We start from the raw sequence: 56862 nt of genomic DNA on the forward strand, positions 1-56862 counted from the left end.
GGTCTGCTACATCGGCTGCGGCGTCACCACGGGTATTGGCGCGGTGCTGTTCACGGCCAAGGTGGAAGCCGGTGCGTCCGTTGTGGTGTTCGGGCTGGGTGGTATCGGCCTCAACGTGATCCAGGGTGCGAAGATGGTCGGGGCTGACAGGATCATCGGCGTGGACATCAACCCCGCACGCGAAGCGATGGCGCGTAAGTTCGGCATGACCGATTTCGTCAACCCGAACGATCTGGGACCGGATGGCGATATCGTGGGCCATCTGGTGGAACTGACCGGTGGTGGGGCGGACTACTCGTTTGAATGCGTGGGTAATCCCACCCTCATGCGGCAGGCGCTGGAATGTGCGCATCGGGGCTGGGGCGTGTCCACCATCATCGGTGTTGCGGGTGCGGGACAGGAAATCAGCACGCGCCCGTTCCAGCTCGTGACCGGACGGCGGTGGATCGGCTCGGCCTTCGGTGGCGCGCGCGGGCGTACGGACGTGCCCAGGATCGTTGACTGGTATATGGAAAACCGCATCAACATCGACGACCTGATTACCCACACCCTGCCGCTGGAGCGCATCAACGAAGGCTTCGACATGATGGCCCGTGGCGAGAGCATCCGTACCGTCGTGGAGTTCTGAGCCGTGATGGAAACCGGCCAACGGCTGCTTGACCTGCTGGCCGAACTCGACATCCAGCCCGAAATCCTGTCCCATCCGCCGGTGCGCACCGTTGAGGACGCGGAGGCCTACTGGGGGGATATACGTGGCCAGCACACCAAGAACCTGTTCCTGAAGGATGCAAAGGGGGCGATGTTCCTGCTGACGGTCCCGGCGGACAGGAAGGTCGATCTCAAGAAGCTGCCGCAACTGCTGGACTGCAAGCGGCTGTCCTTTGGCAGTGCGGAGCGGATGATGGAAAGGCTGCAGACCATACCGGGGTCACTCGGCCCGCTCAGCATGATTGCGGATACGGATCATCAGGTGCGTTTCGCCATTGATGCCGCACTTCTGCAGGGTGATTACATCACCATGCACCCGATGGATAATACGCAGACATTTTCCATCAGTCCTGATGACCTGCGTAAATTTCTCCACGCCCTCGGGGTGGAACCGCTGGTCGTCACCTTTACCGATGCGGAGACGGTCTGACCGTCTCCCCCGTAACATGGCGCAGACTGTCCATATGGATGGTCCGGAAAGGGGGACGGGACCATCCTGTCCCCCTGTGTGCATCTGGCGTGGATGCGCATGGCCACAGCCGGACAGATTATATTTAATGCCGTAATGAAATAAATTTCTGTCGCATAAGGAAAAGTCGGGGGCGATACTGTCTCATACTCTCATGAATACGCCATCGGGGTAATCGGTCGGTCATTGCCGTGCGGCCAGGCTGTGCAGGGGTAAGCATGATGCGTTTTCAGTCCGATAGTGCCAGGCCAACCCCACGTCTGCGGGTCGGCATCATACTGGCGGAAAATTTCACGCTTTCCGCTTTTTCGCTGTTTGTCGATTACCTGCGTCTTGCAGGGGACAAGGACGATAACAGCCGTCCCATCCTGTGTAACTGGACGATCATGAACAGTCGCCCCGATCCGGTGCGTTCAAGCTGCGACATCCCGATCAGCCGCCATAGCGAGTTCCGCGATCCTTCCGAATTCGACTGTATCGCGGTTGTCGGCGGCCTGCTGCATGGCAGGCGGCAGGTGGATGACAGCACGCTGCAGTACCTGCGCCGCGCCGCCAGCGCGGGTGTCACGCTGATCGGGCTATGCACCGGCGTCTTTGTCCTGTGCCGTGCGCGGGTGATGGAAGGCCGTGCATGCTGCCTGAGCTGGTATCACCGGCAGGACTTCATGGAGGAGTTTCCCGAACATGAAGTCGTCAGTGACCGGATGTACCTGGTCGAAGGCGATCGCATTACCTGTTCGGGCGGCGGCGGGACCGCGGACATGGTGCTGTACCTGATCGAACAGTATCTGGGCCGTCAGGTCGCCAAGAAGGCAAGTCATATCCTGCTTCTGGACCGTCCGACGCGAAGCAATGCGCCATTACTGCAACCCTATCCCCCCATTATTGATGAAATAAATCATATTACTGATTCCCGTATCCGTCGCGCGGTGCTGGAAATGGAACAGAATATGAATGAACCGGTTTCGATCAGTCGGCTGGCATCCTATCTGGGCATATCCTCGCGCCAGCTTGAACGCCTGTTCCAGACGACGCTGGGCATGAAACCGACGGATTTCTACCGCCTGATCCGCCTGCGTTACGCGCGCTCCCTGCTGCAGCAGGGGGAACTGTCGGTCACGGAAATCGCGGTCGAGACAGGGTTTTCAGACTGCGCGCATTTCTCCCGGCATTTCAAGTCCATGTTCGGCCAGAGCCCGAGCGAGGTCAGGGGCGCGAAACGTCTGGTGCCCGACGGTGGCATATCCTTCATGCCCGAACGTTCGCTGACGGAACGTGTCGGCGTGCGTCTGTTTGAGGAGTTGTAACGGGTGTCTCCATCACAGGAAACGACTGCGTGGGTCCTGATTGTCACCTGCGACAGTGTGCCCGGCATTGTTGCTGCATTTTCCCGCACGCTGTTTGAAACCGGCGGTAATATCATTGAAATGAATCAGTACAATGACGTTGCCAATGGCCAGTTTTTCATGCGCATCTATTTCACCCATCCCGGTGGGATGACCGATGATGGGCTGCATGCTGAACTGGCGGCGGTTGCGGGTCGTTTCGGGGCCATGTGGTCGCTGCGCAATACGGCGGTACGGCAGAAAGTGCTGATCATGGTCTCCCGCTTCGATCACTGTCTGGCGGACCTGCTTTACCGCTGGCGTATTGGCGAACTGCATATGGACCCCGTCGCCATCGTATCGAACCACCCGGTCGAGGCCTGCGGGCAGGTGGATATGGGCACCATCCCCTTCCATCACCTGCCGATTACGCCACAGACCAAGGCCATGCAGGAAGACCGCCTGCGCGAACTGATCGGGCAGACCGGCGCGGAACTGGTCGTTCTTGCACGGTATATGCAGATACTGTCTGATGAGCTTTCGCGTGAACTTGCGGGGCGCTGCATCAATATCCATCATTCTTTCCTGCCCGGCTTCAAGGGCGCGCGGCCCTATCATCAGGCGCATCGGCGGGGGGTAAAGCTGATTGGCGCGACCGCTCATTACGTTACGGCCGATCTGGATGAAGGGCCGATCATCGAACAGTCCGTGGAACGCATCAGCCATTCGGATACGGCGGAAGACCTGATCCGCAAGGGGCGTGATATCGAAAGCCGCGCCCTGTCGCGTGCCGTGCATTACCATCTGGACGGGCGGGTCATCATGCACGGCATGCGCACGGTGGTATTTGGCGATTAGGGGCGCGGATCAAACACGTTTCCTTGTCAAAACATTTGTCCTGACATACAGATTGACCGCCGCAGGCGCATCCGCGCGGCAGATCAGCGGGGACAGGGCATGACCGGATCGCAGGCCGCCGAAATGAAAGCCGGACGCACGCTGGCAGGACGCATGCTGGTGCAGGGCAGGGCGCAGGCCCCGCTGCTTTATGCCGATATGGGGCTGAGTTTCTGGGGCGCGGTCGATCCCTTCACGGGGATGGTGGTTGACAGTCACCACCCGTTAAGGGGGGCCTGTCTTGCGGGCAAAATACTGGCCATCCCCAAGGGGCGGGGGTCATGCACCGGCAGCAGCGTCATGCTGGAACTGATACTGAACGGACATGCGCCAGCGGGCCTGATACTGGCGGAACCTGACGAAATTCTGGTGTTGGGTGTGGTTGTGGCCAATTTCATGTTTGGCCGCTCCCTGCCTGTGATCTGCGTCGGTCACGATGCCTTCGCCACCCTTGAACATGCGCGGTCCGCCTGTATGGCGGATGGTTGCGTCATGGTAGGTGAAAATGTCCATATTGCCGATACGAAACCAGCACAACGGCAGGCCGGGCATACGGTTTCCTTAAGCGCATATGACCGTAGCGTGCTGGATGGCGCGCATGGGAAAGCCGCGCAGGCCGCCATGAATATCGTGCTGGAAATGGCAGCGCTACAGAATGCGGACAGGCTGATTGACATCGGGCAGGCGCATATAGATGGCTGTATCTACACCGGCCCCGCAAGCCTGCGTTTTGCGCGGCAGTTTGTGGAATGGGGTGCGAAGGTCCGGGTCCCGACCACGCTCAATTCCATCTCCGTCGATCAGCGGCGCTGGCGTGCGCAGGGCGTAGATCCATCATTGGGCGACCCGGCGGCGGCACTGGGTAATGCGTATGTGGAAATGGGTGCGCAGCCCAGCTTTACCTGCGCGCCCTACCTGCTGGATGGCGCGCCGGTGCTTGGTGAACAGATTGTATGGGCGGAATCCAATGCGGTCGCGTTCGCCAATAGTGTGCTGGGTGCGCGTACGCTGAAATATCCGGATTATCTGGACCTGTGCGTTGCACTGACGGGGCGCGCGCCTTTTGTCGGTACGCATTGCGATAGCGGACGGCACGGGACCGTACATATTGCGGTGCAGCCGCCCGATAATGCCGATGAATCCTTCTTCGCGCTGCTGGGCTATCATATTGGCCTGTTGAGCAGCACCGAAATCCCGGTGGTAAGCGGGTTGCAGGACATGGCGCCGGATCGGGACGCGCTCAAGGCCTTCAGCGCGGCGTTCGCCACGACTTCCGCCGCGCCGATGTTTCATATCGTTGGTGTTACACCCGAAGCCCCCACAGTGCAGGCCGCCCTTGGCCATAAACCGGCACGGCGTGAATATGGGGTGCGGCCGGGCGATCTGGTCCAGTCGTGGCAGGAACTCGATAGCGCCGCGGAAACGGCCATACAGCTTGTATCGCTTGGTAATCCGCATCTCTCCCTTGAGGAGTGCGGGCATCTGGCTGCCCTGTGCAACGGCAGGGTCAGGAATGACGGGACCGAATTCATTCTGACCATGGGGCGCGAGATCCATGACCGGGCCAGCGCGGCCGGTTATATCAAGGTACTGGAAGCATTCGGCGCGCAGATCATAACCGATACATGCTGGTGCATGATCGGGGAGCCGGTCATTCCCCGCAATACCCGGACATTGATGACCAATTCCGGTAAATATGCCCATTACGCGCCCGGTCTGGTCGGCAGGCAGGTGCGTTTCGGCAGTCTGGCCGCCTGTGTTGATGCGGCCGAGACCGGAACAGCCCTGAAGAAACTGCCCGCATGGCTGATGCCGCCCGGATGATACATGGCGTAAAGATACTGATATGGTGATGTTTTCGTATTTTTGCTTTCGGGCTTCGTCAAAAGAAAGTTTTTGGTGAAGCTTTTTTCAAAAAGCTTCGGAAGCTGTCACCCCAGAATTTTCCGCCGACATCTGGCGTCTCCATGCGTTTATCCCATCAGGCGGGCAGGGCGTGCGCCCGGCTGGCCGGGTTGCGCGACGGCCCCTTTTTGTACGATGCTGCCTGCCTGAACGGATATGGGAAAACGAGATGCGCATTGATCTGACAGGTCGCAAGGCCATTGTAACAGGTTCGACAGGCGGTATCGGACTGGCCATTGCAAAGGGGCTTGCCGCCAGCGGGGCACAGGTCGTGGTGAATGGGCGGCGGCCCGAAGCGGTTGAACGGGCCGTGGCTGCGCTGTCCGGCCTTGGTTCTGGCGGTGCGGTCGGCTTTACGGAAGATCTGGGCACGGCTGCCGGGTGTGCGGCGCTGGTCAAGGCCCATCCGGATTGCGATATCCTGATCAACAATCTGGGGATATTCGAGCCCAAGGATTTTTTCGACACCCCCGATGAGGACTGGAGCCGGTTTTTCGAGGTCAACGTCATGTCCGGGGTACGGCTGTCGCGTGCCTACCTGCCGGGCATGCAGGCGCGGGGCTGGGGGCGTGTCGTGTTCATATCGTCGGAATCCGCGTTCAATATCCCGGTGGAGATGATCCATTACGGCTTCAGCAAGACAGCACAGGTTTCCGTCGCGCGCGGTCTGGCCGAACGGATGGCCGGAACTGGGGTTACGGTGAATTCCGTGTTGCCGGGGCCGACCCTGTCCGAAGGACTGGCGGAGATGCTCAGGCCCGAACAGGAAAAAACCGGCAAACCGCTGGAAGAAGTGGCAGCGGAATTCGTCATGGCGCATCGGCCCAGTTCGATCATCCGCCGTGCCGCCACGGTGGAGGAGGTGGCGAATATGGTGGTCTATCTTTCATCCCCACAGGCATCGGCCACGACCGGGGCATCCGTGCGCGTGGATGGGGGCGTGCTGAGCACGATCTGAACGGCGTAAAACGGGCCGGGACGGCAGGGAATGGTACACAGGCCGTGCATCCGTTCCCCGGCTGCGTTAGGCCCTGCCAGACCGGTATGGCAGGAAGGGGAACGACAATGAAAACGGCACTGGTCATCCTTAACCGCCCGCAGGATGTGACCGGCCTTCTGGCTGCCGGGCTGTCGGTTCTTCGTGCTGTTGGGGGCATGGCGATGAGTGTTCTGGCCGCGCGTGAACCGCCCGAGGACACTATCGTGCCGACCGAGGAAATGCTGACCGACACGGATCGCGCCCGTATCCGCGCGCAGCAGCGTGAATGGGCCGACGGGCTGCATGACCGCTATCACGACTGGCTGGCAAAGTGCCGCGCGGATGGCACGCTGGGGGAGATGGAAACCAACTGGCTCGATCCCGAAATATCGGTTGAGCGGATGATCCGTGCCTATGCCAGTGAGACCGACCTGATCGTAATCGGTTTTCCCCAGTCGCATGACAGTGACCAGAAACGCCGCGCCGTGCGGGCCGCGATATTTGATTCCGCCCGGCCCGTGCTGTTCATCCCGCCTGGCTGGGATGGCCCCGTGGGTCGTAATGTCCTGCTGGCATGGAAGGATACGGCCTCCTGCCGCAGGACATTCCTTTCAGTGCGGCCGATCCTTGATGCGGCGCGGGATGTGGAAATCGTGGGTGATGGCGCGGGGTCCGCCGTGGATAAACTGCTGCCGGGGCTACAGGTCACGCCTGTCATGGCGGATGATGGCGGTGCCCCGGTGGAACTCGCCGCAGCCCTCCTGCGGCTGTGTCGTGACAACGGGCGCGATATGCTGGTTATGGGGGGATACGCGCATGGCAGGCTTTATAACCACATTATTGGAAGCGTTACGCAGATCATGCTCGAAAGTCCCGAAATCCCGATTTTCCTGCAGCACTGATCGGGTCATGTGGAACCGCATTAAACAAGAGAATGTTCATGGATTTCGATAGATTGTCCGCAACCTTGTGGATCGCGGCGGGCGGTGCGCTGGGCACGGTCGGGCGCTACTGGGTCGGTATCTGGATGGCGCGATGGAGCCAGAGCCTGCCATGGGGCACAATCGCAATCAATGTGACCGGGTCTTTCGCCATCGCGTTTTTCGCCACGCTGACAACAGCGGCGGGGCGCTACCCGGTATCGGATGTGGGACGCCTGTTTTTCATGGTTGGCATCTGTGGCGGGTATACTACGTTTTCATCATTCACGTTACAGACGCTTGACCTGCTGCGTGGTGGTGCGCCGGGTCGTGCCCTGCTGAATATCGGCATTTCCGTCGTTTTGGGCATGCTTGCGGTATCAGCGGGTTATCTGGTCGCCGAACGCCTTAACCAGACAACCGTATAGGAGTGCCGCGCATGCCCTGGACACCTGACGAGGCCGAAAAGCATACGCACAAAGCTACTACCCCGGTCCTGCGCAATCTGTGGGCGAAGGTCGCCAATGAATGTCTGGACCGTACAGGTGATGAAGGCCGCGCGATCCGCGAGGCAAACGCCGTCGTCGCCCGTCATGCACAGGCGGATGGCTGATTACGGAACGATATCTGCAAATGGAAGCCCGTTACTGTCCGGGCTTCCATCCGCATCTTACTGTCATACGAAAAATATCAGCGCGGTTGAAATCGCGAATGCCGTTGCCAGCAGGGCGGGGCCGATGATGTCCCATCTGTCAAGACGTCCGGCCTGTGAAGTGCCAGTATTACGCTGGCGGCGCGAATACATCCACATTGCAAGGCTCCTGTAGCCATATTCCCGGTTGGGTCGTGTGTGTCAGTAATGACTGTACGGATCGGGCTTCATATGAAGATCAGCGACAGCCATAATGCCAGTGTCAGCAGAAGAACCCCAATGCCCAGTATGGTCATGATATTGGGATTTGAGCGGTATCCAGTTCCCATAACCATGGCAACCTCCAGTTCGGCAGGAAGATCCTTCCGATACCACGCCATATGGGTGGGCGCAGGGTGGCCGGAAAGGGGGCTGCTACCGCGTGAAGGCCCAAAAAGAAGCACGCCCGATCACAAAACAGGCATCACCCACTGGTCCTGTTACCGCCCGGTTTCCGGGGCAGGTTGCTGAACGAAGCAGGGCAGGAAACCGGTTTGGGCAGGGCGTCAGGTCGCCGCCTGCGTATTGCCGGAACGGGTCAGGCGTTGCCGTTCCGCCGGGGTGATGACATCAGCCAGCGTATGGCTGTCCAGCACGGCCATGAAGGAGCCCATCGCCTGTCCCAGCACGCCGCGCAGGCGGCACGCATCGGCCAGAATGCAGGGTGCGTCCTTGCCCGGTTCCATCTGCATGCAACTGACCAGCGCCATGTCGTCCTCGGTAAAGCGTACGACATCCCCGATCCTTATGGTGGATGCCGGGCGGGCAAGACGCAGCCCGCCGCCACGCCCGCGCACGGTTTCGATGAAACCGCCAAGGCCAAGCCGGTGGATGATCTTCATCAGGTGATTTTCCGAAATACCGTAGGTTGTCGCGATTTCACGGATGGATGAAAGCCGTTCGGTATGGACGGCCAGATACATCAATGTTCTCAGCGCATAGTCGGTATGTAGGGTCAGTCGCATGCTTAAAGATATACAGACTTGACATCTTTTTTCCAGCGGACTTTAAAGATGTGCGAAACATACATCTTAGGAGTCAGAGATGGCCGCTCCCCTGGACGACAAGACCCGCGCGATCATCACGGCCTGCGTGCCGGCACTGGAAGGTCACGGGCTGGCAATCACGACCGAAATGTACCGGCGCCTTCTGGCCAACCCGGCCATTCGTGACCTGTTCAACATTTCCCACCAGAAGGATGGGGAGCAGCCCCGCGCGCTTGCGCTGGCGGTTCTGGCCTATGCGCGGCATATCAATGATCCGGGCGTACTGGGCGCGATGGTCGAACGCATTGCTGAAAAGCATGTCGGCCTGAATATCCTGCCCGAACATTACCCGTATGTGGCCGAGGCCCTGCTGGGGGCGATCGGGCATGTTCTGGGCGATGCCGCCACGCCGGAAATTCTGGATGCGTGGGGCAAGGCCTACTGGTTCCTTGCCGATATCCTGATCGGGCGTGAAAAGGAGATTTATGAGGCGCATGAGGCAGCGCCCGGCGGCTGGATCGGCTGGCGGCCCTTCCGCGTAGCCCGTCGCGTGCGTGAAAGCGAGACTGTTACGTCCTTTGAACTTGTCCCCACCGACGGCCAGCCTGTCATGCGTCATCAGCCCGGTCAGTATCTCAGCTTCCGCCTTGACGTGCCGGGGCATGGATCGCAGCGGCGCAATTACAGCATTTCCTCCGCCCCTGATGACAGCGTCTATCGCATCAGCGTGCGCCGGATCGAAGGCGGTGTCGTATCGGACTGGCTGCATGCCAGCGTGGATGAAGGCACCGAACTTCTGGTTTCGGCCCCGGCGGGTGATTTCGTGCTGGAGCAGGCGCCTGCAATAACCCTGCTGAGTGCGGGTGTGGGTCTTACGCCGCTTATGTCGATGCTGGATACGCTGATGGGTGCAGGCAATGCGCCCGCCCTGCATTATATTCACGCCACCCGCACCCCGCAGACCGAGGCATTCGGCAGCCACGTGCGCACTCTCGCGGCTGGCGGGCGTATCCGTCATGATGTGTTTTACAGCCGTGAAACCCCGGCGGACGACGTGGTGGATGCGGGCACGACGCAGCACGCCGGTCACCTTACCCCCGAGTGGCTGAAGACGCAGGTCCAGCCCGGCGGTGTCTATTACATCTGTGGTCCCGATGCGTTCATGCGCAGCATGGTCGCCACGCTGAAGGAAGCCGGGGTACCCGAAAAGGCGATCCGGTTTGAATTCTTCGGTTCCGCAGCGGATGCCGAACTGGCGGCGTAAGGGACGCCGCCATCCGTTACCGCCCCCTGTCGTCAGGCAGGGGGCGTTTTTTTACCAGTGCCCCCTTGGTCCACCCCGGTAGGGGCCGGGTCCGTTGTGGCCACCACGGTAATAACCATCATGCCAGCCGCGATGGTGATAGCGTGGTCCGTAACAGCCTGCGACGGAGAGCGCCAGAACAAGCGTGGTCAGTATCCTTAGGGTTTTGTTCATCGCAACCTCCTGCGGGATGCAGGTAGGAACGCCACGGGACAGGAAAGGTTTTGCGGGCGGTGGCGGGGTTCAGGTCCGGTCCGGCACGGCGAAGCAGGCCATGGCATGGGCATGCAGCGTTGCGCAGGCCGTGCTGGCATCGGCGGGCGCGAAACCGATCAGGCGCGCGCGGTAAAGCGTGCCCCCGCTTGCCGGAACCGGCATGACCACGGCGGAAAGCTGACCGCCATTGATGCCAATCATGCGCCGCGTGGTATCCAGTGCGCTACGGGCCTCGTTACTGGTGGAAAACGCACCCACCTGAACCGCCCAGCTTCCGTGGGCCGCGGCGGTGTAGCTGACCGGCTGGACAAAGGCCGGTCGCGCGGGCAGGCCCGGTTCACCCACGGGCTGCGCGCCATCGGGTATGACAGCATCGCGCGATACCGTATCATCCGCGACCGAGGCCACCTGCCGGGTTCCCGCGCTATCGGCATGCGGGGTGTCCTGATCCATCAGGCACGGCGAAGCAGGGTCATAGGCGGCATCGGCATTGCGCAGGCATCCATCCGCCGTGCGTGACAGGGCAGCGGCCTGCGCTGGCATGACCTGCGCGCCACCACCACCGGCATAGGCGGCATTGGCATTGATGCCATCAGCACTGGCCAGCATGACCGGGGCCGCCATAGGGGCCGACGGGGCGACGCCACCACCCAGATTGGGCGTGATCGCCGCGACGTACTGCACGGTTTCATCGGGCAGTGGCGTGCCGTTCTGCCGCCATGAATCCACGCGCTCCGGCCCGGCGTTGTAGGCGGCCAGAAAATCCGGTGCGCCAAACCGGTCATACATCAGCCGGATATAGGCAGTCCCGGCCATGATGTTGTCATGGGGTTCGTACGGATCGCCGCCCAGCCCGTACTGGGTCTGCATGTCGGCATAGGTTTCGGGCATTAGCTGCATAAGGCCCATCGCCCCGGCATCCGATGTGGTGAGCTGGCCACCCAGATACTCCTTACCGCCGGATTCCTGCTGCATGACGGCGCGTATCCATGAATCCGGCACGCTGAAGCGGGTTGCGGCTTCCTGTATATAGGGGCCCCACGGATCATCAGCCGTGCCCGGCGCGTGGTAGATGCGCTGTCCTGCCGTGGCGAGGGGACCGCGCACCGTCTGCGGTGTCGTGGTACACGCCGCCATGGCCAGCGTTAACGCGACAGACAGCCCGAACCGGCATCGTGCGATGGCATCCGTGCCCACGGCCATGATCTTCTACCTTTGCCCTGTAATATGTCCCCTCATATCAATCCCGGTCCCTGCGCCGCAATCAACTTTGTGCAGGGACGGGCAGGGAAGGCCGGTTTTCGATCAGGGCAGGAAACCCGCGCCCATCACATCGTCAATCAGGTTGTCAAGGAAAGTGCGGTGGCGTCCGCTTCCCCCGTCGGAAGGGGACTGCTCCCCGGCCTGCGCCTCTGCGGGCGGCGGCGGGTTCTGGCCTGACGCCAGACGCCACAGATAGTCGGAGCGCGTGCGTTCCTCTTCCATGGAAACGGCGGCCCTGCGCAGGTTCTCCAGCGCCGTTTTCGCAGCCGGGTTGCCATGTTTCACAAGGGGAAGCAGGGCTTCAGCCGCGTCGCTGACACGGGCCTGACTTTCCTCGATCTGGGCGCGGACGTTGAAATAGGCTTCCGCGATGGCTTTTGTGTCCATGACCTCTCTCCGCATGCATCTGGAACATGAACGTAGCGCAACGCCGGTCCGGACGCCAATCAATGCAGGTGTGAAGGGGAAGCGGGGAAGGAAGGGGGCGGTATGGGCCGTGGCGTCCCCTACGCATCGTGAACCGGATACGGTCACGGTCCGTGCTATCGTGACAGTTGCGGGGTCTGCCGGTTTTTCATTCCGCAAATCGAAATCGTCATCTGCCGGAAATGGGGGTTGTCGCGGCGCGGGGCGTAGGGATCAAGTGCGCACATGAACAACCTTGCTACTGCACAGGCGGCTGACGGGCCTGTCATTCATGCCTCCCCGCCACGGCCTTCGTATATTCCGCCGTTCGGGCTGCGGACGGTCATCGGTTGCCTTGGCATGCTGCTGGCTGTGCATGTGGCGGGTTTTAATGAACACGTAACCGAAATCGGCCTGTCCGATATTCGTGGAGCGATGCATATCGGCCACGACGAGGGCACGTGGGTCATCGCCATCTATGAAGCGTTCAATATTGCCGCCATGGCTTTCACGCCATGGTTTTACATGACGTTTTCCATCTACCGTTTTTCCATTTTCATGACGGCGATGCTCGCGCTGCTGTCCATCCCGGCACCCTTCATGCCCGATGTGACGTCACTGTGCATCCTGCGTGCGTTTCAGGGACTGGCGGGCGGGTGCCTGCCGCCGGTGCTGATGACCGTCATGCTGAAATACCTGCCACCACAGATCCGGGTGTTCGGCATCGGCGGCTATGCCATGAGCGCCACCTTCGGCCCCAATCTCGGCCTGCCGCTGGAAGCGTTCTGGTTCGAACATGTGGGCTGGCACTGGCTGTACTGGGAAATCATACCCACGGCCGCCGCCGCCATCGCCATGATGGCTTACGGCCTGCCGCGTGATCCCATGCATTTTGAACGGTTCGAGAAGTTCAACTGGTTCGGCATCCTTGTGGGCCTGCCTGCCATCTGCTCGCTGGTCATCGTGCTGTATCAGGGCGACCGGCTGGACTGGTTCCGTTCCCCAATCATCACGGATCTGGCGTTGTGGGGTGGTGCGGCCTTCGTCGTCTTTGTCATTAACGAGGCGTTTCACCCCAGCCCCTATTTCCGCATCCAGTACTGGCGGTCGCGTAACATTCAGGCGTCGCTGCTATCGCTGGTGGGGATTCTCGCCATCTGCGCGATGATGGGGGATATTCCGGCGGTCTATCTTGAGGGCGTGCGTGGTTACCGACCCATACAGGCCGCGCCCGTGGCGCTGGTGGTGGCGCTGCCGCAGCTTATCATGCTGCCGCTGATCGCGGCCATCTGCAACCGGCGCACGGTGGACTGCCGCTATGTGCTGGCGGGGGGCATGCTGTGCCTGGCGGCAGCGGCGTGGCTGGGCACGTGGCTTACGGTGGACTGGGTACGCGACAATTTCTACGTGCTGCAGGTGCTGCAGGTCTTTGGCCAGCCCATGACCGTCATCCCCACGCTCATGCTGGCGACCATGGCCATGGGGCCTGCGGACGGGCCGTTCATTTCCGGCATGGTGAACATGCTCAAGGGGCTGGCCAATGCGGTGGCCTATGCCCTGTTCGCCGCGCTGACCCGGCGGCGGGAACAGTACCATTCCACCATGCTGCTGGACCATAACGGCACGCACGGCCTTGCGCTGCAGGGCATGGGCAACCCCATCGGGCAGCAGCTATCCGCAACATCGCCCGACAGTGCGCATGTGGCGCGCAACACGCTGCAGGTTTTCCATACCTACGTGCATGAACAGGCGCTCGTACTGGCGCTGAACGACATCTATTACATCCTCATCTGGGTCTGTCTTGGCTACGCCGTCATGAATCTCATCCTGCCGCACCGGGTCTATCCGCCGCGTGCGCCGTCCCCCGATACTCCAGCCCGCTAAACCGGAATTACCGATCATGATTTACAAGAAACCGCTGCTTTACGCCGGTTGCGCCGCAGGTGTGCTCGCCCTTGTCGCCTGGGGTGGCACGCGGCTGGTCAATGGCGATGGTGTCAACCAGTACACGAACGATGCCTATGTCACGGCGGATTTCCCCACCGTAGCCCCCAAGGTTTCGGGACGTATCGACCGGGTGATCGCGCAGGACAACCAGCAGGTCCACACCGGCGAGGAACTGGCCCATATCGAGGATGACGACTACCGCGCGGCACTGGAGGTCGCACGCGGCAACCGGCAGGCGGCGCAGGGCGATGTCGCCAATCTGGAAGCGGAAATCGCACGGCAGGATTCCGTAATCGCGCAGGCCCGCGCCGCCGTGCTGGCCGATCAGGCGGCACTGGTGTTCGCGCGCCAGAACGCGACGCGGTACCGCAACCTGTCGTCAGGCGGGGCAGGCACCATCGAGCAGAAACAGGCATCCGATGCCCATGAGAAGGAAGCCGAAGCCGCCATATCACGCGATCAGGCCGGCGTGGACGCCGCCATCCGTCAGGTTGCCGTCCTTCAGGGCCAGCTTGAACGCGCCCGTGGCGTGCTGCTGCGCGCGCAGGGGGATGAAAAACAGGCCGAACTGAACCTGTCCTACTGCACCATTCCCGCCCCCATGGATGGCGTTGTGGGCGAACGCGGGGTGCGTGTGGGTAACTACGTCCATCCGGGCACGGGCATCCTTGCCGTCGTTCCAACGCATGAAGCCTACGTGCTGGCCAATTTTCAGGAAACCCAACTGACGAAGGTGCAGACCGGGCAGCGCGCGACCATATGGGTCGATACGTTTCCCGGCCATCCGCTAAAGGCGCATGTGGACTCCCTTGCGCCCGCGACCGGCGTGGCCTTCGCCCCCATCCAGCCCGATAACGCAACCGGCAACTTTACGAAGGTGGTCCAGCGCATCCCCGTCAAGCTCACCTTCGACCCCGGCCAGCCACTTGCGGAGCGGGTGCGTGTCGGCATGTCGGTCGAAGCGAATATCGATACATCTTCCACGCCGGAAGGCCCGCATGCCAGCGACGCGCGCTATGTCTGGCAGTAACGCGGTGAAGCGCCTCCTCCTTCCGGGGCTGTCGATGCTGGCGCTGGCGGCATGCACCGTTGGCCCGGACTATCACAAGCCGCAGGTCAGGGCGCCCGAGGCATGGCGCGCGACCCAGCCGCCAGCCGAAAGCCAGGTGACGGGCGCCACCGCCGATCCGCAGTGGTGGAAACTGTTCAACGATCCCGTCCTGACCCGGCTGGAAAACGAGGTCGCGGCTTCCAACCTCGACCTGCGGGCGGCGAGCCTGCGTCTCATGCAAAGTCAGGCGGAGCGGCGGATCGCCAGCGCCGCGCAGTTTCCGCATGCACAGGCCAATGCGTCCTACGGTCGTGAACGCGCCAGCACCAATGGCGTGCTGGGCCTGCTGGGCACGATGGAGCGTGAGGGAGCGGGTTCCATCGCATCGGGCACGCAGGGCTTTGGCCCCACCGCGCTGCCTGGCAGCATTGGCAATCCGTCCTTCAACCTGCCGCAATATGGCATGAACGCGTCATGGGAAGTGGATTTCTGGGGCCATGTGCGCCGTCAGGTGGAAGCCGCCACCGCCGCCATGCACGAAACCGAGGAAATGCGGCGGGACATGCTCGTCTCCCTCATGGCCGAGACGGCGCAGGATTACATCGACCTGCGTGCCGCGCAGACCCAGCTTGGCATCCTTGAACATAATATCGAGATCTCCACCAATAGCGTCAGGCTGACGACCCTGCGTTTCCAGCAGGGGGCTGCAACCCGGCTGGATGTGGCCGAGGCCACGGGACAGCTTCATACATTCACATCCCGTCTGGCCCCGCTGCGCGCGCAGGTGACGCACAGGCTCAATGCCCTGAGCTTCCTTGTGGCGCGTGAACCCGGCGCGCTGGATGCCGAACTGGGCAAGGCGGGGGATATTCCGGCCGTGCCCGCCGTGGTGCCTGTCGGCCTGCCATCGGAACTGGCTGAACGCCGCCCCGATATCCGCATGGCGGCGGATCACCTGCATGCCGCAACCGCCAGTATTGGCGTGGCAATCGCCGATTTCTTCCCGCGCGTGACCCTGTCGGGCAGTCTGGATGTGCAGGCGCTCCAGTTCAGCGGGCTGGGGTCGTGGGCATCGCGGCAGTACGGTTTTGGCCCTACGGCGACCCTGCCCCTTTTTGAAGGGGGACGCCTGACGGGGCAGTTGCACCTGCGTCGCGCGCAGCAGAAGGAAGCGGCGACGATGTTCCAGCGCACCGTGCTGAAGGCATGGCAGGAAATCGACGATGCGATGGCCGATTTCACGGCGGCCCAGCGGCAGCGTGATGAACTGGCCCTTGCCGTGCAGGAAAACGAGATCGCGGTCGAGACGGCGAAGGCACAGTACACGCAGGGCTCATCCGACTTCCTGAACGTGCTGACATTGCAGAACGCATTGCTGTCATCCCAGAGCGCACTGGTGGACGCCACGGCGCATGTGGCAGGATCGGTAACGCATCTCTACCGCGCGGTAGGGGGCGGATGGGAAGATATCTATCCGCAGAAACAGAAGACGAAAAAGCGGGCATGAGGGACAGGGCATGATAACGATCCGGCGCTCGGATACACTGGGCAGCGCCCGTTCGGATGGCCTGACGCTGCGGTGTCATTTCGCATTTGCGGATTACCGCGATCCGGCCTGCATGCACGAAGGACGCCTGCGCGCCATCAATACGGGTACGCTACCACCCGGCGGGTCCTACCATCTGGGGCCGGAAGCCAGCGTTGATATCCTGACCTGGTTGGGTAGCGGGCGTGTCACTGCCCATGCCGATGACTTCGCGCCCGAAGATGTGTGTGCGGGCGGCCTGCATCTGGCCAGCACGGGCAGGGGATGCCGGACACTGGAATGGAAGGCGGGCGCAGATGGCGCGTCCTTCATCCAGTTCTGGCTCATGGCCGATACGGAGGGCACGACCCCCGCGCAGGAAACCCGCGCCGCGCTGGCGCAGTTCGAGGATGGGGGTTTTACGATCCTTGCATCCGGCTTTCCCGAAGATGACCCGGAGGAAAGCGAAAGTGTATCGGACGGTTCCCCCGTTACCCTGAGTGCGCGCGCACGCCTGCTGCACGCCGCCATTGCAGCGGGGGAGGGCGCGGCCTACCAGACCAGCGCCGGACGCGACCTGTATCTTGTGGTGGTGTCAGGCACAGTAAGTATTGACGCCAGCATACTGCACGCGGGCGATGGCGCCGCTGTAACCGATGCCACGGACCTGACCGTAATTGCACACGAAGCAGCGGTCGTGCTGCTGACGGATGTTGCGGCGTAAATGGGCCTGCGCGTCCCTGTGACCTGACCTGCCGCCAGGGCGGCTAGAATTTGGGCAGGGGAATATGGGGCGAGAACAGGCACCCGATAACAATTCCGCCCAGAAAAAGAATGACCATCAAGGTGGTCAGCATGCCGTTCCTTCGTTCCAGAGGCGTGGCGAAAGGGGGCTTGATGCTTCGGTCCGCCAGGGGAGGGGGTTCGCCATCCGTCCTGAAATTCCTGCTCATGGCCGTATTCCTGTTGCTGGATTGCGCTGCCTGAACGTTACCCCCGCGCCGTAAGTTTCGTAGTGGAACAATAAAGGCGTCAATAAAGAAGTGAAAACGTCGGCACACGACGGAGAATTATTATTCACTGCGTTGTGAAGGGATCGTTTTTTACGTCCACGGCGTTCTGCTTGCGCAATGGTCGGGGCAACCTGATATCATGCGGTAACCGGAAGTATAAAGCGTAATATAAAAAACGGGATGCAAACGGATGGCAGCGCTGTTCACGCCCCGCGCCAATGTCATCATGACTGCATCCGTGCTTGCCATCGCCTGCGCGGTCACAAGCGGGTGCCTGCTGTGGTTCGCGTGGCCGTATACCGATTATGCACGGCAGGTGGGGTGGACGATCGAACAGCCGGTTCCCTTCAGTCACCAGCATCATGTCGCGGGGCTGGGTATTGACTGCCGGTTCTGCCACAGCAGCGTCGAACGCAGCGCGCAGGCCAGCATGCCCCCGACCTTTACCTGCATGACATGCCATTCACAGATATGGACGGATGCAGCGGTACTGGCGGGCATTCGTGACAGCTTCCTCAGGAATACACCGATGACCTGGCAGCGCGTGACCGATGTTCCCGATTATGTCTATTTCAACCACGGCATCCACGTCACGAAGGGTGTCGGCTGTGAAAGCTGCCATGGCAATGTCGCCACCATGGCGCTGACATACAAGGCAAAGAGCCTGACAATGCAGTTCTGTCTGGACTGCCATCGCGATCCCGGCTCCAGCCTGCGTCCCGCTGAAAACATATTCGATACCGACTGGCATCGCGTCCCGTCCACGCCCGGACCAGCGGCGCTGCTGGCGCGTTATCACGTAGGCGGGCGTAATCTTACGGAATGTTCGATATGTCACCGCTAGGCCGGTTTTCCGGTGCGCAGGCGGTGCGGCGGCTCATGGCCCTGCCGGATAGCGAACTGGCACGCCGGTTTCCCCAGCTTGAAGCCGCCCTGTCGCATCCACTGGACCGGCGGCGGACGCTGCGGCTGCTTGCACTGGCGCTGGCTGGCGGGGGAATGGCCGGGTGCGGTCCGGGCACGCCTGACCGGGGCTTCGTTTCCGCCGTAAGGGCTGCCGAAGGCGTGGTGCCGGGTATTCCCAACATCTACGCCACCGCCCATGTGCGCGATGGCTACGCCGAGGGCATTCTGGTGACGCACCAGATGGGCCGCCCCATCAAGGTTGAAGGCAATCCCGCCCATCCCGCCAGCCTTGGTGCGACCGATGTCATGGCGCAGGCCCTCATCCATGATTTTTACGATCCCGACCGCGCCACCGGTCCGCTGCATCGGGGCATGCCGGTATCGTGGCAGGATCTGGCGGATGCGATGCATGCAATGCGCGCTGCCGTCACGGCCCCGCGTTCCGATGGGGGCCAGCCGGGCCGCAGGCTGCGTATCCTGACGGGCACGGTCACGTCGCCTGCGCTGGGCCGGACCATAGATCAGCTACTGGCTGCCTGTCCGGGTGCGGTGTGGCACCGGTGGGATGCGATCGGGCGGGAGAATGTCAGCCGGGGGACCAGTCTCGCCTACGGGCAGCCGACTGCGGTTACTGCTGATCTGACGCAGGCGGATGTGCTGCTTGCGCTGGACAGCGACCTGCTGGACAGCGCGCCGGGGCATCTGGCCCATGCGCGCGCCTTTGCCGCGCGGCGCAATCCGGTGCGGGGTGTCATGAGCCGGGTATATGCGGTGGAATCCACGCCATCGCTGACCGGCGTGGCGGCGGATCACCGCTTTAGCGTGTCGCCTGCCGTGCTGAACGAGGTCATTGGCCGGTTATCCGCCCGTATCCTGCAAAACGAAGCGCCATCGGGTGGCCCGGACTGGCTGGGTGCCGTTGCCGCGGACCTGCGTGCCAGTCGGGGGCGGGCCGTCATCCATCTCGGTCCCGACCACGCGCCAGAGGTCCACGCCGTGGTACACGCCATGAACGAGGCCCTTGGCGGGCGCGGTCGGGTGTTCGATGTGATCGCAACGCCCGAATATCAGCCCGCTGCCCCACAGGGCACGCTGTCGGATCTGATCGCGGATATGGAAAGCGGGGGCGTGGACGCGCTGCTGATCGTGGATGTCAATCCGGTCTATCAGGCTCCGCGTTTCGCTGCCGCGCTTGGCCATGTGGCGCGCAGCATCACCCTTGCGGACCGCCCGCATGAAACGGCGCTGGCCGCGCGCTGGCATGTCCCGCTGGCGCATGGGATGGAGGACTGGGGCGATGTGCGTGGGCATGACGGCACGGTCGCCATCGTGCAACCACAGGCCATGCCGCTTTATGGCGGGATGAACCTGCTCAGCGCCCTGCATGCCTGCATGGGCCAGCCGTTGCGCCCCGCATCCGATCTGCTGCGTGCGACGTGGCGCGAGCATCTGCCATCGGCACGGGACTGGCATGATGCCCTGGCGTCGGGCGTCATCGCGCGGACCCGATCCCCGTCCGTCAGTGCGGCGTTGCAGCCCGCGGCCATACGGGTGGCGTCTCCCGCCTCATTTCCCCGCACGCCCGCGCAGCCCGTCCTGCTGCTGCGGCCCGACCCCCATCTGTGGGACGGGCGGGGGGCCAATAATCCATGGTTGCAGGAACTGCCGCGCCCATTGAGCAAGGTGGTGTGGGACAACCCGCTTCTGGTCCCGCCGGACCTTGCGCGCGACCTGCACCTGCGCAACGGCGATGTGGTGGATCTGTCGCAGGGGGAACGCCATGCGCGGCTGCCCGTATGGATACAGCCGGGACAGGCGGCGGGATGCGTGGTTGGCTTTCTGGGCTGGGGGCGCATTCATGCGGGGGAGACGGGCAATCACGTCGGCACCGACCTGTATCCGTTCCGTGACGCGACCGGCCCCGTGCGGGTTGACGTGACGAAGGTTCCCTCCGTTCCGGTGGCGTGTACGGAACATCACGCCACGATCATCAACACCGCACCATCGGACATCGCCCGTCATGGCACGCTGGAGCAGTACAGGGCCAACCCGGCATTCCTGAAGGATACGGAGGCGGGGCAGGAGGATACGCTGTACCGCAGGCCCCCGGATGCAGCCGTGGCATGGGGCATGGGCATCGACCTGAATGCCTGCATCGGCTGCAATGCCTGTGTCGTCGCCTGCCAGGTGGAAAACAACGTGCCGGTGGTTGGACGCGATGCGGTGCTGCATCAGCGGGAAATGCACTGGCTGAGGATTGACCGCATCTATGAAGGAACGGAGGCCGCGCCCGATACGTTCTTCCAGCCGATGCTGTGCATGCATTGCGAGCAGGCCCCGTGCGAGACCGTCTGTCCGGTGGGGGCGACGACACATGATTCCGAAGGCCTGAATGTCATGGTCTATAATCGGTGTATCGGGACCAAGTTCTGCTCCAACAACTGCCCCTACAAGGTCCGGCGGTTCAATTACTTTGCCTTTGCCCAGCGCGAAAACCGCCCCGCCCCCAGCCGCAATCCCGATGTATCGGTCCGCACGCGCGGGGTCATGGAAAAATGCACGTTCTGCGTGCAGCGTATAGCGCAGGCCCGGATCGTGGCGGACCGTGATGGCGTGCCCGAACAGGTGGTCACCGCCTGTCAGGCCGCCTGTCCCACGCGGGCCATAAGCTTTGGCGACATCAACGATCCCATTGCGGACGTATCGCGGCGCAAGGCCAGCCCGCTGGATTATGCCGCCCTGCCTGAACAGGGCACGCATCCGCGCGTGACATATGAAGGGCGCATCCGCAATCCGAACCCGGATATCGGGTCATGACCGGGCGCATCGTCCATCCCGGCGAGACGCCGTGGTCCATGACGGAACGGGTATGCGTCACCACCCTGCGCCCCGATGCGGGGCTGTGGACGCCGCTGTGGTGGTGGCTGTGCCTTGGCATGGCGCTGGCGCTGCTGGCGGGGGGCGTGGTGTCGGTTGCGTGGCTGTTTTACGCGGGGCTGGGGATATGGGGCATCGACTGGCCCGTGGCGTGGGGTTTCGATATCCTCAATTACGTGTGGTGGATTGCCATTGCATCGGGCGGTACGTTCATTTCCGCCCTGTTTTTCCTGCTGCGCGCGCCATGGCGGACATCGCTCAACCGGCTGGCCGAAAGCCTGACGCTGTGCGCGGCACTGTGTGCGGCCATATTCCCCATCCTGCATCTGGGACGGCCGCAGTTTTTCTACTGGCTGTTTCCCTATCCCAACACGATGGGGCTTTGGGCGCAGTTCCGCAGTCCGCTGGTATGGGATTTCTTCGCCATTCTGGCCTACGTGCTGTGTTCCGTCCTGTTCTGGTATTTCGGGCTGCTGCCTGACCTTGCCACCCTGCGCGAACGCGCGCAGCGCCGGTGGCAGCGCGTGTTCTATGGCGTGCTGGCGCTGGGGTTCCGTGGGTCGGCCCGGCAGTGGCGGCATTACCAGCCGGTCTACGGCGTCATGGCGGCCCTGATGGCGCCGCTGGTGGTGTCGGTGCACAGTATTGTAGGCATGGATTTTGCCGGTGGGGCCGCAACCGGCTGGCATTCCACGCAGTTCCCGCCATTTTTTGTATTCGGCGCGGGACTGTCGGGGTTCGCCATCGTGCTGCTGGCTGTCATTCCCCTGCGTCCGGCCCTTGGGCTGCAACCCTATATCACCGACTGGCATATTGATGTGCTGGGCAGGCTGCTTCTGACCGCCAGCCTGTGCGTGGCATATGCCTATGTCATGGATGTCTTTTCGACATTCTACGGCCCCGATCAGGCTGACCGGACCATGTTCGCTTTCCGGCTGCATGGACTTTATGCGCCCGTCTACTGGGGCACCATCATGCTGAATATCGTGTTCCCGCAACTGCTGTGGTGGCGCGGGGTGCGGATGAAGCAGCCGGTGGTATGGGCAATCTGTCTGGGCGTGCTGGTCGGCATGTGGCTCGAACGTTTCCAGATCATCGTAAGCAGCCTTGCACGCACGCAGCTACAGTCCGCCTGGGGTCAGTATACGCCTACGCTGTGGGAATGGAGCCTTCTGGCGGGCACGATCGGGCTGTTCCTGACCGCTTTCCTGCTGCTTGTCCGCTTCATCCCCATGCTGGCCATGGCGGAGATGCGGGCAGTGCTGGAGGACAGGCCCTGATTATCGCCGCCTTCGCCACGGAGGCGACCCTGAACGACGCCGCCACCACATTGCGGCGGGAGGGGGCATGCGTGGTCGAAACCTATACCGGCACGCAGGCCGGGGATAACGGCGGCGGCTCCATCCTGCCTGTACTGATGCTGGGTGGGGGTGTTGCGGGCGGCATGGGTGGTTTTGGCATGCAGGTCTATGCCACGACCATAAGCTATCCGCTTGATGTTGGCGGCAGGCCCAACCTGTCATGGCCGTCCTATATCCCCGCCACCTTTGAACTGGCGGTACTGGGCGCGATGCTGGCGGGAATTATCGGCTACTTCGTAACCGTGCGCCTTCCACGCCTGTATGACCCTGTGGATGAAAGTGCCGCCATGCGCGATGTGATGAAGGGGGCGCATGTCCTGGTCGTGCGTTCAGGCGACCGTGCCAGGGCGCGCCAGATGCTGTCGCGCTACGAGGTGCTGGGTATTGAGGAAATCGGGCCATGAACGCGGTGCGGTCCGTGTGCATCATGGCCATTTCCCTGCCGCTTCTGGCCGGCGGGTGCGATGACATGTCGAAGCAGGACCGGGAAAACCCGTACGCCAGCCGTAACAGCGCACCGGCGGATATTGCGCAGGGAACCGTGCCCTATCACGACGCGCCGCATCCCGTGCCCCCGCTTACGGCGGGCCTGCTGCAACGCGGGCGCAGCGAATATCATGCCTTCTGCGCCCCATGCCATGCCGAAACGGGCAATGGTGACGGCATGGTGGTGCAGCGCGGCTTTCCCGCCCCCCTGCCGCTGGTCACGCCGGATGGCCATGCCCTGCCGTCGCGCCACGTCTATGATGTCATTACCGTGGGGCAGGGGATCATGTACGGCTTTGCCCAGCGGATCGCGCCGGAGGACCGATGGGCCATCGTCGCCTATCTTCACGCCCTTGCGCGCAGCCAGCACGCCACCCGCGCCGATATGACGCCCGAACAGCAGGCAAGCGCGCAATGAAGTACGCGCTTCGTATCGCCGCCGGTGTCGCGGCTGTTGCGCTGGTGGCTGTGGTGGCAGCGGCGATCCGGGTGCCGCAGGCGGTTTTCCCGGCGTGGCTGGCGGTATGCGCCGCATGGATCGGATGGCCGCTGGGCAGTATGGCGCTTGTGCTGGTGCATGCGCTGACGGGGGGACGGTGGGGGGATATCCTGCGTCCCGCCCTGCGCGCCGGGATTGCCACATTGCCGCTGGGCATACCCGCGCTGGCGGGTGTGCTGTGGGGCGCGCGCCACCTGTATCCGTGGGTGCAGCCCGGCGGCGGGGCGCGGATCACCAACGGTTTTTACCTGAACGTGCCCTTTGCCATGGGACGGGTGGTGGCCTACGTGCTGGTGTGGGGATGGCTTGGGACTGTCTGCCTGCGCGGGCGTGATGTGGGGCGTACTGCGCCTGTCGGGCTGATCGCGCTGGCGTTTACCTCCGGCTTTGCCGCGATTGATCTGACCGAATCCCTTGATCCGCATTTCAGTTCCAGCGCGTACGGGCTGATCGCCGCCGCCGGTTCGGTGCTGCTGGCCTTCGCGGTGGGTGTGCTGATGGAAGGGATGTGGACGCGGGGGCAGGACCTGCGCGACCTTGCACGCCTGCTGCTGGGGCTGACGGTGCTATGGGCGTATCTGGATTTCATGCAGTTCCTGATTGTGTGGCAGTCGAACCTGCCGGTGGAAGCCGCGTGGTACGCGCCCCGGCTGCGGGGCGCATGGGGGGGCGTGGCGCTGACTATCGTGGCGCTGCATTTCCTGCTGCCCTTTGCCGTGCTGGTGCTGTCGCCACTTCAGGCCCGGCGGCCTGCCATCATGCTGGCGGCGGGGCTGCTGACAGGCATGGAAATACTGCGCAACCTCTGGCTGGTCCTGCCCACATGGACACAGCCCGTCCCGCTGGCGGGGGTGGGACTGTCGCTTTTCTTCTTCGGTGGCGGCAGCGCGCTGCTGGTCCTGCGCCACAGGAACCGCGAAAGCGTCCTGTCATGTTCCGTACAGCCGGGAGACGCCCATGTCTGAACATCCTGCATCAGCGCAATCGCACCATGAAACCCGCGACATTTCCCTGCGTGCGGCGGTCATGGGGGGCGTGGTCATCGGCATGGTGGTGGGCGGGCTGGTGATACTGGCGGACGTGCTGTTCCCGCAGAAATCACTCGACCGGCTGCTCCGGCCGCCCTTTCCCGTCATTGCGGAACCGGCCCTGCAATCCGACCCGCCGGCGGACATGGCGGCGTTCCACACGCGGGAAATGGCCATCATGAACAGTTTCGGCTGGACCGACCGGCCACGCGGCATCGGGCATATCCCCATCGATCAGGCCATGCAGGAGACCCTGCGCGATGGTATTCCCGACTGGCCCCAAGGTGATGCGCCATGAATACGGTGGGGGCAATGGCGGCACGATGGCGCAGCGTGATGCTGGCAGCCATGCTGGCATGCCCGGTCATTATTGCGTGGGGTGGAACCGGTGTCGCGGCGGATGAGGCGACGCAGGCACTGGCCTTTACGCCCCGGCAGGGTGTCGCCCTGCCACTGGATGCACGCTTTGCCGATACCACGGGACAGGTGCGGCCGCTGGGGGCGTTCCTTGGTGGCAGGCCCGCCATTGTATCAATGGGGTATTACGCCTGTCCCAACATGTGCGGACTGGAACGCGCGGACCTTCTGCATGCGCTGGCGCGTAGCGGGCTGCACAGCCCTGCCGACTATACCCTGCTGGTTGTCAGCATCGACCCGTCTGAAACGCCGGTGCAGGCGCGTCAGGCGCGCGATGACGATCTGGCCCATTTTCCCGCATCCACGGCGGGGGCAGGATGGCATTTCCTGACCGGGGACGCCGCCAGCATCGGGCGTCTGTCGCGCGCCGTGGGGTTCCATGCGCGCTTTGATCCCCGGCTGGGGCAGTATCTCCATCCCATGGGGCTGGTGTTCGTGACCCCTGCGGGCGTGGTGTCCGGCTATGTGCTGGGGGTGGGCTACCAGCCCGGCGATGTGCGCCAGGCGGTGGCCCATGCTGCGCGGGGCGAGCGCGTTGCGGCATCGCCGGTCCTGCTGCTGTGTTTCCATTACGACGAAACGACGGGGCGTTACACGCTGGCGGTGGAAAAACTGTTACGGATCGGCGGTGGGCTGACCGTACTGATGCTGGGGACGATGCTGTTCATGGCGCACAGGCGGGGCCTGCGATGAGCTGGCTGCCTGAAGCCTCGGGGCATGCCACGCGGGTTGATGTCCTGCTCGCGGGGCTGCTGCTTATCAGTCTGGCGGTGCTGGGGCTGGTGTTCGGGCTGATGGTTCTCAACATCATCCGCTTCCGGGTTGGCAGCGGGGTGCCGGTTTCGCATGAAGCCGTGGTCCATAAAAGCTGGGGGTTTGAAATCGGCTGGACCGTGGCGACGCTGGTGATTTTCTTCGCCCTGTTCATATGGGCGGCACGGCTGTACGTGGTGGGGTTCCAGCCACCATCGGGTGCGATCCAGATCTATGTGACCGGCAGGCAGTGGATGTGGAAGGTGCAGTATCCCGGCGGTCAGCGGGAGATCAATGCGCTGCATGTCCCGCTGGGACGACCGGTGCAGCTACTGATGACATCGGAAGATGTCATCCATGATTTCTCGATCCCCGTGCTGCGGATCAAGCACGATGTCCTGCCTGGACGGTACCAGAGCCTATGGTTCATTGCCACGCGTCCCGGTTCCTTCCGTTTTTACTGCACGCAGTTCTGTGGCATCGGGCATTCGCGCATGACGGGTACGCTGGTGGTGCTGAGCAGCACCGAATACGCCGACTGGCTGGATCATACCCCAGCCAGTGGCAGTCTGGCCACGGCGGGGGAAATGCTGTTCATCCATAATGGATGCAGCGGCTGCCACGTATCGGGGCGTTACGCGCCCGATGCGCAGGACACCAGCCGCGCACCATCCATGGTCGGGCTGTATGGCAGCCTGGTCCCCGGCCCCGACGGGCGGCCCGTGCGGGTGGATGGCGGCTTCCTGCATGACGCCATCCTTCATGTTGGGCCCGCGCGCACACCGCAGGCAAATTATACCACCACGATGCCGTCCTTCCGTGGCGTACTGGGGGAAGACGATCTGGCGGCACTGGTGGCCTATATCCAGACACTGTCGCCATCCGTGCCTGCGGGCATGGGGGCTGCGGCCGTTACCGCGCGTGACGGGGGGTGAATGTCCATGGCACCGATGGCAGACAGCGCGAACGGTTACCTGTGGCAGGACGGCACCCTGCGGTCATGGCTGCTGACGACCGACCATAAACGGATCGCACTTCTTTACATGGCGTCCATCACCGCGTTTTTCATACTCGGCGGCGTAGGGGCGGCCCTGATCCGGTTGCAACTGCTCGTGCCTGCCGGGGCCATCCTGTCCGATGAGACCTACAGCCGCATGTTCACCCTGCATGGCGTTGTCATGGTCTGGCTGTTTCTGGTGCCTTCCATTCCCGTCACGCTGGGCAATTTCCTCGTGCCGCTGATGCTGGGCGCGCGGGATCTGGCCTTTCCAAGGCTGAACCTGCTGAGCTGGTACCTGTTCGTCATGGCCGGGATGCTGGTTGTTTACGGCCTGTTCCGGGGCGGACTGGAAACGGGGTGGACGTTCTATACGCCGCTATCGACCGATTATACGCAGGGCCATGTGCTGCCGGTGGTGGCGGGGGTGTTCCTCAGCGGTTTTTCCTCCATCGCGACGGGGGTGAATTTCATCATAAGCATCCATCAACTGCGTGCGCCGGGCATGACGTGGTACCGTCTGCCGCTGATGCTATGGGCGCTGTATGCCACCAGTGTCATTTTCGTGCTGGCGACGCCGGTACTCAGCATTACGCTGGTGCTGCTGGCGTTCGAGCATTTTTTCCATGTGGGCGTGTTCGATCCCGCGCTTGGGGGTGACCCGCTGCTGTTCCAGCACCTGTTCTGGTTCTACTCCCATCCGGCGGTCTACATCATGATCCTGCCCGGTATGGGGGTGATAAGCGAGGTGGTCAGCACTTTCTGCCACAAGCCGGTCTTTGGTTACAGGTTCGTGGCCTGGTCTTCCATTTCCATTGCCTCGATCGGGTTTCTGGTCTGGGGGCACCATATGTTCGTGGCGGGCACATCGCTATACGCCGCCGTGGTGTTTTCCATGCTGAGTTTCCTTGTATCGGTTCCCTCGGCCATCAAGGTTTTCAACTGGCTGGGGACGATGCATGGCGGGGCGATCAGGCTGGATGCCCCCATGCTGTACGCCATGGGCTTTATCGGCCTGTTTACGGTGGGGGGGCTGACCGGGCTGTTTCTGGCATCGCTGGCCAGTGACGTACACCTGACACAGACATATTTCGTGGTGGCCCATTTCCACTACATCATGGTGGGGGGCATGGTTTCGGCCTATTTTGCCGGGCTGCATTACTGGTGGCCCAAGATAACGGGACGGATGTATCCCGAAATGTGGGGACGGACTGCGGCTGGGCTGCTGTTCTTCGGGTTCAACCTGACGTTTTTTCCGCAGTTCCTGCTTGGGTATGAGGGGATGCCACGGCGGTACGCAACCTATCCGGCGCAGTTTCAGGTGCTTAATGTACTGTCATCTGCGGGTGCCAGTATCCTTGCGCTGGCCTATATCCTGCCGCTGGTCTATTTCGCATGGTCATTGCTGCGTGGTGCGCGCGCGAGCGACAATCCGTGGCAGGCAACCGGACTGGAATGGCGCACATCCTCGCCCCCGCCCACGGAAAACTTTGCGCATGTCCCCGTCGTAAATCATGACGCATATGATTACGCCGCGCTGGATCAGGCGAACCGGGCCGCCAGTCAGGAGCCGCCCCATGCCTGACGACCTTGCCCCCTATGACACGCCGCAACACCGTGACGAAACGGCGGTGGCGGGAATGTGGCTGTTCCTTGCCAGTGAAGTCCTGCTGTTTGGGGGGCTGTTTCTGGTCGTTCTGGTCTATTCGCACACCCGTAGGGCGGGATGGATCATGGGCGTGCGGCATACCAACCTTATCATAGGCAGCATCAACACGCTGCTGCTGCTGACCAGCAGCGCCATGTACACTCTTGCGGTCGTAGCCGCGCGGGCGGGACGCGCGCGCCGCATCATTGCCCCCGCACTGGGTGCCGCCGGGCTGGGTGTCGCCTTTCTTGGGCTGAAAAGCTGGGAATGGCATCTCGAATTTAGCGAACACCTGTTTCCCGGTGCGGGTTTTTCCATTTCGGGGCCGGATGCGGGTGGCGCGCAACTGTTCTACAGCTTCTATTTCCTGTCCACCGCGCTGCATGGGTTGCACATGCTGGTGGGGATCGGACTGATCCTGTGGGTCTGTTACCGCATGGCCCGGCGCAGGGGGCAGCCCGTGCCCGTCATACCGGTGGAGGTGGTTGGACTGTACTGGAGCTTTGTAGATCTGGTCTGGATACTGCTGTTTCCCGTCCTCTATCTGGTCGGGCGGGTGTGATGGTTCGCGTTATGGCATGCTGGGGCGCGCTCATGGTGCTTTTCATGGGGGAACTGGCTATCGCCACGACCGGTTTCGGGCCGGGCATATGTGCGGTGGCGGTGCTGATGGGGCTGGTTATCGTCTTTGGCTTCATGCGTATTACGCTGGCGCCGCCACTGGCTGCGATCTTTGCGCTGGGCAGCCTATTCTGGCTGGCGATACTGCTGTCCCTTGGCAGTCTGGACAGTTTTACCAGAACAAATTTTTCCGTGGGCGATACACTTTCGTCGCGCACCCAGAATGCCGTGACCGCACGGGACAGGGCGCCGTGATGCAGGATCGTGCGGACGACACCCTGAAGTGCGACCGAAACACCGGCGCGGGCCGTTTCAAAGTCAGCCCAACGCATCGGCTTCAGGACGGGCAGATAAAATCTGTCCACCAGTATGAAGCAGCACCATTTTCGCATCCCGCCGGAAACGGGCAGGGACACAGGCCGCCCCGCAGCGGGGCAGGGCGGCTTCGACGTATCAAGCGATCAGGCCGTAATCAGCGGATGACCCCACAGACGACACGGTCGCCCGCGCCACCAATCGGCTGCGTCCTGTAATCGTCGGGGTTGGCGTGAATGACCAGCGCCGCGCCATCGGCATCCAGCAGGGCAGGGCGGCCATCCTTGCCGTTAAGCGAAACCAGCGTGGAATAGAGCTCCACCGTCGCCGTCCCGTCCTGATTGACAAAAAGGTTGGGCAGGTCGCCCGCATCATTGGCGTTGGGGTTCAGCAGGCCATGCACGACCGGCGTGGTCGCATGCACATGCGCACCGGCGCTGGTGAATTTCGGCGGGCCGCAATCGCCTTTCTCATGGAAATGGATGCCGTGCCAGCCCGGGGTCAGCCCCTTGGCCATGATGCGCAGGATAACGCCCTTGGGTGCTTCCGCGATGTTGGCTGTCCCCCGGTCGGTTCCGTCCGTTCCGACCAGATGGGCCGTTGCCGTATCGGCGGCATGGGCCATTGCAGGTAGAACGGCCAGACCGATGGCAAGGGCGGCAGATAGTTTAAGGCGGGAGACAGGCATAAGGCATTTCCTTTTCCGGTTCAGGGTGCATCGGGAAAGCGGCGCACCATGCCTGCAAACGCCTGGAATGCTGGCACGATGCACCGCGTGATGCTCCCCGTATGATGGCAGCTTGCCGTAATTACGAGTGCGTCGCAATTACCGAAGAAGTGAGTGCCGCGTCCCTTGCATCACAGTATAAGAAAAGCGTGCTGCCTGCGGTGAAACTCCTGTCCCGTACCGTCCGTTGCACGGGCATCCTTTATGGAGAAGCGCCATGCTCAGGATGCAGGTAAAAGATAACCCGGATATCCCCGTGCCGTCTGAAGCGCCGCCATCCGTGCCGCCGACACCGATATCCGATCCCGGCCCGGACCCCGACGAGGACCCGGATGACGACCCGCTGGGCGATCCCGACAGTCCGGCCCCCGACTGGGATGAAGATGAACCGATAGATCCCGACAAGGACGGCCTGATAGACCCGCTGGAACCCGATGAGGAGGATGAAGGGCCGGTTTCAGACTGGTAAGGGCATCCGGGACAGCAGGTGACAGCATGGAATAATGGACACCCGCCGCCAGCGCGATGGGGGAGACATGCTGGCTGGGATTTTCCTCTGGCAGCGACAGGAATGTGAAAATTGATCCCAGAACTGTCCTGTGGTTCCGCTTCGTTGTGAGCGTCTTGTCGCAGCGGCATGGTGCCGCGACAGTGTGACCAGCACCAACCGGATGGGTGCCGCAGCATGTGGATTATAGGGGGATGGGGCGCGGGTACAAGCCAAAAACACTCCACGGATTTTCCACAGATCGAGGTAGATTACCGTAGACAGATATAGACGCTGGTAGACTTTCCCGTTTCGGGAATTATCACACACAACGCTGGTTTTTGGCGGAATACCCGGAGCCGAGTGGTGGGCGCAACAGGGATTGAACCTGTGACCCCTACCATGTCAAGATAGTGCTCTACCGCTGAGCTATGCGCCCAATCGGCTCCGGTGAGATGGCTTTTACTCACCATTTCAGGGGGATGCAACCCCCCTTTTGAAAAAAATCGCATTGACCCGAAAGCCGCCGCCTGTCCCTATGTCGGGATGTGTCATCATGCCTGCCTGTCCACGCGTGTAACGCGGCCTGCCAGCCTGGCTGGGGCGCAGGATCTGCCGTGACGGCCCCTGTCGACCCGCCACTGCGCATCCTTGCGCCGCAGGGCAGGGCAGCCCCCGTCATCGTCGCGTCCCCACATTCGGGGCGTGATTACACGGCTGAATTCCTGCGCATGTCACGGCTGGATGCACATGCGCTGCGGCGCAGCGAGGACTGTTACGTGGAACGGTTGTGCGAAGGGTCGATGGGGCAGGGGGCGACCATGCTGCACGCCACGTTTCCGCGTGCCTATTGCGACGTCAACCGCGAAGCGTGGGAACTGGACCCCACCATGTTCCGCGATCCGCTGCCCCACTGGTGCAATACGACCAGCAGCAAGGTGCGCGCCGGATTTGGTACGATTGCCCGCATCGTCTCCCGCGACGGGCCGATCTATCCCCGTCCGTTACCGTTCAGCGAGGCTGAAACGCGCATCCGTACCTGCTGGCAGCCCTATCACGATACGCTGTCGCGTCTGGTGCAGGCATGCCGGGACCAGCATGGCTGCTGCATCCTGCTTGATGCCCATTCCATGCCGACGCCGCAGGGGCGGGGCGAGATGCCTGATTTCGTGCTGGGCAATGCCTGGGGCACGTCCTGCACGGCGGAACTGACGACGCTGGTGGAAGATGTGCTGAGCGGGCATGGTTACACGGTAGCCCGCAACGTGCCGTTTGCCGGTGGCTATGTGACCCGTCATTACGGTCGGCCACGTCGGGGCGTGCAGGCCCTGCAGCTTGAAATCAGCCGTGGCCTGTACATGGATCAGGATTCGCTGGAACCCCATGCGGGCTTCGTATCGCTACAGGCCGTGCTGACCGACCTGTTCGCCGCCATCGCGCAATACGGCGACCTGCTGGCCCGGCAGGTGGCGGCGGAATAGGAACGGGCCGGAACCGTGACCGGCCCGATCATGGCTTACGCCGTTTTCGGGGGTACGCTGCCCTGCGGGGTCTGGGCGTTGACGGCTTCTGGCAGCAGGTGGGCCAGAACCGGCAGGATGGTTGCGGCGGGCAGGCCGGTCTTGTCCACCATGGCCTGTACCTGCTGGTTGTTCAGCAGCGTGCGCAGTTCATCGGTGGAAATGGGCAGGTTGTGGCCATCGCCAACCCATGAACGGACCTTGTCGCCCAGTCCGGCCTGTTCCGCCTGTGCCAGCATGGTATTGAGGGTATCGGGCGTAAGCAACTGCGACAGATAGGAATGAACCTGCTGCGACAGGCCGGTGGCACCCGCCAGTTCGCTCAGCTTGCCCATCACGTCGTTGAAGATACCGCTCATGCTGCTTCCTTCCGGTCTGTTATGTCGTGGCTGTGATTATACGACACGACATACAGTTATAGGACTTATCTATAAAAAAGGATAAAAAAAAGCGGTGCATGCGCACCGCTGAGTTTAGGGAGGAAACGTCCAAGAAGCAGTTGCACAAGGCAGGTCTGCTTCCCACCCTTATGATTGACCTCACGGGGTTGTGTCAACAAAAAAAGCGGCGCGGTTATTTATGACGTGCCTGATACATATGCCATGACAGCAGGGTCTTGGCGTCCGTCATGCCGATACGGGGCAGGTCAGCCATGTTGACGACGTGCAGGCGGATATATTCATGCTCGCAGGCAAGGCCGGTCTGGCGTTCGGCAAGGCTGCGGGCCAGCGCCTCCTCTATATGCAGTTCGGTGTAATACAGGCCGATGGCTTCGTCACAGCCGCCGGGGGAAAGCCAGACATCCGTCAGTCTGATCAGGTCCTTTTCCCGCACGCGCAGATCCGCGCCCACTTCTTCCGACAGTTCACGCAGCGCGGTACTGACAAATGCGCCACCATCCAGCATGCCCGCGGGCAGGGCCAGAAGGTCGGGCCGGGCGATGGGTACGCGTGCTTCGCGTGTCAGGATGGTGCGATCGGGATGGCCGGGGCATTTCAGCACGATCAGCACGGAGACGGAATCACCACGCAGCAGGGCGAGGCCGGGGACAGGCTCGCCATGATGCAGGGCATCGGCCTGCACCAGAATAAAGCCCATGCGGGTCGCGCTGAAGGCCACTGCATCGCGCACCAGCACATGGCGCAGGGTGAAGCGGGCGCGCATGCTGTCATACCAGCGGCGGAAATGCGGGGCTGTCAGCACGCGCGCCTGCAATGCCGCGTCGATGCCGGGGGCAAAGGAAATATCGGTTAACGGGTCCATGCGGTTCCTGCCTTGCCTGCCTGCCGGTTCGCCCTGTTGTTCATGCGGCATCCGGGGCGGCCATAAATAACGGGCGATCCTCTCCATCCCTTGTGCGGCCATGCGCCGGTTTAATCAACCGCGTGGCGGGGGCCGGTCACATGGGAAAGCTGCCCCCGCGATCATCGCGGCCAGCCGCATGGCAGGACTGAAAAGTCGCTGCAACGTCATGGGCATCGCCACACCCACGGGTCATTTCATGGCATGGATTGCCGCTTTGCCCGATGCGCGGCTGACACGCCGTCAATGCGTGAGCGCAGTCCAGAAACAGTCATCGCGTTTTTCTCGAACGCAGACAGGACGGCAGCATTGCTGTTCATGGGCAGGGGGGCAGGTCCAAAGGATTAATGGCAATACGTGTCCGTCATGCCGGGGGAATTATCTGTGCAACATCTATACACCGCATCCCTGCGGCATGGGCGGCATCGAGACCGGACTGCGTGTCTTCAAAAACAAAACAGCGTGTCGGCGCTGTATTGAGGAGCTGCGCTGCCTTCAGAAATAGATCCGGCGCAGGCTTGGGGTGAGCAACATCCTCGATCGTGACGATCCTGTCGAAAAGATCGAACAGATGTGTCGCCTTCAGGCAGGCCTCGACAATGGGCCGGGCACCGCCGGATGCGACCGCCAGTTGGCGGGTTCCGTGGTTTGATCGCGCGATCTGGGCTACGGTCGCGATTTCCTTAAGGTCGGCAATGTTGGTGAAAAATTCCCGGCGCATGGCTTCGATGGCTCTGGCGCGGCTGGGGATGCGAACTTTGAAATCCCCTTCAAACGCGTCCATCAGAACATGATCGGACATGCCCGCGCGGGCCATGAACCATTCCCGCGGCATCTGTTTCCCGGTTTCCTGAAACCCTTTGGTCCATGCCAGCGCATAAATGGGCGGTGTATTCAAAAGGGTGCCATCACAGTCAAAAATCAGCGTATCGATGTCCGAAAGATCAATCATGGCCGTAATCCTGCCCTCAGCGATTGCATGATTTATACGGCGGGATTCATGGGGCCGACATCACGTTCCGGGCATTTCGCGCTGCCTCCGAGCCGGCTGCCCCGATTACCGAAGGCACCCCACGCGGGTTCCGGTCATTGAAAAGCCAACCAAGCTGTCAGAAGCTGGTCCATACGCTTCGGGGCACAGGAAACAGTCCCGACATATCTGACGTTAACGGGGTGGTGCGTATCCGTATTTTTCGGCTTGCCTCCTCTTTTTCGGACCAAAATCATGTCGGAGCCTGTTCTTGTTACCGGCGCGGGGCCTGTCGGGCTGACCATGGCCATTGCACTGGCCCGGTATGGCGTGCCTGTCCGGGTTATAGACCGGCTGCCGACACGGACCACCCGGTCCCGCGCGCTGGCCATCTGGCCCCGAACCCTCGAACTGCTTGACGCGGCGGGCTGCGCGGATGCTTTCGTGGCTGCGGGGCTGCATGCGCACGCTGTCAGCCTGCATACTGGTAATACGACACTCGCCCGGATTCCGTTCGGGACGATTGCCTCATCCTTCAATTACCTGTTGATGATTCCGCAGTCTGAAACCGAGCGGTTGCTGGAAGAACATCTCGGCACTTTTGGCGTCACGGTCGAACGCGCAACGGAACTGACCGATTTCGTGGATCGGGGAGCGCGTGTTACCTGCACGCTTACGCATGCACAGGGCGGGATTGAAGTAATGGAGGCCGCGTGGCTCATCGGCTGCGACGGGGCGCATTCTTTCGTGCGCGGCAGGCTTGGCCTTGTATTTGAAGGCGACACCCTGCCTACGGGTTTTGTCATCGCGGATGCCCATGTAGCCGGGTCTGCGATCCCGCCTGACGAGCCGGCGATTTTCTGGCACCCCGACGGGGCTGTCATGTTCTTTCCGATTTCGCATGACCGTTCCCGTATCATAGCCGATTCAGGTCCGGTTCCGTTGCACAGGCCCGATCTTGAGGAAATGCAGGCCATTGTTGACCGGCGGGGACCGGACGGGACCATCCTGTCCGATCCGGTGTGGCTGTCGGATTTCGGGGTTAATGAACGCATGGTGCGGGATTACCGCAGGGGCCGCGTGTTTTTGGCGGGCGACGCAGCCCATGTCCATAGTCCCGCCGGTGGTCAGGGCATGAATACGGGCATGCAGGATGCCTTCAATCTTGGCTGGAAGCTGGCGCTTGTCGAGCAGCGGCTGGCGCGGCGATCCCTGCTGGACAGCTACAGTATCGAACGCAGCGGCGTTGCACGGCAGATCCTGTCGGATTCCGGTCGCATGACCCGTGTTGTTCTGCTCAGAGGTCATCTGGCGCAGAAGATACGCAACTTTATTGTAAAACAGGGTTTCCGCATTCCGGCAATCCGTCGCGGCATGGCCAACAGGTTTGCCGGTATCACGACAGGGTATCCTGACAGCCCCCTCAACGCGGGGTCGTCGCGGGGACTGCATGGCCCCGAACCGGGACAGAGATGGGTTTTCGGACATGACGGCGCGGGGGGCGGTATTCCCCGCTTTGTGCTCGCATCCACGGACAATGCCGGAGCGCGGGCCATGATCGCGCGTCACTCATCCTTGCTGGCTCCCCGTGTGTGTCAGCCACCGGATGAAAACGGTATCTGGCTCATACGTCCCGATGGCTACATCGCGGCGGTCGCCAGAAGCACGAACTGGACGATAATCGATATGGCCCTGACTGGCATAACCGCCGATTGAAGCAATCTCCCTATGAAGCCGGGCAGAAGCTGTCGCCTCATTTGCGATATTTTATGAGTAATGATTTTTTATACTGTTCTGATGATGCCCTTTGACGACTGTTCCATGCTGGCCCCGGCGCGCGAAGTAATTTCATGGAACAGGTGTTGAACATCGCATATCATGTTTCCATGCCATGCTTTCTATTTTAGGCGCTATCGGAACAGAAAAGGATTGGGCCGTATTTTTGTGAAACAGCGGCGCGTCAAAGGCATTTTGCAAAATCCCGTCTGGTTCATGCGCAAGGTATCCATCACGAAAATGATAGCCCTGCGCGGAATGGCAGCATGTATTATTCCGCCCGTCAGAAGGAGACACGGGCATGGTTTACAAGGCACTGGTGGCAGGGGCTAACGGCATTATCGGCAAGGCCCTGCTTGAAGTCATGGCCACGACACCCGACTGGGAGGGGCGGGGTCTCTCCCGTAGTCATGGGGATGTTCGCGCTGACCTGACCGATGCCGGACAGACGCGAAAGGCGCTGGAAGCCGCAGCGGACTGCACGCACCTGTTTTACGCAGCCTACGGCCCCGGTGGCGGACTGGCCGAGGAGGATGCGCGCAATTCGGTCATGCTGCGGAACCTGCTGGATGGGCTGAAGCATGCGGGTGCGTCGCTGAAGCGTGTTGTCCTCTATCAGGGCGCCAAGGTGTATGGCGTGCATCTCGGCCCGGTTGCAACGCCATTTTATGAAGACGAAAACCCGCGGCCGATCGGCCCAAACTTCTATTTCACCCAGCAGCGCGAATTGCAGGCACGCCATGAAGCCGGTGGCCCGGAATGGACAATCCTGCGCCCTGACGTGGTTGTGGGCGACGCTGCTGGCAACGCGATGAATATTGCTACTGTCATAGGGGCCTACGCTGCGATCTGCGCGGCGGATCAGGCAGCATTCCGGTTTCCGGGGTCATATCGGACATATGACGGGTGTCTGGCGCAGGTCACGGATGCCCATGCGCTGGCGCGGGCAAGCCTGTGGGCGGCAACGTCCGATGCGGCGGCTGGTCAGGCGTTCAACTATGTGCATCCGCCTTTCCGGTGGCGTCGCATATGGGAACGTCTGGCCCGGCATTTCGGCCTTGAGGTGGGCGAGCCTATCCCGTTCTCGCTGGCCGGACACATGCCCGCACTGACCCCGATATGGGATCGGATCGGCAGGGATCTGGTGCAGCCCGATTTCGCCCGGGCCGTTGGCTGGGGATTTGGGGATTTCGTGTTCGGAACGGAAGCCGATGTCGTATCTGACATGACGAAAATCCGGCTGGCCGGATATACGCAGGATGCCGATCCGCTGGCGGTTCTGATCAGTGCGATTGAACGCCAGCAGCAACAGGGCGTGATCCCGCGCATCGGGGCGGGCTAGCGGCCTCTTTCACCATTCGCCCTGTATCTCTGGGGTAGAGGGCTACGCCATCGCGGCGATCCCCGGTCGCCCGCAGCGTTTCAGCTTTTGTCGTAGCGAACGGATGCCGTGCCCGGACTGCCCGAAACCGGCCTGTCCTGTGCCGCGCAGATGCGGGCCTGCCTGCGGTCCGGGTGGCCCCATGTGTTCATGATGATCACGCCCGTCATTACAACCGCACCACCCAGTAGCGTGCGCAGGCCGGGGATCTCACCGGTCAGGATAAAGGCCAGCACCATCGTCACGGGGGGCAGGGTATACAGCAGCGCCGAACCACGCGCCGCCCCCATATGGCCGATTACGAATGTCCACGCCCCGTACCCCAGCGCGGCAGGAAAAACCGCCAGTTCAACCACCGCCGCCGTGCAGGACCACGGAGCATTCGGCAGGATGGAACATGCCCGGGGCAGCCAGGGCAGCAGCAGTATCGCCCCCGCGATCAGGATATAGCATATGCCCGGCAGGCCGCCGTAACGCTGGATCACCTGCCGCAGCATGATGATGTAGATGGCCGAACACAGGGCCGCCCCAAGCACGAAGGTTGCCCCCGAACCGAACGCGATGCCACCGGCCTGCCCACCCGCGATCAGGATTACGCCGGAAAAGCTGAGCAGCGATCCAATCCAGCCCCAGCCATTCAGCCGTTCGCCCAGGACCGGCATGGCGATCAGCGCGGTCATCAGTGGCGCGGATGCGATCAGCAGGCTTGCCGCACCGGAGGAAACCGTGACTTCCCCCATGTTGAACAGCACATTGTACAGCGAGATGCCAATCCCCGCGCAGGCCAGAACACGCGGCACGTCGCGCAGCGCCGGGGGCGGGATGCGGTTATATGCCAGCCATGCCCCGGCCAGAAGGGCGGCGAGGGCATAACGTATGGCCGCAAGCGGTACCGGCGGCATGTCCCGCAACGCGATCCGCACGACAGGATAGGCACTGGACCAGGACAGGATGGCCGTCGCGGCGGCAAGGGGCAGCACGCGGGTTGCAAGCTTGTTCATGTCGTCCGCATAGCAGGATTCGAAACGGGACGATAATGGATTTGGCGTGTGGGCCACCACGCCGTCACCCCGGCCCCCGTGGCTGGCCTTATGCGGCAGGGGGCGCGGGCGGGGCTGAAATCTCGGCTACCTGCGCATTCACCACCTTTTGCGCGTCCGCCGGGGCAATGCAGACCACCAGTCCCTGATCGCCCGCGTTGATGTAGACCTGCGGCTGCGCCATGGCATCGGCTGACAGGACGACGGGCATTTGCTGCGCCTGACCGAACGGACTGGTGCCGCCGGAGCGGAAACCGGTCAGATCCGCTGACTTTTCGGGGTTCATCATCCGCGCGTTACGACCGCCAAACAGGGCCGCCACCTTCTTGAAATTCACCTTGTGATCCGCAGGCACCACAAGGCAGACGGGCGTGGTGCGATCGACTTCCACCACCAGTGTCTTGAGCACGCAGGCCGGGTCCACACCGATGGAGGACGCAGCCTGCATGCCGATCAGCCCGCCGCCCGGTGCGTATTCATAATCATGCACCGTGAATGCTACGCCGGTGGTGGACAGGAATTCGGTAGCCGGGGTCTGTTTCATGATGCCTCACGCGCGCTGGACGGGTCGCGGGCCATGCCCGCCATTTCTGGCACCAAGGATAAACTGGCACCGCGTGGCATGCAACCGCACGCCCGTCAGCCCCGCCGCAGCGTGCGCACAACCCCGGGCAGCGCCAGCGCAATCAGCACCACCCCCATAAGCGGCAGTACCATCACCCCGCACCAGCGGTAAGACAGCGCGCCCGCAATACCCCCCAGTGCGAAGGACAGCACGATTGCCCCATGCAGCCGCAGCCGTTCGCGCACCCGCATGGCCGTTGCATCCGCCCATGGGGTGCGGCGGTGTTCAAGCCACTGGGCCAGTTCTATGCCCAGATCGGTCAGCATGCCGGTCATATGCGTGGTGCGGACCCGCGCGCCGGAAATATGGGTAACGGTGGCGTTCTGCAGGCCCATCAGAAAACTCAGCCCATAGGCCAGCATCCGTGTGGCCTGCCGCGCGGGCAGAAAATCGGCGGTCGCCCCCAGCGCCACCAGCATCATGCCCTCCAGCACGATGCCGCAGGCATAGACCGCATGCAGGTGATGCCTGCGTCCCGCATTGACCAGCAGCGTGGCTGAAATCCCACCCACGACGAATGCGGCGATCAGACCAAGGCAGGACAGGACGGACACCGCCCCGCCACCCAGAATATCAGCAGCCAGCGCCGACAGGTTGCCGGTCATGTTGGCGGAATAGTACCCCACCACAAGAAAGCCGGTCACGTTGATCGCCCCCGCCATCGCCGCCAGTGTGCAGCCCAGCCGCAGGTCGGTACTGATACTGCGTGATGCCCCTTCGTGAACCAGCATTGTTCCTGTCCGCCCGTGCGGGGTGTCGGCATCCGGCCCGCATGGCCATGCCCTCCCGCCGCCGGTTGCGACGTGGCGGCCCCGATACGGATTGTTATCACATCATGCCACGCGCCCGACCCGCGCACAACCGGGGCAGGGCGCGGGTATGGCAGTATAACGGATGTGAAATGCCCCGTATCCCGAATGCCCACACGCCATGTTACCGTCGGGCGGCATGGTGCGGGGCAATAATATCGGAATGGACGGAAGGCTGGATTTCCGGCGTTCCAGTCCTGCAACGACCCGGCCTTACCCCACAATGGCGCATGCCACTATTGTCAAAACCGGCAGGCTGGTGGAAAACTGATGATGACCAGCAGGCGGATATGGCCGCTGGACTGTTGACCTGGGGTGCGCGGTCTGTCTGGGGGGCGGATCGTGCGGCCTGCATATCAAACCGGGGGAATAACAATGCCTGAACAGTCATGTGCAGCGGCATGGCAGGGTCTTCCTGTCATATCGGTTGCGGGCCTGCGCGCGGATGATCCCGCCCGGCGGCAGGAAGTGGGTGCAACCTTGCACGAAGCATGCCGCGACATGGGCTTTTTCTACTGTGTCGACCATGGCGTGCCAGCGGACCTGATTGCCGCGGTATTTGAACAGTCGCGCCAGTTCTTCGCGTTGCCGGAAACCTGCAAGGAAGCACTGAACAAGAACCGCTCGACCTGCAATCGCGGGTATGAACCCCTGCGCGACCAGACGCTGGAACCCGGCACGCCGCCGGACCTGAAAGAAGGGTTCTATATCGGGCCGGAAAAATCACTTTCCGATCCCGCCGTGGTGGCCGGACGCTTCAATCAGGGACCGAACCAGTGGCCGCAGGACATGCCGCGGTTCCGCGCCGTCATGATGGAATACAGCGCGGCCATGACTGCGCTGGGCGAACAGCTCATGCGCGGGATCGCCCTGTCACTGGGGCTGGCGGAAGATTATTTCGCCACTTTCTGTCATGACCCGCTGACCACGCTGCGCCTGCTGCATTATCCGCCCCAGCCCGCCAAGGCCCCGCCGGGACAGAAGGGGGCAGGTGCCCATACCGATTTCGGCGGGCTGACGCTGCTCCTTCAGGATGACAGCGGCGGGTTGCAGGTGCGCGCGCCGGACGGAAACTGGCTGGACGCCACGCCCATTCCCGGCAGCTTCGTCGTCAACCTGGGCGACATGATCTCGCGCTGGACCAATAACCGCTACCGGTCCACCCTGCACCGCGTCATCAACACATCGGGGCGGGAACGGTATTCGGTGCCCTTCTTCCATACCGGCAATCCCGATCAGGTGGTCGAATGCCTGCCCGGCTGTCTTGCCCCCGGTGAAAGCCCGCTCTGGCCGCCGGTAACGGTGGAAGACCATCTGCGGACCATGTATGACCGGACTTACGGTCGATGAAGGACATATCCGGCCCGTCCGCCGTTATCCTGATCCATGGCGCATGGCAGGGAAGCTGGGCCTGGCAGCGCTTCATGGATGTATGGGCGACGCGCACCGCCATTCCCACCCATGCCGTCGATCTGCCCGGTAATGGTGTGGATGGCACGCCCGCGCGGGATGCCACGCTGGCGCGTTACGTGGCGCATGTGGCGGAACTGATGGACACGATCGGCACGCCCGTCCACCTTGTCGCCCATTCGGGGGGCGGGGTTGTCGCCTCCGCCGTGGCGGAACGCTTTCCCGCGCGCGTGCGCTCCATCGCCTATCTTGCGGGCATGATGCTGCCCGATGGCATGGGCTTCGGGCAGGTGGTGGAACAGATGGTGCCGCAATACCCGGCGGCGACCGGCATCAACCCCTACCTGCGCTGGCCCGAACCCGGCATGGTGTCCGTTGTCCCGCCTGAGGCGGCCGTGGCCATCTTTCTGCAGGACTGTCCGCCCGATGTCGCCATCGCCGCGTCACGCAGGCTGACACCGCAGGGGCTGGGCGGGCTGGACCTGCGCGCATCCCTTACGGCAGCGCGTTTTGGTACGGTTCCCCGCCTGTATGTCGAGGCAACTGGCGACCGTTCGGTCATCCTGCCCGTGCAGCGCCGGATGCAGGCCCTTGTGCCCGGCGCGCAGGTCATTACCATGGATACGGGACACGCCCCGCAGGTTGCGGACCCTGTGGGCACGGTAGACCATCTCCTTCCTTTTATTGAAAGACACGGCGCATGATCCTGCCGCGCAGGCACCTGCTGGCCACGGCCGGGGCTGCCCTTTCCACCGGCCTTGCGCCACGACGGGGCCTTGCCGCCCCATCCGGCCCACAGTCAACGGCGCAGATACTGGCCGATCTTGCCGCCCCCTATGCCAGTATGCCGCCCCTGCCGCCGGTAGCGGAGGAGGACGCCCTGCTGGCCATGGGCTATGTCGGACCGACCAGTGATGGCGGCTGGACCGAAATGCACCATGTCGCCCTGCAGGCGGTGCGCAGGGAATTCCCGCGCCTGCGCACGGTCTATGTGGAAAGCGTGCCCTATTCCGCCGACGCTACCCGCCTTTTACGTGAATTCGTGGCCGAAGGCGCGCAGATGGTCATGACCGGCGCGGATTATGGCGACTTCCTGACCGATGTTGCCGCCCGCGCGCCCGATACCGCCTTCGTGCAGTGCGACGGGCGGGCCGTGAAACGCAACGTATCATGGTATTATATCGCGCACTGGTATGTCAGCTACGTGATCGGGGTTGCGGCGGGGCTGCTCAGCAAGACGGGCAAGCTGGGCTTTATCGGCGCGTTCCCGCTGCCTTCGGCCTATGCCGGGGCCAATGCGGCGCTGATGGGCGCGCGCACGGTCAACCCGGACGCCACGATGCAGGTCATCACCATCAACGCATGGTTCGATCCGCAGGCCGCCATTCAGGCCGCCAACGCACTGGCGGACAAGGGATGCGACTTCCTGTTCGGCATCATGGATGAGGCAGGCTACCTGCATGTGGCGCAGGAACGGGGCCTGTGGGCCGCGATGTGGAACAAGGACATCCGCCAGTTCGGGCCGGACGCGTATGTGGCCTCCGTCGTGCTGGACTTCGCGCAGTTCTACATAGCGCAGGTCCGTGCGCGCCTTGCGGGCACATGGCGGCCCGTGCCGCAACTGCTGATGATGGGTCAGGGCGTTGACCGCGACCCGTGGGGCAGGCGCGTGCCACAGGATGTGCGTGATAAGGCCGATGCGGTGCGCAGCCGTATCATGAACGGCTGGTCCCCCTTCGTTGGTCCCCTGCGTGACCAGCACGGCACGCTACGCCTTGCGCAAGGGGAGGTCATGAACGACCTCGAACTCTATCACTGGAACTGGGCGGTGGACGGCGTAAGCGGTCTGCCATAGCGCCCACTGCCGCATGCGGGACCGCCGGTTGTGGCGGCCCGCATGGTCCGGGCGTAAGCTTGCGGTCGGGTTTACCGGTAGCGGGTCAGATCCATATCACGCCCTGAAATATCGCCCTGACCGGCTGGCCGGACGGATTGGGGTTCAGGTGGACGTACTGGCCCTCAAGCGCGTCGATCAGCATGCAGTCATCCACTTCCATCAGATTGTCCTTGTGCTGGTGTTCGTAATCGACCAGCAGCGTATTCTTGGCCTTGCGTTTGGCGTCTTCCTCATTTTCCGCGACGAAGAAGGCGAACTGGTGATCCTCGCGCAGCCTGCCGGGCAGATAGCCGCCCATGTTTACAAAGAACAGCCTGCTGGAACCCGCAGGCTTCTCGGGGGAGAGGGTCACGTCATGGCCGTCGGCCCAGTCCACGATGCCGTATGCGTCGATATGCAGGCCCTTGCGCGTGCCGTACCATTTTTCGGCCATGATGGGGTAGGCGTCTTCCGGCTTTCTTACGGCGGCGAACTGTACGTCATGCACTTCAATATTCGCGCCCGGCGCCGACCCGCCAAGGTAGAACACGAACAGTTTCGTTTTTTCCCCGTCCATCCGATTGATGCCTTTCGTCGTGCCCCGGTCATCCGGTTGGCATGATTTCCCGTTTTTACGAAATTGTTTCGATATGATTACATGATGCAAGCGACGGCACAATGGCCGTACCGCCGCGTGGCGCCATCATATTGGCCCGATAGCCCGGTCAGTCCGGGGCTGCGTCAGTTCCATGCACCTGCCGTCCCGCGACCCATACGGTGCGGATATTGGGGCGGCCCATGTTGCACAGGATCTGCTGGGCCACATCCTCCGCCGCGCCATCCTCGCCATGGATGAGGGGCAGGATGTTGCTGCCCGGTGCCGTGCGGTCGATTTCGATGGCGTCGAATGCCATGCCGACCTCAAGCTGGCCTGCGGCAATCCCCAGTGCTTGCGCACCCCCGCGCGTGGCCAGCCACAGCCCTTCGGCAAAGCTGATGCGGGAACCGGGCCGCCCCCGTTGTGCCTGCGGGCGTGCGGGATCGTTACCCGTATCCAGCATGCGGGCCGCGGTGACCGCCATGGCGGCATTGACGGCTACGGAAGGCGAGTAACCGCCGGAAATATCCGTGCCCAGGCCCACATGCACGCCTGCCTGCCATGCCGTGCGAAGCGGCAGCACCCCGCCTGCGAAATAGGCGTTGGATAGCGGGCAGTGCGCGATGGCCGCCCCGCGCGCCTGCACCAGCGCCATGTCATCCTCGGTCATGAAACACGAATGGGCCAGCACCGTGCCCCGGCGCAGCAGCCCGAACCGGTCCAGCGCAACGGTATCGTTTACTCCCGTGCGCTGGCGCACGTAATCATGTTCCCAGTCGCTTTCCGAACAGTGGGTCTGGATCAGGCAGTCTTCTTCCGCCGCCATGACGCCCAGACCATGCAGCAGCCCGTCCGTGCAGGCGGGAATGAAGCGTGGCGTGACCATGGGGCGCACCAGTCCGATTTCATTGCCCGGTAGCGCACGCACGGCGTGGATGAAGCGCCGGGTGGCGGCAAGGGCCTGTTCCACGCTGGTATTGCGGTAGCCTTCGGGGCACAGTTCGGGATCGTCCATCGCCACCAGCCCCACATGGGCGCGCAGGCCATGGCGCAGGCAGATGCGTGCAAGCAGCAGGCTGCTGTCTTCATGAATGGTGGCGAAAAAGACCGCCGTGGTTGTGCCGTTGGCCAGCAGGGTGGTGACCATTTCCTCATAGACCGGGCCGGCGAAGTCCGGGTCGGCAAAGCGGGCTTCAAGGGGGAAGGTGCGCTGTTCCAGCCAGTCACGCAGCGGCAGGTCCAGCGCGCGGCCCATCTGCGGCCATTGCGGGGCATGGACGTGCAGGTCGGCAAAACCGGGCATGAGCAGTTGCCCCGGCCCCAGCGTGCGCACCGGTATGCCGCTGCGCGCGGCGTGGGCCAGCAGGTCGGCGGCGGCGGGGGTATCATGTGCATGACGGGCGGCAATGCGGCCATCCGCGGCCACATGCACCACATCGCGGCCCATGCCGACCCGTGTGGCGCTGACCGGCGTAAGAACCGTGCCCTGTATGATGAATTCACCCATTCCCGCACCTCTGCTTTCCTGTATCGCGGGCCGCTCCCGTCCGGGGCCACCCGCATATGTTTTACAGGTCGTAACAGTATGCCGCGATGGCGGCTGTGCATATGGCCCTGTCAGGGGGAGGGTGCAGAAATCCACACTCATGCGAAAGATCATTGAATTTACAAGATAAATTCAATTCCTAAGGTTTTTTCCACAGGGTTATCTTTCCGACTATCCCCGGAATCTGTGGATAAGAATATGACCGATGGTCACGACTTTTGCGCTATCCGCTGATAACTGTAGTGGAAGGAAAGGTCAGGTTCGTAATCGTAACGAATTGCGATGCAGGTCTGTCCCTGATTGTCCCGTGTGCTCCGTAATCTGGCTCTTTTCTACCTCCTCCAACCAACCGGATGGGGCTAAGCGTTAGCGATAACGGCAGGGCTGGTTGATGACCGGGGCGCTGGCGGTCTGGATGACCATAAGGGTAACGGGTCCATCGCCGATATTGCCTGCATCATGGCCCTTGCGGCCACGGTAGGGGCCGGTTTCCATCGGGCGGACATTCTGGTCTTCTCCGAACAGGATATCGCCGGGGCCCATCTCTACGCGCGTGCCGTCCATGGCGCGCACATACCAGCTTCCCTGCAACGGGATGATCCATTGCGGCCTGGGGTCCGGGTGCCACGCGCCATCCCAGTGGGCGGGCTGGACCGTCATCATGATGGTGGCTACCTGCGGCATCATCGGGTCCTGCCATTGTGGTCCGGCAGGCGGGGACATGCTCTTGAGGAAGAAATTGCTGACCGGACAGGTGGCGATGTGGCTTATGCCTTTGTCATCGGTCCATAAATGCCGGTAGATGCGCTGCGGTGGCTGCCCGGTCTGGCTGGCGGGGGCAGGGGGCTGCGCCGCATTGGCGGGCAGGGTGGATATGGCCAGCATGCAGGCGGCGATCAGGGTGGTGCCACGGATCAAGATGGTCCCTCCTTTATGGGCATGACGGGAACGGGCGGATTACTGCGTGGCAGGGGGCGGGCCGTAGATCAGGCGATAGATCGCGCCTGACAGGTCATCGCTTATCAGCACGCTGCCATCGGGCATGGGCTGCACGTCCACGGGCCTGCCCCATGCCTGCTGCCCCTGCCGGAAGCCACTGACCAGCACGGCGGGTGGCTGGGGCCGGTTATCGGGGCCGAAGCCCACGCTTACGACCTGATACCCCGCAAGCGTACTGCGGTTCCATGACCCGTGTTCGGCAACCAGCAGGCTGTTGTGATAGGCGGCGGGAAACTGGCTGCCTTCATAAAACCGCAGGCCAAGTGCAGCCACATGCGCACCCAGCAGCAGGGCGGGCGGGGTGAATTCGCCGCACGCATGCTGGCTGCCGAACTCCGGGTCGGGCACGTTGCCCTGATGGCAGTAGGGATAACCGAAGGACTGTCCCGGCCGGTCCAGCCGGTTCAGTTCGTCCGATGGCATGTCATCGCCCATGTTGTCGCGCCCGTTATCGGTAAACCACAGCGTGCCGGTGCCCGGCTGCCATGTGAAGCCGACCGTGTTGCGGATGCCGAAGGCCACGTCGCGGCGGTCCCCGCCATCGGGCGTCATGCTGATGATACGGCCGAAATCATGTCCTACGTCGCATATGTTGCACGGCGCGCCGATGGGGACGTACAGCCGGTTATCCGGGCCGAAAGCAATGAATTTCCATGAATGGTCGCCCGCGCGGTAGGGCAGGTCGTCGGCTACGATCTGTGGTGCGGGCGGCGTATCGAGATGGTTTTCGATATCGCGCAGCACCACGATGCGCCGCATGTCGGACACGTAAAGATCCCCATCATGGAACGCCACCCCCACCGGCAGGTCCAGCCCGTGGGCGATGGTGCGCACCCTGAGTGGCCCCGGACCGTCAAGCCCGCTCAGCGCGTAGACCCGTCCCGCCCCCATGCTGCCCACGAACAGCGTGCCCCGTGCGCCGCGCGTCATTTCCCGCGCGCCGGGCACCTGATCCGATACAAGGCTTATATGAAATCCCGCAGGTACCCGCAGCCGGTCCGCATGCACTGCCGCGCGCGCGGCGGAGGAGGACATGACGCCCAGCGTCAGCATGGCCAGACCGACATGGGTAACGGGGAAACGGGGCAAGGCGGGCACTTCCTTTCCAGCGTCGGGCGTCAGGATATGATCTGGCGGATTTTTTCAGCCAGCGCCGTGGCGGAATAGGGTTTGCGCTCCACCGGCACATCATGCAGTTCGCTGGGGATGAGGGTGCCGTCGGCATAGCCGGTGGCGAAAATGAACGGCACGCCGCGTTCACGCAGGGCACGCGCCACCGCGATCGAACTTTCACCACCCAGATTGACATCCAGTATCGCCACATCGGGCACGCGCTCGCTTATCGCGTTCAGCGCCTCGTAAACCGAGGCCACGGTCCGCACCTGCCCGATCCGGGTGTCCTCGATCGCCTGTTCCGCCTCCATCGCGATCAGGAACTGATCCTCGACCAGCAGAATATCCGCATCCAGCACTTTCTTCTCCTTTCCGGTGGCGGGGGATTGGGGTGGGGGCGACGGGTCCGCGTCATCGGCGGCGTCCGGGGCAGGATTGACGTGGCGGGCAGGCAGGTTGAGCGTTACCCGCAACCCGTCGGGCCTGCAGTCGGCATGGGCGCTGCCGCCCAGTTCATGCGGGAACCCGCGTTCGATCAGCACGGAGCCAAAACCCCGCCGCGTGGGGGGCAGGACCGCATTGCCTACGGTCTCGCGCCATGTGATACGCCATTCATCCACCTTCGCATCATATGTCCAGCTTATGTCCAGCCGCCCGCAGGCCTGCCCCAGCGCGCCATATTTGACCGCGTTGGTGGCCAGTTCATGGATCACCAGCGCCAGCACCGAAAGCGCCTGACCCGTCAGCCATATGCGCGGGCCGGAGCATGTAATGAACGAACGTTCCCGGTACGGTGCAAGTTCCGCGTCCAGCAACGCGTAAAGCAGGCCGCCGCCTTCGCTGCGCACCGCCTGATCGTGCGCCAGCGCCAGTGCGCGGATGCGCCCGCGCAGGCGCTGGACATGTTCGGGGGCCGTATCTTCGGGTGCGACGGGCTGGCTGACCAGTGACTGCACGACGGACAGGATGTTCTTGACCCGGTGGTTCAGTTCCTCGTTCAGCATGCGCTGCCGCTGGTCCGCCGCCGCGCGTTCACGCAACTGCAACTGGTGGTATGCGCCCATCACTTCGATCAGGGCGGAGCGCACCAGTGTCGCGGCTTCCACCTCATCCGCCGTCCATGGCAGGCATTCCTGCGTGACCTGCTGGGTCCATATCTCGAAACTGTTGCGCGGGCCGAAATAGCCGTCCTGCACGTCAACGGGATCGTGCGGGTCCGGTGGCGTATCGGGGGAGGCGCCCCATTTCAGAGTCCGCACCACCTCGCGGCGGAAAACCAGCAGGTAGTCCCCGACGCGCGAAGAAATCGGGACGATCATCACCCCCGCCGCATCGGCTACATAATGCACCGCGTCCGGTATGAAGGTGCTCAGGCGGTTCGTGTGCCATATCTGCGTCCCCGCCTGTTCGCGCGCCAGTTCCAGCAGGGCGTCCATGGCATCCGGCGGGGGATGCGCGCCGTTATAGGTCCACCGTCCGCCCACCCACAGCGCCGCGCCATCGCACTGCACGAAGGTCAGCATCTCCTTCAGGTGGGCCATGAGATAGGCCGGCATGTCAGAGACCGGGGCCGCCCCCTTGAGGAAGGTTTCGATCAGCGCATGGGTCTGGTGCGTCATGACCAGCCGCTTGGTGCGCAGCAGGTTGGTGATCTGTAGCGACAGGAATTCCCCGAACATGCGGGCCACGACGCGCTCGCTCATGTTCAGCGTGCGCGCGCTGTAATGGTGGCACACGATCATGCCCCACAGCCGCCCGTCCACCATCAGCGATACCGACAGTGATGCGACGACCCCCAGCCCGCGCAGGTAGTCGCGGTGGGTTGGCACCGCCGCGCGCAGGTGGGTATGCAGCAGGTCCGCCGGCGGCAGGCGGGCAGGCGAGATGACAGGCACCGGTTTGGCCGCAAGATCACTGATCGCGCGGATCAGGTTGGTGCTGTACAGCCTGCGGGCCGGGGCAGGGATGTCGCTGGCGGGAAAATGCTGGCCGAGGAAGCTTTCAAGGTCGGGACCGTGATGTTCGGCCTCCACCTTGCCTGACCCGTCCTCGGCGAAGTGGTAGAGCATGACCCGGTCGAAGCGCAGCACCCCGGCCATCAGGCGGACAACAGTGCGGTAAAGACGCTCGAATTCCGTAATCTCGCGGATGCGGTCGATCATGGTGCGCAGCAGCGACAGATAGGCCCCGTCCAGCCCCATACGGGCGGGCGGTTCCCATTCCAGCATGATTTCGTCGCCTGCCGTATGGATCGCGACATCATAAAGACCGCCAGATGGCAGCTCCTGACCGAATACAAGGGCAGGGCGGCGATGGGCTTCGCCATGGGTGGCCAGCGCGTTGCGGATGCTATGGGTTGCCTCGCGCCCGATCACGTCGCGCAGGCCCATTCCGTAAGCCAGTTTCACGTTACCCAGATGTTCCGGCGCGTTGGCCGACCACCGCGTGATGCGCTCCAGCCGCGCATCGCATACCAGCAGCCATCCATGGGGCTGGATGCATTCCGCCCCGACGGACAGGCTGCATGTCCCGTCATGTCCCGCCATTATGCGCCCCATCCACCCCACCGGAAACCGATCCGCGCCACGGTATGCCCGTATGGGACGTGTCCGTGCAATATGCCCCCGCCTGTGCCATTGCGGCTCCTGCCTGTGGGATGATCGTACGCGGCGATCCGGGCTGTCCCGCCCCGCCGCTGGCGCCCGCCCCGATTGCGCCCCTGCGGTCCGTACGCCATGTCGCGCCCGCTACCATACAGTCATCGTGACGGCTGCGCCCGATCACATTTGTGTGGTGGTAAAGACATGGTGCAACCCTTCCTCATAACCATGCAGATGATGCGTCATGACCACCCTTATCCATACATTTCCGGTATAGATAAAGTCATCCGTGGCACTGGCATGCCGTGCCCGCGCATCCTGCCCGGCAATGCGGCGGGGCGTGCGGGTATTGCCAGCGGGGGAGTGGTATCGGGGCGCATATCCTTCCATAGCGCGTGTCAATGCCCGGTAAACGGGGCCATAAGGCATGGCCCGCCTGCAGGAGACAGGTATTACCCGGGCGGTAATTTTGGCCATATACTTTCGATATATGCTTTGTTAATACGACCATGCGCATTAAGGCGCGTACTGGCTGGTCACGCGATATGGTTATCGAAATATTTCAGTATATGTCACATTTCCGTCTCCTCATCCCGCGCGTTGCCGATTAGCAGGAGCCCAGCAGCAAGATGCCCCGAGACGTGATAGACAACACGCCGATTACTGTCCTGCCCGCGCTGGAACAGAGCATTCTCGCCGTCGTGCTGATTGATGAGAAAAACGACATCACCTTCTTCAACAGCGCCGCGGAAAAACTGTGGCGCTGCGCGCGTGAAGACGTGATGGGGCGTAATGTGAGTGTCCTCGTGCCCCGCGCGCTGCGCAGCACGCATGATGACCTGATCCGCCAGAACCGCGATGGCGGGGTCAACCGCATCGTCGGCACCAGCCGCGATGTGGAAGTCGAACGTTTTGACGGCACCACCTTCTGGGCCAACCTGTCGCTGTCGCGCATCGCGGTGGGGGGCAAGGTCGGGTACATGGCGCTGATCCGCGACATATCGCGTGAAGTCGCCGACCGCGAAAAAATCCGCATGCTGTCGCTGGTGGTGCGCGAGACCGACCGTGGCGTCGCCATCCTCGATCCTTCCTTCCGCATCATCTACGTCAACCGCGCCTTCAGCGACCTGTTCGGTTTCACCTTTGAGCAGGTGGTGGGGCAGGGACTGTCCGCCCTGCTGACGGGCGACGCGGCCGATATCGGCATCCTGAACGCCCTGCATGAAAGTGCCCGCAACGCCCGGGGCTTCACGGTTGAAATCCGCGCCCGCCACGCCAGCGGGCGCGATATCTGGGTATCCGCCACCATGAATCCCGTATTCGATGCCGATGGCGGGATCGAGAACATCGTGGTGGTGCTGACCGATATTACCGAACAGTATTTCCTCGACAGCCTTCAGCGCGACACGCTGGAAGCGATTTCAAGCGACCTTGGCCTCAACGAGGTCATGGATTTCATCTGCCGCCGTATCGAACAGCATATCCCCGACGTGATGGTGGCCATCTACCTGATCGGTTCGGATGACCGGCTGAAATGCGTGGGCCGCGCCAGCCTGCCGTCCGAACTGGTCGAACTGTATGACGCGCAGCCCATCGGGCCGGACGCCCCGTGTTCCGGCGTGGCCGCCATTACCGGCACGGTGGCGCAGTCCCCCGCCATCGCAACCGACCCGCGCTGGCGGAACATGCGCGATGCGACGCTGCGCCACGGCATCCATACCGCCGTCGCCACCCCCATCATCCTGCGCAACAGCCGCGTGGCCGGGGTCTTCACCTGCTATTCCCGCACCGCCAGCCTGCCCGGTCCCGCCTGCCAGAAGGCGGTGAACGCCAGCCTGCACCTGTGCACCGTGGCCATAGAACGGCACGAGGCGAAGGAACATATCAGCCGCCTGTCGGATTTCGACATGCTGACCGGCCTGCCCAACAGCCGCTGGCTGCGGCAGAACATGGCCCGCCTGCTGCGCCGCCCCGGCCGCGGCAACCTGATGCTGGTTACGGTGGGCATGGACAATTTCAAGCACATCAACGACCTGTTCGGCCATACGGCGGGTGACGAACTGATCGCGCGGGTCAGCAACCAGTTGCGGGAGATCATAAGTCTGGATGATACGCTGGTGCGCAGCGGGGGCGACCAGTTTACCATCGTGACGGCGGGGGAGCAGCAGCATGCCTCCACCCTGAGCGCCACGATCCTGCATCAGCTTGAAGCCCCGGCGCAGATTGGCGATGTCCGCATCGGCCTGTCCGCCAGCCTTGGCGTGGCCGTTTACCCCGAAAACGGGGAAGATGGCGGCACGCTGCTCAAGAATGCCGAAAGCGCCATGTTCCAGGCCAAGGCCAGCGGGGGCGGGCGGTGCTGTTTCTTCAGCCAGAGCATGAACCAGCAGGCCAGCGACCGGCTGATCCTTGCCGCCGCCCTGCGTGACGCCATCGCCAATAACGACCTGCGCCTGTTCTATCAGCCGCAGGTCCATGCCCGCAGCGGCAGGCTGTACGGGGTGGAGGCGCTGTCGCGCTGGACCGATCCGAAACTTGGCTTTGTCTCGCCTGAACGGTTCATTACCGTGGCGGAGGAAACCGGCCAGATCTAGGCCATCGGCAAATGGTCGCTGCGTGTGGCGTGCGAGCAGATGGCCGAGTGGATACGCGATGGCGTGGATGTGCCGATTGTATCGGTCAACCTGTCGGCGCTGCATTTCCGTGATGAAACGCTGCCTGATTTCGTGCGTGACCTGCTGCGCGAGACCGGGATTCCGCCCAACCGGCTGACAATCGAAATTACCGAAACCACCATGATCGACAGCTACGAGCGGACCATCCACATGGTTCAGACGCTGCGTGAAATGGGTGTTGGCATGTCGATGGACGATTTCGGCACCGGTTTTTCCAGCCTGTCCAACCTTGCGGGCCTGCCGGTGAACGAAATGAAGATCGACCGCAGCTTCATGGTGGGTCTGGAAAGCATCGAGAAGGTGCGCGCGGTGGTGATGGCGTCGGTACGCATTGGCCAGAGCCTTGGCATGACCGTGGTGGCCGAAGGTGTCGAGCATGAGCAGCAGCGTCGCCTGCTGGCGGAAATGGACTGCGACGTGCTTCAGGGATACATGTTCTCCAAACCGTTGCCGGCGGACCAGTTCAGGGACTGGTTTGCAGCCTACCGGCCGGAAGAACTGGGCCTGTAACCACCATGCGCCCCGTCACGGCATGACGTGACAGGCGGGGAGAAAGCCGTACCGTGAGCATTGACGGCCACATCGTCCTGCCCGACCGGGTCATGCCCGGCCGTATTGCGTTCGACACGGTCATTACCGGCATGCAGGACCGCAGCGACGTGCCGGATCGCTATATCCTGCCCGGTTTTATTGACGGGCATGTGCATGGCGGCGGCGGGGCCGATACCATGGATGGGGTGGATGCGATCCGCCATCTGTCACGTTTTCATATGCGCCACGGGACCACCACGCTCCTGCCCACCACCATAACCGCGCCGTGGGATGATGTGCTGGGCGCGCTGCGGGCGGTGGCGGATGTCATGCGCGATGGCATGGCGGATGGCCCCGACATTCCCGGCGCACATCTGGAAGGGCCGTTCATCAGCCCCCACCGGCTTGGCGCGCAGCCACCCTTCGCCCTGCTGCCCACACCCGCGCGGGTTGGCGCGGCACTGGATACCGGGGCGGTGCGGGTGGTGACGCTGGCCCCGGAAATCGATCATGCACAGGCCGCAATGCGCCAGTTCGCGCAGGCGGGCGTGCGGGTCAGTATCGGCCATACGATGGCGGATTACGACTGCACGGAACAGGCCATCGGCTGCATCTGCGCGGCGGGCGGGGTTGCCGGTGGCACGCACCTGTTCAACGCCATGCCGCCGGTCATGGCGCGTGCGCCCGGTCCCGTTACGGCGCTTATGTGTAGCGATGCGGGCTATGGCGAGATGGTGTTCGACACCCATCATGTCCATCCGGCCCTGTTCGGGCTTGCGCATCGTGTGATGGGTGGGCGGCTGGTATTCGTGACCGACGCCATGCGCGCCACCGGCACGGGCGATGGCCCGAGCGAACTGGGCGGGCAGGGGGTCATGGTGGCCGATGGCGTGGCCCGTCTGGCCGATGGCACGCTGGCTGGCAGCGTGCTGACGCTGGATGTGGCGCTACGCAACGCCGTGCGGGCCGGGGCGTCACTGCCGCAGGCGGCCGGACTGGTCAGCACACATGCGGCGAACTGGCTGGGCCTGCCCGATCGCGGCGTGCTCGCACCGGGGCGCCGTGCCGATTTCGTCGTCATGGACCGGGATCTGAACGTGCAGGAAGTCTGGGTAGCCGGTCGCCGCTGTATATAAAGAAAGCTTCAGAAGACGCCGCAGATCATTTCAGGGAATGTCCCACGGGATGGCCCTATGACTCTGCCGCATTGCCACGCATGCACAGCAATCCCCCCGCAAGGGCAAGACACAGCCCGACCGCATAGGCAGGCAGGAACGGTTCGTGAAAGAACATCACCAGCCACAGCGTTGACAGCACGGGGGTCAGGAAAACCAGCGCGGAAATCCGCACCGCGTTGCCGCGTGCCAGCGCCACTATCCAGAATATGTAGGACAGGCCATTGATCGCCACCCCGTTCAGGACCAGCGTGGGCAGGGCCGCCGCCGGTGGCAGGCTGATCCCGCCCGCCGCAGCACCCACCGCCAGCGAGGTGAGGGTGGATGTCACGAACAGCCACACCGTGCCCGCCAGCGCATCGTCCATGTAGTATTTGGACAGGACCGACAGCACCGCGAAACACAGCGCGCCGCCGACCACCAACCCCAGCGCGCCTGGATGGCCCAGCCCGATATGCAGCGGGTCGCCATGGCTTATGGTGATGATGATGGCCAGCACCCCGCAGGCCAGCCCCATTCCCTGCCGCGCGGTGGGGCGGACGTGAAAGAACACGGCGGACAGCACCACAATCAGCACCGGCCAGCTATACTGCGCGATCAGCACCGCAACCCCGTTACTGATGCGGTAGCCGTGATAGATGCCAAGGTAGAACATGCAGTCCAGCACGCCCGCCATCATCGCCACCTGATTGGTCCGCCGCACGGGCGACAGGCGCGCGAAATTCCCCCGGCACATCACGGCAAATGCCGCGCCCACCGCCACGCAGGAAATGACGTTGGAGATGAACAGGAAATTGTAGAAATTGAGTGATACCAGCGCCAGCTTGGACACCGGGGCGATCAGGCTCCATGCCACGATGGCGGTCATGGCCAGCGCAAGGGGGGAGCGCATCATGCCACCCATCCCGCGCGCGGCGGGGATGATGGCGGCGTCCGGCGCGGGGCGGTCAGTGCGCGGTGGTGACGGCAGGGGTTTTTACGGACGATCATCATGGCATCGCCACTGTGGACCGCACGCGGCGGCTTATCAATACGATTACATAACGATCACGGCAATTGTGCTTTGCGGTTCATGTATGGCGGCAATCGTATTTTCCGTGGTACCGGACCTGTCCGGCCCCTGCGGTCGGGGCAGGGCACGCTTTTCTTCTGGTCGGCTGTCGTGGCGCGGCTTATTAGTCGGGCGGATACGTAACCCGCAGGAAGGAACAGACCCGCCCCGATGCTTCAGGCCCGCGCATCTTCACCCCGTCCGGTGGTTTCATGTCCCGCACGGTCCTGACCGCGTGCCAGGAACGGGCGCTGGCGGAAATACTCGCCGCGCGCGGGGTCTCGGCCACCCATCTGCTGACCGGCTATGCCGGGACGGGCAAGACCACCCTCATGCAGCAGGTCGCCCGCGCGCTGCGCAAACGCGGGGCGGAAGTGGTGTTCACCGCCGCCACGCACAAGGCGACGGCGGTGCTGCGCGCGCGCGTTGGCAATCTGGCCCCGTGCCGCACCATCCATAATGTGCTGTCGCTGCAACCCGGCGCGCAGGACGGGCGCGAGGTGCTGCAACGCGCCGACCGGCCCGAACCGATCACGGCGGATGTCATCATCATTGATGAATGCAGCATGGTAGGTTCCGAACTCATGCGCTGGGTGCGCGAACTCGTGCCGGACCGCTTCGTGCTGTTCGTGGGCGACCCGGCGCAGCTTCCCCCGGTGGGGGAGGCCATAAGCCCGTCCTTCGCCATCCGTTCCGCCTCGCACCTCAATACCGTGGTGCGGCAGGCCGCCGATAACCCGCTGGTCGCCGCCGCCACCGCCATACGCGAAAGTCAGGGCGGCCCGCTGGACTGGTCATGGTGCCGCGCCAGCCATCATGACGGGGCGGGCCTGTTCGTGCCGCGCGCGCCGGACGAATGGATGCGGCGGGCCTTTACGTCCGATGAGTTCCGCGCGGACAGCGATGCGTTCCGTTACCTGTGCTGGACCAATGCGCGTGTGGACGCCATCAACCGCACCGTGCGGCGCTGGGTGCATGGGGGGGAGACGCCAACGCCCTTCGTCGCGGGGGAACGTGTGATCGCCCGCACCCCGGTCATGGATGTGGAAGGCCGTCGCGTGATGGTCGCCACCAACGAGGAAGCGGAAGTCGCCGCCATCCGCCCCACGGTGCTGCGCCATGCCTTTCCCGCCACGTCGA

General features: G+C 62.8%; 55 protein-coding genes, 1 tRNA gene and 1 pseudogene (1 of these 57 only partly in view). 37 read left to right on the top strand and 20 right to left on the bottom strand.

Translation table 11 applies throughout. From position 1 onward, the window contains the following. From CFR79_RS10685 to CFR79_RS15905, 9 genes are all read left to right on the top strand, one after another. The coding region (locus tag CFR79_RS10685) for a zinc-binding dehydrogenase (RefSeq protein WP_146220131.1) at positions 1–628 on the top strand (628 nt) is incomplete at its 5' end. A gap of 6 nt (positions 629–634) precedes the next feature. Beyond that, complete coding sequence (locus CFR79_RS10690) at positions 635–1138, top strand: prolyl-tRNA synthetase associated domain-containing protein (RefSeq protein WP_110547902.1); 504 nt, start codon at positions 635–637, stop codon at positions 1136–1138. A 257-nt stretch (positions 1139–1395) separates the two neighbouring features. Next, a complete protein-coding gene (locus tag CFR79_RS10695; RefSeq protein WP_102323928.1) occupies positions 1396–2484 on the top strand; it encodes a GlxA family transcriptional regulator in 1089 nt (362 codons plus the stop codon). A gap of 3 nt (positions 2485–2487) precedes the next feature. Continuing rightward, positions 2488–3360, top strand: a complete 873-nt coding sequence (purU, locus tag CFR79_RS10700) for a formyltetrahydrofolate deformylase (RefSeq protein ID WP_110547903.1) — start codon at positions 2488–2490, stop codon at positions 3358–3360. 99 nt (positions 3361–3459) lie between these two features. Then, positions 3460–5223, top strand: a complete 1764-nt coding sequence (gene lhpI, locus CFR79_RS10705) for a cis-3-hydroxy-L-proline dehydratase (protein ID WP_258373542.1) — start codon at positions 3460–3462, stop codon at positions 5221–5223. A gap of 250 nt (positions 5224–5473) precedes the next feature. Beyond that, entirely contained in the window at positions 5474–6262 is a 789-nt protein-coding gene (locus tag CFR79_RS10710; protein WP_110547904.1) for an SDR family NAD(P)-dependent oxidoreductase, read from the top strand. A gap of 107 nt (positions 6263–6369) precedes the next feature. Beyond that, entirely contained in the window at positions 6370–7185 is an 816-nt protein-coding gene (locus tag CFR79_RS10715; RefSeq protein WP_110547905.1) for an adenine nucleotide alpha hydrolase family protein, read from the top strand. A 53-nt stretch (positions 7186–7238) separates the two neighbouring features. Further along, complete coding sequence (gene crcB, locus CFR79_RS10720) at positions 7239–7631, top strand: fluoride efflux transporter CrcB (protein WP_408884568.1); 393 nt, start codon at positions 7239–7241, stop codon at positions 7629–7631. An 11-nt stretch (positions 7632–7642) separates the two neighbouring features. Further along, on the top strand, positions 7643–7816 hold the full coding sequence (locus tag CFR79_RS15905; protein ID WP_162900495.1) for a hypothetical protein: 174 nt from the start codon (positions 7643–7645) through the stop codon (positions 7814–7816). 584 nt (positions 7817–8400) lie between these two features. On the opposite strand, the gene CFR79_RS10725 is transcribed toward CFR79_RS15905, so the two are convergent. Continuing rightward, complete coding sequence (locus tag CFR79_RS10725) at positions 8401–8859, bottom strand: RrF2 family transcriptional regulator (protein ID WP_110547906.1); 459 nt, start codon at positions 8857–8859, stop codon at positions 8401–8403. Between the two features lie 79 nt (positions 8860–8938). Between CFR79_RS10725 and hmpA the strand changes: the two genes are divergently transcribed. Then, a complete protein-coding gene (hmpA, locus tag CFR79_RS10730; RefSeq protein ID WP_110547907.1) occupies positions 8939–10144 on the top strand; it encodes an NO-inducible flavohemoprotein in 1206 nt (401 codons plus the stop codon). A 51-nt stretch (positions 10145–10195) separates the two neighbouring features. Here hmpA and CFR79_RS15910 read toward each other — a convergent pair whose 3' ends face one another. From CFR79_RS15910 to CFR79_RS10740, 3 genes are all read right to left on the bottom strand, one after another. Beyond that, complete coding sequence (locus CFR79_RS15910) at positions 10196–10357, bottom strand: hypothetical protein (protein WP_181417417.1); 162 nt, start codon at positions 10355–10357, stop codon at positions 10196–10198. A 69-nt stretch (positions 10358–10426) separates the two neighbouring features. Continuing rightward, the gene (locus tag CFR79_RS10735) at positions 10427–11602 is read right to left on the bottom strand and encodes a lytic transglycosylase domain-containing protein (protein WP_110547908.1); all 1176 of its coding nucleotides are present in this window, start codon (positions 11600–11602) and stop codon (positions 10427–10429) included. Positions 11603–11704: 102 nt separating this feature from the next. Then, positions 11705–12049 (bottom strand): hypothetical protein, encoded by a 345-nt coding sequence (locus tag CFR79_RS10740; RefSeq protein WP_102323920.1) that lies wholly within the window; start codon positions 12047–12049, stop codon positions 11705–11707. A 264-nt stretch (positions 12050–12313) separates the two neighbouring features. Here CFR79_RS10740 and CFR79_RS10745 point away from each other — a divergent pair, with 264 nt between their 5' ends. The 4 genes from CFR79_RS10745 to CFR79_RS10760 are packed head-to-tail and all read left to right on the top strand — an operon-like array spanning position 12314 to position 17314. Continuing rightward, complete coding sequence (locus CFR79_RS10745; protein ID WP_102323919.1) at positions 12314–13951, top strand: MFS transporter; 1638 nt, start codon at positions 12314–12316, stop codon at positions 13949–13951. A gap of 16 nt (positions 13952–13967) precedes the next feature. Then, complete coding sequence (locus CFR79_RS10750) at positions 13968–15044, top strand: HlyD family secretion protein (protein WP_102323918.1); 1077 nt, start codon at positions 13968–13970, stop codon at positions 15042–15044. 4 nt (positions 15045–15048) lie between these two features. Beyond that, positions 15049–16572 (top strand): efflux transporter outer membrane subunit, encoded by a 1524-nt coding sequence (locus CFR79_RS10755; protein ID WP_102324257.1) that lies wholly within the window; start codon positions 15049–15051, stop codon positions 16570–16572. A gap of 10 nt (positions 16573–16582) precedes the next feature. After that, entirely contained in the window at positions 16583–17314 is a 732-nt protein-coding gene (locus CFR79_RS10760; RefSeq protein ID WP_110547909.1) for a pirin family protein, read from the top strand. Positions 17315–17357: 43 nt separating this feature from the next. Here CFR79_RS10760 and CFR79_RS10765 read toward each other — a convergent pair whose 3' ends face one another. Then, positions 17358–17543: a hypothetical protein gene (locus CFR79_RS10765; RefSeq protein ID WP_102323916.1), complete on the bottom strand. Its 186-nt coding sequence runs from the start codon at positions 17541–17543 to the stop codon at positions 17358–17360. A 250-nt stretch (positions 17544–17793) separates the two neighbouring features. Between CFR79_RS10765 and CFR79_RS10770 the strand changes: the two genes are divergently transcribed. Genes CFR79_RS10770 through CFR79_RS10825 form a run of 12 tightly spaced genes read left to right on the top strand, consistent with a single transcriptional unit; the run spans position 17794 to position 29451 of the window. Then, entirely contained in the window at positions 17794–18447 is a 654-nt protein-coding gene (locus CFR79_RS10770) for a cytochrome c3 family protein (RefSeq protein WP_110547910.1), read from the top strand. After that, the gene (locus CFR79_RS10775; RefSeq protein ID WP_110547911.1) at positions 18435–21326 is read left to right on the top strand and encodes a 4Fe-4S dicluster domain-containing protein; all 2892 of its coding nucleotides are present in this window, start codon (positions 18435–18437) and stop codon (positions 21324–21326) included. The genes CFR79_RS10770 and CFR79_RS10775 overlap by 13 nt, the downstream gene beginning before the upstream one ends. Continuing rightward, positions 21323–22666 carry an NrfD/PsrC family molybdoenzyme membrane anchor subunit gene (gene nrfD / locus CFR79_RS10780; protein WP_110547912.1) on the top strand — a complete coding sequence of 448 codons (1344 nt, stop codon included), beginning with the start codon at positions 21323–21325 and terminating at the stop codon, positions 22664–22666. Before CFR79_RS10775 ends, nrfD begins: the two co-directional genes overlap by 4 nt. A gap of 2 nt (positions 22667–22668) precedes the next feature. After that, complete coding sequence (locus CFR79_RS10785) at positions 22669–23151, top strand: DUF3341 domain-containing protein (protein ID WP_258373549.1); 483 nt, start codon at positions 22669–22671, stop codon at positions 23149–23151. Beyond that, positions 23148–23651 (top strand): c-type cytochrome, encoded by a 504-nt coding sequence (locus CFR79_RS10790; RefSeq protein ID WP_110547913.1) that lies wholly within the window; start codon positions 23148–23150, stop codon positions 23649–23651. The genes CFR79_RS10785 and CFR79_RS10790 overlap by 4 nt, the downstream gene beginning before the upstream one ends. Continuing rightward, positions 23648–24697: a hypothetical protein gene (locus CFR79_RS10795; RefSeq protein ID WP_258373544.1), complete on the top strand. Its 1050-nt coding sequence runs from the start codon at positions 23648–23650 to the stop codon at positions 24695–24697. Before CFR79_RS10790 ends, CFR79_RS10795 begins: the two co-directional genes overlap by 4 nt. Continuing rightward, on the top strand, positions 24690–25058 hold the full coding sequence (locus CFR79_RS10800) for a hypothetical protein (protein ID WP_258373545.1): 369 nt from the start codon (positions 24690–24692) through the stop codon (positions 25056–25058). Before CFR79_RS10795 ends, CFR79_RS10800 begins: the two co-directional genes overlap by 8 nt. Beyond that, positions 25055–25870 (top strand): SCO family protein, encoded by an 816-nt coding sequence (locus CFR79_RS10805; protein WP_258373546.1) that lies wholly within the window; start codon positions 25055–25057, stop codon positions 25868–25870. The genes CFR79_RS10800 and CFR79_RS10805 overlap by 4 nt, the downstream gene beginning before the upstream one ends. After that, positions 25867–26865, top strand: coding sequence for a cytochrome c oxidase subunit II (gene coxB / locus CFR79_RS10810; protein WP_102323910.1), 999 nt, complete (start codon positions 25867–25869; stop codon positions 26863–26865). Before CFR79_RS10805 ends, coxB begins: the two co-directional genes overlap by 4 nt. A gap of 6 nt (positions 26866–26871) precedes the next feature. Next, positions 26872–28512, top strand: a complete 1641-nt coding sequence (locus tag CFR79_RS10815) for a cytochrome c oxidase subunit I (protein WP_110547933.1) — start codon at positions 26872–26874, stop codon at positions 28510–28512. After that, entirely contained in the window at positions 28505–29137 is a 633-nt protein-coding gene (locus CFR79_RS10820; RefSeq protein ID WP_110547915.1) for a cytochrome c oxidase subunit 3, read from the top strand. The genes CFR79_RS10815 and CFR79_RS10820 overlap by 8 nt, the downstream gene beginning before the upstream one ends. Further along, positions 29137–29451 (top strand): hypothetical protein, encoded by a 315-nt coding sequence (locus CFR79_RS10825; protein ID WP_258373550.1) that lies wholly within the window; start codon positions 29137–29139, stop codon positions 29449–29451. The genes CFR79_RS10820 and CFR79_RS10825 overlap by 1 nt, the downstream gene beginning before the upstream one ends. A gap of 217 nt (positions 29452–29668) precedes the next feature. Here the strand turns inward: CFR79_RS10825 and sodC are convergent, their stop codons facing one another. Next, positions 29669–30199, bottom strand: a complete 531-nt coding sequence (gene sodC / locus CFR79_RS10830) for a superoxide dismutase[Cu-Zn] (protein WP_102323907.1) — start codon at positions 30197–30199, stop codon at positions 29669–29671. Positions 30200–30455: 256 nt separating this feature from the next. Here sodC and CFR79_RS10835 point away from each other — a divergent pair, with 256 nt between their 5' ends. Next, positions 30456–30707, top strand: a complete 252-nt coding sequence (locus CFR79_RS10835; RefSeq protein ID WP_110547917.1) for a hypothetical protein — start codon at positions 30456–30458, stop codon at positions 30705–30707. A 382-nt stretch (positions 30708–31089) separates the two neighbouring features. Here CFR79_RS10835 and CFR79_RS10840 read toward each other — a convergent pair. Next, positions 31090–31164: transfer RNA gene (locus CFR79_RS10840), tRNA-Val, on the bottom strand. Positions 31165–31342: 178 nt separating this feature from the next. Between CFR79_RS10840 and CFR79_RS10845 the strand changes: the two genes are divergently transcribed. Then, positions 31343–32206: an N-formylglutamate amidohydrolase gene (locus tag CFR79_RS10845; protein WP_110547918.1), complete on the top strand. Its 864-nt coding sequence runs from the start codon at positions 31343–31345 to the stop codon at positions 32204–32206. A 35-nt stretch (positions 32207–32241) separates the two neighbouring features. Here CFR79_RS10845 and CFR79_RS10850 read toward each other — a convergent pair whose 3' ends face one another. The 3 genes from CFR79_RS10850 to CFR79_RS10860 form a co-directional block, all read right to left on the bottom strand. Further along, positions 32242–32604, bottom strand: coding sequence for a YidB family protein (locus tag CFR79_RS10850; RefSeq protein WP_102323837.1), 363 nt, complete (start codon positions 32602–32604; stop codon positions 32242–32244). Positions 32605–32818: 214 nt separating this feature from the next. Then, positions 32819–33508, bottom strand: a complete 690-nt coding sequence (locus CFR79_RS10855) for an NUDIX domain-containing protein (RefSeq protein ID WP_110547919.1) — start codon at positions 33506–33508, stop codon at positions 32819–32821. Between the two features lie 403 nt (positions 33509–33911). Further along, positions 33912–34499 carry an HAD family hydrolase gene (locus tag CFR79_RS10860; RefSeq protein WP_110547920.1) on the bottom strand — a complete coding sequence of 196 codons (588 nt, stop codon included), beginning with the start codon at positions 34497–34499 and terminating at the stop codon, positions 33912–33914. A 273-nt stretch (positions 34500–34772) separates the two neighbouring features. Between CFR79_RS10860 and CFR79_RS10865 the strand changes: the two genes are divergently transcribed. Both CFR79_RS10865 and CFR79_RS10870 read left to right on the top strand, forming a co-directional pair. Continuing rightward, the gene (locus CFR79_RS10865) at positions 34773–36233 is read left to right on the top strand and encodes an FAD-dependent monooxygenase (RefSeq protein WP_110547921.1); all 1461 of its coding nucleotides are present in this window, start codon (positions 34773–34775) and stop codon (positions 36231–36233) included. A 361-nt stretch (positions 36234–36594) separates the two neighbouring features. Next, positions 36595–37635, top strand: coding sequence for an NAD-dependent epimerase/dehydratase family protein (locus CFR79_RS10870; protein WP_110547922.1), 1041 nt, complete (start codon positions 36595–36597; stop codon positions 37633–37635). Positions 37636–37715: 80 nt separating this feature from the next. On the opposite strand, the gene CFR79_RS10875 is transcribed toward CFR79_RS10870, so the two are convergent. The 3 genes from CFR79_RS10875 to CFR79_RS10885 all read right to left on the bottom strand — a co-directional run bounded on the left by CFR79_RS10875 (position 37716) and on the right by CFR79_RS10885 (position 40070). Further along, positions 37716–38675 (bottom strand): DMT family transporter, encoded by a 960-nt coding sequence (locus CFR79_RS10875; RefSeq protein WP_110547923.1) that lies wholly within the window; start codon positions 38673–38675, stop codon positions 37716–37718. Positions 38676–38763: 88 nt separating this feature from the next. Then, positions 38764–39261, bottom strand: coding sequence for an aminoacyl-tRNA deacylase (locus CFR79_RS10880; RefSeq protein ID WP_110547924.1), 498 nt, complete (start codon positions 39259–39261; stop codon positions 38764–38766). A 92-nt stretch (positions 39262–39353) separates the two neighbouring features. After that, entirely contained in the window at positions 39354–40070 is a 717-nt protein-coding gene (locus tag CFR79_RS10885) for a YoaK family protein (protein WP_110547925.1), read from the bottom strand. Between the two features lie 453 nt (positions 40071–40523). On the opposite strand from CFR79_RS10885, the gene CFR79_RS10890 reads away from it, so the two are divergent. The 3 genes from CFR79_RS10890 to CFR79_RS10900 are packed head-to-tail and all read left to right on the top strand — an operon-like array spanning position 40524 to position 43413. Further along, positions 40524–41498: an isopenicillin N synthase family dioxygenase gene (locus tag CFR79_RS10890; protein ID WP_110547926.1), complete on the top strand. Its 975-nt coding sequence runs from the start codon at positions 40524–40526 to the stop codon at positions 41496–41498. Next, positions 41495–42262 (top strand): alpha/beta fold hydrolase, encoded by a 768-nt coding sequence (locus tag CFR79_RS10895; RefSeq protein ID WP_110547927.1) that lies wholly within the window; start codon positions 41495–41497, stop codon positions 42260–42262. The genes CFR79_RS10890 and CFR79_RS10895 overlap by 4 nt, the downstream gene beginning before the upstream one ends. Continuing rightward, complete coding sequence (locus tag CFR79_RS10900) at positions 42259–43413, top strand: BMP family ABC transporter substrate-binding protein (protein WP_102323828.1); 1155 nt, start codon at positions 42259–42261, stop codon at positions 43411–43413. Before CFR79_RS10895 ends, CFR79_RS10900 begins: the two co-directional genes overlap by 4 nt. An 85-nt stretch (positions 43414–43498) precedes the next feature. Here CFR79_RS10900 and CFR79_RS10905 read toward each other — a convergent pair whose 3' ends face one another. The 5 genes from CFR79_RS10905 to CFR79_RS10925 form a co-directional block, all read right to left on the bottom strand. Next, on the bottom strand, positions 43499–44011 hold the full coding sequence (locus tag CFR79_RS10905) for a DUF1543 domain-containing protein (protein ID WP_110547928.1): 513 nt from the start codon (positions 44009–44011) through the stop codon (positions 43499–43501). Positions 44012–44159: 148 nt separating this feature from the next. Continuing rightward, complete coding sequence (locus CFR79_RS10910) at positions 44160–45539, bottom strand: amidohydrolase family protein (protein ID WP_110547929.1); 1380 nt, start codon at positions 45537–45539, stop codon at positions 44160–44162. A gap of 405 nt (positions 45540–45944) precedes the next feature. Further along, positions 45945–46463, bottom strand: a complete 519-nt coding sequence (locus CFR79_RS10915; protein WP_102324244.1) for a cupin domain-containing protein — start codon at positions 46461–46463, stop codon at positions 45945–45947. A 72-nt stretch (positions 46464–46535) separates the two neighbouring features. Then, positions 46536–47630, bottom strand: coding sequence for a PQQ-dependent sugar dehydrogenase (locus tag CFR79_RS10920; RefSeq protein WP_110547934.1), 1095 nt, complete (start codon positions 47628–47630; stop codon positions 46536–46538). A 65-nt stretch (positions 47631–47695) separates the two neighbouring features. Further along, positions 47696–50236: an HWE histidine kinase domain-containing protein gene (locus tag CFR79_RS10925; RefSeq protein WP_110547935.1), complete on the bottom strand. Its 2541-nt coding sequence runs from the start codon at positions 50234–50236 to the stop codon at positions 47696–47698. Between CFR79_RS10925 and CFR79_RS15690 the strand changes: the two genes are divergently transcribed. Beyond that, a complete protein-coding gene (locus tag CFR79_RS15690; RefSeq protein WP_146220133.1) occupies positions 50215–50457 on the top strand; it encodes a hypothetical protein in 243 nt (80 codons plus the stop codon). The genes CFR79_RS10925 and CFR79_RS15690 overlap by 22 nt on opposite strands. 13 nt (positions 50458–50470) lie before the next feature. Here the strand turns inward: CFR79_RS15690 and CFR79_RS10930 are convergent, their stop codons facing one another. After that, positions 50471–50719 (bottom strand): hypothetical protein, encoded by a 249-nt coding sequence (locus CFR79_RS10930; RefSeq protein ID WP_146220134.1) that lies wholly within the window; start codon positions 50717–50719, stop codon positions 50471–50473. Positions 50720–50919: 200 nt separating this feature from the next. Here CFR79_RS10930 and CFR79_RS10935 point away from each other — a divergent pair. Beyond that, positions 50920–53475: pseudogene (locus CFR79_RS10935) on the top strand (EAL domain-containing protein). A gap of 53 nt (positions 53476–53528) precedes the next feature. Next, positions 53529–54632, top strand: a complete 1104-nt coding sequence (locus CFR79_RS10940; protein ID WP_102323821.1) for an N-acetylglucosamine-6-phosphate deacetylase — start codon at positions 53529–53531, stop codon at positions 54630–54632. 55 nt (positions 54633–54687) lie between these two features. Here CFR79_RS10940 and CFR79_RS10945 read toward each other — a convergent pair whose 3' ends face one another. Continuing rightward, the gene (locus tag CFR79_RS10945; protein WP_162900492.1) at positions 54688–55566 is read right to left on the bottom strand and encodes a DMT family transporter; all 879 of its coding nucleotides are present in this window, start codon (positions 55564–55566) and stop codon (positions 54688–54690) included. A gap of 368 nt (positions 55567–55934) precedes the next feature. Here CFR79_RS10945 and CFR79_RS10950 point away from each other — a divergent pair, with 368 nt between their 5' ends. Further along, positions 55935–56862, top strand: the 5' portion of a protein-coding gene (locus CFR79_RS10950; RefSeq protein WP_102323819.1) for an ATP-dependent DNA helicase. Its footprint extends 401 nt past the window's final position; the window shows 928 of its 1329 coding nt (coding positions 1–928); its start codon is at positions 55935–55937; its stop codon lies beyond the right edge, outside the window.

The organism is Komagataeibacter saccharivorans (assembly GCF_003207825.1).
GTDB classification, from domain to species: domain Bacteria; phylum Pseudomonadota; class Alphaproteobacteria; order Acetobacterales; family Acetobacteraceae; genus Komagataeibacter; species Komagataeibacter saccharivorans.

Bases quoted from the DNA above. Each gene is read 5' to 3' on its own strand.
- CFR79_RS10690 (WP_110547902.1), top strand. From the start codon at position 635: ATGGAAACCGGCCAACGGCTGCTTGACCTGCTGGCCGAACTCGACATC.
- CFR79_RS10695 (WP_102323928.1), top strand. From the start codon at position 1,396: ATGATGCGTTTTCAGTCCGATAGTGCCAGGCCAACCCCACGTCTGCGG.
- lhpI (WP_258373542.1), top strand. From the start codon at position 3,460: ATGACCGGATCGCAGGCCGCCGAAATGAAAGCCGGACGCACGCTGGCA.
- CFR79_RS10710 (WP_110547904.1), top strand. From the start codon at position 5,474: ATGCGCATTGATCTGACAGGTCGCAAGGCCATTGTAACAGGTTCGACA.
- CFR79_RS10715 (WP_110547905.1), top strand. From the start codon at position 6,370: ATGAAAACGGCACTGGTCATCCTTAACCGCCCGCAGGATGTGACCGGC.
- CFR79_RS15905 (WP_162900495.1), top strand. From the start codon at position 7,643: ATGCCCTGGACACCTGACGAGGCCGAAAAGCATACGCACAAAGCTACT.
- CFR79_RS10725 (WP_110547906.1), bottom strand. From the start codon at position 8,859: ATGCGACTGACCCTACATACCGACTATGCGCTGAGAACATTGATGTAT.
- hmpA (WP_110547907.1), top strand. From the start codon at position 8,939: ATGGCCGCTCCCCTGGACGACAAGACCCGCGCGATCATCACGGCCTGC.
- CFR79_RS15910 (WP_181417417.1), bottom strand. From the start codon at position 10,357: ATGAACAAAACCCTAAGGATACTGACCACGCTTGTTCTGGCGCTCTCC.
- CFR79_RS10735 (WP_110547908.1), bottom strand. From the start codon at position 11,602: ATGGCCGTGGGCACGGATGCCATCGCACGATGCCGGTTCGGGCTGTCT.
- CFR79_RS10740 (WP_102323920.1), bottom strand. From the start codon at position 12,049: ATGGACACAAAAGCCATCGCGGAAGCCTATTTCAACGTCCGCGCCCAG.
- CFR79_RS10745 (WP_102323919.1), top strand. From the start codon at position 12,314: ATGAACAACCTTGCTACTGCACAGGCGGCTGACGGGCCTGTCATTCAT.
- CFR79_RS10750 (WP_102323918.1), top strand. From the start codon at position 13,968: ATGATTTACAAGAAACCGCTGCTTTACGCCGGTTGCGCCGCAGGTGTG.
- CFR79_RS10760 (WP_110547909.1), top strand. From the start codon at position 16,583: ATGATAACGATCCGGCGCTCGGATACACTGGGCAGCGCCCGTTCGGAT.
- CFR79_RS10765 (WP_102323916.1), bottom strand. From the start codon at position 17,543: ATGAGCAGGAATTTCAGGACGGATGGCGAACCCCCTCCCCTGGCGGAC.
- CFR79_RS10770 (WP_110547910.1), top strand. From the start codon at position 17,794: ATGGCAGCGCTGTTCACGCCCCGCGCCAATGTCATCATGACTGCATCC.
- CFR79_RS10775 (WP_110547911.1), top strand. From the start codon at position 18,435: ATGTCACCGCTAGGCCGGTTTTCCGGTGCGCAGGCGGTGCGGCGGCTC.
- nrfD (WP_110547912.1), top strand. From the start codon at position 21,323: ATGACCGGGCGCATCGTCCATCCCGGCGAGACGCCGTGGTCCATGACG.
- CFR79_RS10790 (WP_110547913.1), top strand. From the start codon at position 23,148: ATGAACGCGGTGCGGTCCGTGTGCATCATGGCCATTTCCCTGCCGCTT.
- CFR79_RS10795 (WP_258373544.1), top strand. From the start codon at position 23,648: ATGAAGTACGCGCTTCGTATCGCCGCCGGTGTCGCGGCTGTTGCGCTG.
- CFR79_RS10800 (WP_258373545.1), top strand. From the start codon at position 24,690: ATGTCTGAACATCCTGCATCAGCGCAATCGCACCATGAAACCCGCGAC.
- CFR79_RS10805 (WP_258373546.1), top strand. From the start codon at position 25,055: ATGAATACGGTGGGGGCAATGGCGGCACGATGGCGCAGCGTGATGCTG.
- coxB (WP_102323910.1), top strand. From the start codon at position 25,867: ATGAGCTGGCTGCCTGAAGCCTCGGGGCATGCCACGCGGGTTGATGTC.
- CFR79_RS10815 (WP_110547933.1), top strand. From the start codon at position 26,872: ATGGCACCGATGGCAGACAGCGCGAACGGTTACCTGTGGCAGGACGGC.
- CFR79_RS10820 (WP_110547915.1), top strand. From the start codon at position 28,505: ATGCCTGACGACCTTGCCCCCTATGACACGCCGCAACACCGTGACGAA.
- CFR79_RS10825 (WP_258373550.1), top strand. From the start codon at position 29,137: ATGGTTCGCGTTATGGCATGCTGGGGCGCGCTCATGGTGCTTTTCATG.
- sodC (WP_102323907.1), bottom strand. From the start codon at position 30,199: ATGCCTGTCTCCCGCCTTAAACTATCTGCCGCCCTTGCCATCGGTCTG.
- CFR79_RS10835 (WP_110547917.1), top strand. From the start codon at position 30,456: ATGCTCAGGATGCAGGTAAAAGATAACCCGGATATCCCCGTGCCGTCT.
- CFR79_RS10850 (WP_102323837.1), bottom strand. From the start codon at position 32,604: ATGAGCGGTATCTTCAACGACGTGATGGGCAAGCTGAGCGAACTGGCG.
- CFR79_RS10855 (WP_110547919.1), bottom strand. From the start codon at position 33,508: ATGGACCCGTTAACCGATATTTCCTTTGCCCCCGGCATCGACGCGGCA.
- CFR79_RS10860 (WP_110547920.1), bottom strand. From the start codon at position 34,499: ATGATTGATCTTTCGGACATCGATACGCTGATTTTTGACTGTGATGGC.
- CFR79_RS10865 (WP_110547921.1), top strand. From the start codon at position 34,773: ATGTCGGAGCCTGTTCTTGTTACCGGCGCGGGGCCTGTCGGGCTGACC.
- CFR79_RS10870 (WP_110547922.1), top strand. From the start codon at position 36,595: ATGGTTTACAAGGCACTGGTGGCAGGGGCTAACGGCATTATCGGCAAG.
- CFR79_RS10875 (WP_110547923.1), bottom strand. From the start codon at position 38,675: ATGAACAAGCTTGCAACCCGCGTGCTGCCCCTTGCCGCCGCGACGGCC.
- CFR79_RS10885 (WP_110547925.1), bottom strand. From the start codon at position 40,070: ATGCTGGTTCACGAAGGGGCATCACGCAGTATCAGTACCGACCTGCGG.
- CFR79_RS10890 (WP_110547926.1), top strand. From the start codon at position 40,524: ATGCCTGAACAGTCATGTGCAGCGGCATGGCAGGGTCTTCCTGTCATA.
- CFR79_RS10895 (WP_110547927.1), top strand. From the start codon at position 41,495: ATGAAGGACATATCCGGCCCGTCCGCCGTTATCCTGATCCATGGCGCA.
- CFR79_RS10900 (WP_102323828.1), top strand. From the start codon at position 42,259: ATGATCCTGCCGCGCAGGCACCTGCTGGCCACGGCCGGGGCTGCCCTT.
- CFR79_RS10905 (WP_110547928.1), bottom strand. From the start codon at position 44,011: ATGGACGGGGAAAAAACGAAACTGTTCGTGTTCTACCTTGGCGGGTCG.
- CFR79_RS10910 (WP_110547929.1), bottom strand. From the start codon at position 45,539: ATGGGTGAATTCATCATACAGGGCACGGTTCTTACGCCGGTCAGCGCC.
- CFR79_RS10915 (WP_102324244.1), bottom strand. From the start codon at position 46,463: ATGCTGGCCATATCCACCCTGCCCGCCAATGCGGCGCAGCCCCCTGCC.
- CFR79_RS10920 (WP_110547934.1), bottom strand. From the start codon at position 47,630: ATGCTGACGCTGGGCGTCATGTCCTCCTCCGCCGCGCGCGCGGCAGTG.
- CFR79_RS15690 (WP_146220133.1), top strand. From the start codon at position 50,215: ATGTCCCGTCATGTCCCGCCATTATGCGCCCCATCCACCCCACCGGAA.
- CFR79_RS10925 (WP_110547935.1), bottom strand. From the start codon at position 50,236: ATGGCGGGACATGACGGGACATGCAGCCTGTCCGTCGGGGCGGAATGC.
- CFR79_RS10930 (WP_146220134.1), bottom strand. From the start codon at position 50,719: ATGCCTTATGGCCCCGTTTACCGGGCATTGACACGCGCTATGGAAGGA.
- CFR79_RS10945 (WP_162900492.1), bottom strand. From the start codon at position 55,566: ATGATGCGCTCCCCCCTTGCGCTGGCCATGACCGCCATCGTGGCATGG.